The sequence below is a fragment of the Leeuwenhoekiella polynyae genome (genome assembly GCF_004104075.1).
In the GTDB taxonomy this organism is placed as follows: domain Bacteria; phylum Bacteroidota; class Bacteroidia; order Flavobacteriales; family Flavobacteriaceae; genus Leeuwenhoekiella; species Leeuwenhoekiella polynyae.
The window spans coordinates 57,334-105,789 of record NZ_QOVK01000013.1; the positions used below are offsets into that span (position 1 = coordinate 57,334).

A 48,456-nucleotide genomic window follows, 5' to 3' on the forward strand; every position below is an offset into this window, starting at 1 on the left:
TTCAAAAGATTTTCCGGTATATCCTTTTTTTGAAATGGACGTAAACACGGGACTCAAAAAATAGTAATCATATAAAGCAGCTTGTTCTCTCAGGGTTTCTAAATCATGGAAACCGGTACTTATTTTTGAACCGCTCTTTTGTAATTTCAGTAAATGCTCTTTAAAAATAGTCCCTTCTGATTTTCGATCTTTTTCCTTAAAATGAACTCCTAAACAATCTAAATCAACCGCCAAATCGTGATGTTGATGTAACATCATTTTTTGGCGATATACAGTATTAAATTCCTCAAGCCACATTTGCATTTGCTTTCTGGATGCTTTGGGTTTCCTTACGTGCAAAAACTCCAATCCAGAGTCTATGATTTGCTTTATTGAAGAAATTTCATTCTTCTGAAAATCTTCTGAAGTAATTACGACAAGCATAAACTGAGTGACTATAAATAAACTTTGCTTCCGTGCTTTTTAAATTGCTCAGACTTTTCTTGCATGCCTTTTTCTATGGCGGCTTCGGTTTCCAGGTTGTTTTCTTTGGCATAATTGCGTACATCCTGACTGATTTTCATCGAGCAAAAATTAGGTCCGCACATCGAGCAGAAGTGTGCCACTTTAGCATTTTCTGAAGGTAATGTCTCATCGTGATATTCTCGTGCCGTATCAGGGTCAAGCGCCAGATTAAACTGATCTTCCCACCTAAACTCAAACCTAGCTTTACTCATCGCATCATCCCGGTGTTGTGCTCCCGGATGTCCTTTTGCAAGATCTGCGGCATGGGCAGCAATTTTATAGGTAATAACACCCGTTTTTACATCTTCTCTATTGGGTAATCCCAAATGTTCTTTTGGCGTAACGTAGCACAGCATTGCACAACCATACCAGCCAATCATCGCAGCACCAATACCACTGGTAATGTGATCGTAACCCGGGGCAATATCTGTAGTAAGTGGCCCCAGCGTATAGAATGGTGCTTCGCCACAAACTTCTAATTGCTTCTCCATATTCTCTCTAATCATATGCATCGGGATATGACCGGGGCCTTCAATGATGCATTGCACATCGTGTTTCCATGCAATTTTTGTGAGTTCGCCTAATGTTTCCAGCTCGGCAAACTGCGCATAATCATTAGCGTCTGCAATACTACCCGGACGTAAACCGTCTCCTAATGAGAACGAGACATCATAGGCTTTCATAATCTCACAGATATCTTCAAAATGCTCGTATAAAAAGCTTTCTTTATGATGGGCTAAACACCATTTTGCCATTATAGAACCTCCCCGAGAAACAATACCTGTGAGGCGTTTTGCAGTATGCGGTACATATTTTAAACGCACTCCGGCGTGTATGGTAAAATAATCAACTCCTTGTTCTGCCTGTTCTATAAGGGTATCTCTAAAGATTTCCCAAGTCAAATCTTCAGCTTTACCATTTACTTTTTCCAAAGCTTGATAAATAGGAACAGTACCTATAGGAACCGGAGAATTGCGCAGAATCCATTCCCGAGTTTCATGAATGTTTTTACCGGTAGATAAATCCATAATGGTATCTGCACCCCAACGACAAGCCCAGACCGCCTTTTCTACCTCCTCGTCTATTGATGAAGAAACAGCAGAGTTCCCAATATTAGCATTGATTTTTACGAGAAAATTTCGCCCAATGATCATAGGCTCAGCTTCCGGGTGGTTGATGTTTGCAGGGATAATAGCTCTCCCTTTTGCCACCTCATTACGTACAAATTCTGGTGTAATCCCTTTAGGAATACTCGCGCCAAAACTCTCCCCGGGATGTTGCTCTGTAATTGAATTTACTTCGGCTAATTTTTGATTTTCACGAATAGCGATATATTCCATTTCCGGAGTGATAATCCCCTTACGCGCGTAATGCATCTGACTTACATTTTTACCCGGCTGAGCTTTCAGCGGATTTGTATTCCGTACAAATCGCAAATATTTAAGATCTTGATTTTCTTCTCGCTGACGCCCGTAGGATGATGAAAGTGCATCAAGTTGCTCGGTGTCTTTTCTAGAAAGAATCCATTCTTTTCTAACTGGGTTCAGTCCTTTTTTAATATCAATCGCTACATCAGGATCTGTAAAAGGACCGCTGGTATCGTACACCAAAACCGGGTCGTTCTTCTCTACTTTTCCATTAAATTTATCCACGGTATCACCTAGCTCAATCTGTCGCATAGGAACTTTGAGCTCAGGATAAAGATTGCCGCTTACATAAACCTTTTTTGAATTAGGAAAAGGGTTTCGACTAATACTATGCTGCTGGGGAATTTTCTCAGATTTCATAACTTTTAGTTTTTTAGATTCATTCATTTTTAAAATAAAAAACTACCCTCCCTGAGTTGCCTGAATAACAAGCACCTGAGCATTCTGCTGTAAGACATAGGTTTCCCAGTCGCGTCTTGAGACAATGGCATTATCAACAGCCACAGCAATTCCTTTTTTAGGAAAATTGAGATGTTTTAATGCAGCTTCAAGAGCAATTTCTTTAGGAAAGGAATACGGGTGATTGTTGATGTTTACAGTGATCATAAGATAGTTTTTACTGTAAACTGAAGGAGGCTTGAAACCTCGAATTCACCTTATAAAACTTCCTGAACAGAATTTTTTTATAAGATGAAATGTTTTTCACTTTTCCCTTCGCTGGTACTAACCAGATCAGGTTCAAAGGGTACTATCTCAGCCGATATACGTATCAGCGCCCCTAAAGTTTACTACGTAAAGCTATAAATAAATAACTGAATTTTTAAAGTCTATCTGTTTAATTTTAAAAACATATGATCTGTACTTAACAGATTTTAGCCTTTCCTTAAGGACAAAATAACAGGATTCATAGGGATATAAGTCTTATGCTTACTTAACTTGTGAACATCAAAGAATACTAATCATTCTGCTTTGCGGAAGACCAAAAAATAAAAAATATGAAAAGTGTACAGCCTTATTTAACCTTTAGAGGAAATTGTCAAGAAGCTTTAAATTTCTATCAAAACTGTTTTGGTGGAGAAATTAAAAATAAGGACACCTACGAAGGAAAAGACATAGATATTCCCGGGAATTATCGTAACAAATTGCAACATGCAGAATTGAAAGGCAAAGGCATTCATATTATGGCCTATGATGCTTCGCCAGATACACCGCTTACTGAAGGAAACCAAGTACAGCTAAGCGTTGATTTAGAAAGCAAAGAAGAAACCGACGAATTGTTTGAAAAACTTTCCGCTGGTGGACAAGTTGTAACTCAATTACAAGAAACTAGCTGGAAGGCATATTACGGCCGTTTACGCGATCAATATGGCGTGACTTGGATGCTTAATTATCAAATGGACTAAACGTCCGTTTATAAAAACAAAAAAAATCTGCTTCAGAAATGAAGCAGATTTTTTTTGTTTTTATAAACGCTGCTTTCTCTTCTAATAGCTGAAATTTGCAAAGAATGACTCAAGAAATCTCTATACTAGGCAATACCTTTACGCTACACCCTTCTGGTGGAATACTGTGGCACGAGAAGAAAATGCTGCTTATTGCTGATGTGCATCTGGGTAAGATTTCACATTTTAGAAAACATGGCAGTGCTGTACCTTTAAAAGCTGTTTCTGCGAATTTTGACCAACTCAGTAGAGTTGCAGATTACTATCAGGCGCAATCTATTTGTTTTCTAGGTGATCTTTTTCACAGTAGCCTCAACACTGAATGGAAGCTTTTTGAAAAGTGGGTACAATCTCGTGAGGAACAAATTTTGCTTATCGCCGGAAATCACGACATTATTTCGCCTTTAAAATATGACTCGCTTAAGATAAGTACTTACAGTGAATTTCAATCCAAAGGTTTTCTACTTACACATCATCCAGAAGAACGAGAAGGTTTTTTCAATTTTTGCGGACATATACATCCGGGTTTTCGTCTGGGCGGAATTGGGAGACAAGTACTGAAACTTTCGTGTTTCTTTAAGACTGAAAACCAATTGATCTTACCGGCTTTTGGTACATTTACAGGGAATTATTACCTGGAACCTAAATCAGGCGATCAGGTATTTGCCGTGACTAAAAATGAGGTGATACAGGTGTGTTAGAGCCCAATACCTATGTCACATTGAGCCTGTTGAAATGCTGCCGAAGTTTGAATGTTTCTAATTACCAAATAGTCTTCGACAAGCTCAGACTGACAATAAAAAAATATGAAAAAGAAACTCGCAATATTCAATTTGCTTTCTGTTATTCTGGTTTTAGCCGTTAACGGACTTTCCCAAGCGCAACGCTGGAATGACACCACAATCGGTGAAATGAGCGCTCGCTATGACAATTTGTTTACTCCTGCGGGGTACGCTTTTTCGATCTGGGGATTTATTTTTTTAGGACTGATTGGCTATGCGATTTTTGGAATTCGCAGGGCATACTTCAGTACTAAGAAGACGCCACATATTGAACAAACCGGTTATTGGTTTGCAATTGCAAATGTGCTCAATGCTGCCTGGGTTGCCGCTTTTACCTACGACTATGTGTGGCTTTCGGTCTTGATCATGTTGGGATTGTTGGTTTCGCTCTTAAAAATCATTCTTAAAACCAATATGGAACGTTGGGACGCCCCCATAGCCATAATCGCTTTTGTCTGGTGGCCTATCTGTTTTTACAGCGGGTGGATTGCCGTGGCGACTATCGCTAATATTTCGGCATTTCTAGTCAGTATAGGGATCGAGTTTTCCCAACTCACCCAGATCGTAATTACAATGGTGATGATTACCATCGCGGTCTACCTCAACAATCTAATGATCAACCTGCGCAATATGCGCGAATTTGCACTGGTAGGTGCCTGGGCGCTTTTTGCCATTTTTATCAGGCATAATGGTGAAATTGCTGCCATCGCCTATTATGCGCTTGCCGGAGCTGTGGTTTTGACTGTGGCTGCAGGTTTACACGGGTATCGAAATAGAGAAACTAATCCTGTAAAAAAACTTCAGGAACGTTTTTTTAAGCATTAATAGCGAAGGGAATCTCTTCTTCTGAGAGTACTTTAATTTTTTTTAGAAAGTCTGGATGAAAAGGATTAATCAAAACATTATACTCTTGTTCAAAATAATTCAAAGGTATTCTGGAAGAAGGCACTGCTAAAACCAACGATTCTTTTTTTAGTGCCCACCGGCTGCCCAGTTCCTGAGTGCTTCTTGGGTGCGGGCGATAATCCCAGTCTTTAGGCAGCCCTTTCAAATCTATCCGTTGCGGTTCTGCATCAAGTTCCAATACAGCGATTTTCCACCTAAAATCAGAAACCGCAGCCCCACGAATGGAAAGGTGTTCAAGCATAGTCAATGAAACAGCACTGGCAGCGTAAATCACTGGGGTATATGCTTTATTCCATCTTGCACCGGCAAGGCCATAACCTAAGGCAGAGTAGCCTTCCCGATCTATATAGATTCTATAAACCTGCATTATACAACTGCTCCCCAAGCTAGCGCATCAAGCGCTTCATCTACATAACCAAGACCATTAGGATCCTGTATCATCTCTTTAGGAGTAACATTACTTAAAGCGTAATTAGGAGTTTCTAACCAATTTAAAAAGTTTTGCTCATCGCCAAAAATGCCGATGCCCTTTTTAATGACCTCGTTTACATCATACACCATTTTTGAACTCAACTTGCTCAAGGTGCCATTTCCCGATTTCCAACGGGAAATTGTAGATGGATTTACGTCTAAAAAATGAGCGCTTTCTTCCTGATTAAACTCTAAAAAATCTAACACTCGTTTGGCTTTTTGATACGGTAAGGTCTCTTGCCGCCAATACGCCACAGCCGCCTCATTCACTGTTGGAGTGCTTAGTGATTCTTCAATAGCTTTATAAGACTTCATAACACTAACAATTAATTGCATTTGCAATATACAAAATATTTAAATGCAATTAATCGTAAGCGATCAATTATATTTTACTGAATATTCACACTTAAAGGTCTAATACAGTGTCATGTATTAAACGAAAAAGTCTAAATCATAGACTTAATATCGCTCGCCCAACTCGGGTAGGTAAATACCATCCCTTTTAAAGTGTTTACATCAAGCTTACCGCACATAGCCATGACAAACATATTGATGGTTTCGGCGGCATCCCAGCTGAGGAGATGAGCGCCCAGTACATAACCCGTCTCTTTATCTACAATGGTTTTAAACGCATAACAGTTTTGATTCATGCGCTTGGAGTTGTACCAGTCGGGTACATTTTGCTCTTTGACCACAAAATCATAACCCGCTTCACGTGCCTGCTTTTCGTTCATCCCAACCATCGCTAATTGCGGTTGTGTAAATACTACTGAAGGTGTAGGCGGCACATTGAGTTTCATATAGTTTATACCCTTAAGGATATTTTTTGCGGTAATGCGTGCTTCCTGATGTGCAATGGGCGTAAGCGGTAATTCTCCGCTGGCAGCAACGTCTCCGCAGGCATACACATTTGGGTTGGTAGTACTTTGAGTATATTCATTAATGGTGATTCCACGATTTGAGAAGGCAACATTTCCTTTTTCTAAATCCAGATCAGCAATTGCCGGTACCCTCCCCGCTGTATTAAAAACCATCTCGGCTTTAATCTCTTTTTCTTCGCCATCAACATCTAGGGTAAGCCTGTAATTCTTTCGCAATTTTTCTACTGCTGTGGCACGTGCATTAAAAATAAACCTGATCCCCAGATGTTCTGAATTTTCCTGAAGATATCGAGCTAAACTTTCGTCAAAATTAGAAAGGATGCGGTCATTCACATCCACTAAGGTTACATCTACTCCACAACGGGCTGCGATATGGGCGAACTCCATCCCGATGTAGCCCGAACCCACAAAAATCATACTTTCAGGTAAGGTCTCAAGCTCCAAGAAATCATCACTGATTAGCAAATGTTCTCTTCCCGGAATTTTCAGCTCCAAGGGAATGTTTCCGGTTGCAATCACAATTTTATCTGCAGTCACCGTTTTTCCTTCTACAGAAAGCGTTTTTTCGTCTAAAAATTTTGGAGCTTGATGGTAGAGCTTAATTCCCAGATCTTCCAGTTTTCGCTCTGTAGTAAAAGGAACTGCTTGGGTAAACGTCTTTTTAAATGCCATTAAATCTGACCAATCTATTCTGGGCATATCACAAATCCCTTTCCCCTGCATATCAATACTGCGTTCTAAAACTTCGGTAATCCCAACCAAAACTTTTTTTGGATCACAGCCACGATTGGCACAGGTTCCGCCGTATTCTCTGTTGTCTGCGATGGCCACAGTCATACCAGCGTCTACTGCATCATATGCCACGTGTTTCCCTGCGTTACCAGTCCCAATGATAAACAGATTATAATGTTCAATTCCCATAAAACTCGATTTTTATAAAGATAGCGGAGTGTCGCGCTTCTTTGTGTTAGTGAAATTGTAAAATCCCGTTATTATAAACCAAAAAAGAGCCCAATGATCAATCAGGCTCTTTTGAAAACATATTATTCAATTTTTAGTTGGTTTCGTACGTATTTAAGCGCTCGAGGTCATTTTCATTTTCTTTCAGTTTTTTGTCATAATCAGCATAAATATATTTGCTCCCTACAACAAGTAATAGTAGTAGAATTCCAAATAAAATTCCGTTTTCTAACAATTGCTCCCGATTTTCAAAAACATCCCATCCTTTCTTCCATTTTACAAAACCAAGTCCTGTAAACACGACCCAAATTGCAACAATACTTATGTCATAAATTGCGGTTTTTGCCGTATGGATTCTAAACTTAGAAATCGCCTTTTGCAAGTCTAAAATACTAAGCTTACCATAGTCTATTTTCTTCAACGTACTGTGCTGGAAATACGAAAACACCATTAAAGCTGATGCTACAAATAGCAAACCGAGATACAGCGGTGATTCTCTCAAAACAACCATCATTACTACTGAAAGGGCTGCATAAACCAAAGCCATATTTTTACCGGCAATAGAAATTTTTAAAAACTTATCAAAGCTGCTCTGCGCTTTATTAAACTCTAATTTTTTCAGTTTTTCTTCGTTGACCTTAACACGCCTTTCAAGGTTGTTCATATCATTTTTCCATATATTTTTCAGTTCATCTACATTCATAATCTTAGGTATTAAGTTCTTGTTTCCATTTTTGTTTAATGCGACTTATTTTAGTAGCCACATTTGTTTTTGTGATACCCAGAATCTGTGCGATCACCTCATAATCTTTGTCCTCGAGATACAAGAACATGAGGGCTTTATCAAATTCATTCAACTCATTAAGTAGTTTTTGTAAAACATCTTGCTCATAGCTTCTTTCGCTAGCCTCAGAAGCCGAGGTGAAATCGAGCAGACCTGCGTCCAGACTTACCAATTTACCTTTGTGTTTAAATGTTTTACGGTAGTGAGAAATCGCAACATTCATTGAGATCCGGTACAACCAGGTCGTCATCGCATAGGTATCGTCATACGTATCGAGAGATTTCCAGATTTGTATTAGAATTTCTTGCTCCAGATCTTTTTTATCATCTTCATCTTTACAATACATCGTGATCACTTTATATAAAATGCCCTTGTACTTCTGAATGATGTTAATAAATGTGGTTTGCTTACTCAAACTTTCTAATTGTGTTGGTATACCTTATTATTCGCAGCATTTTTAAATAAATCACAGGTTTAATTTTTTTTTTAAAAGAAGTAAGGTATGTTACTAAAATACTAAATCTCAAATCCAGTTTTAAAACCAATATTTACGCATTATCTTTGCTCATCTATGGGTAAAACCACCATCACCAAACCTTTCTTAGAGTCTTTGCAACTGCAAAAACTCGGGGATGCGCTTGCCGCATCTCAAAATAGAATCAAATTAGACGGACTCATAGGGTCTTCAATGTCTATCACTCTGGCCGAAAGTTTTAAAACTGCAGCTAAACCTTTTTTACTCATTTTAAATGATAAGGAAGAAGCGGCTTATATTTTAAACGATCTTGAACAGCTGGTTAAAGAAAACGATGTGCTTTTTTATCCCGGTAGTTACCGAAGACCCTACCAGATTGAAGAGACTGATAACGCCAATGTGTTATTGCGTGCCGAAGTTCTTAACCGCATCAATAGCCGTAAAAAACCCGCGCTGGTTGTCACTTATGCCGATGCACTTTTTGAAAAAGTTGTAACCCGAAAGGAGCTCGATAAAAGCACGCTTAAAGTAAAACTCAACGACAAGATCTCATTAGATTTTGTAAACGAAATGCTTTTTGAATACAAATTCAAGCGTGTTGATTTTGTAACCGAACCCGGCGAATTTTCAGTGCGTGGTGGAATCATTGATGTGTTTTCATTTTCACACGATCAGCCGTATCGTATAGAATTTTTTGGGGATGAGGTAGACAGCATCCGTACGTTTGATGTAGAAACTCAACTTTCTGTAGATAAGATCAGCAAGATCAGCCTGATGCCTAATGTAGAAAACAAAGCATTGCAGGAAACTCGGGAGAGTTTTTTAAAATACATCGCAGAAGATACGGTGATCTTTACACAAGATATCGAGCAACTTGCTTCACGCATAGACACTAATTTCAGTAAAGCCGAAGAAGCTTTTGAAAAGCTGGAGAGTGCGATCAAACGGAATACACCTGCAGAGTTGTTTTGTGATTCTTCAATGATCAAAAGACAATTGCTAGATTTTACTTTAGTAACTTTTAATGAAGCTATTTCTACTGCAACCTCAGAAAGGGCTGGTTTACAAATTCAATTCAACCAGCAACCGCAACCCGCGTTTAATAAGCAATTCAATTTATTGATTGAAAATTTAAACGAGAATTACGAGGCCGGTTATACCAATTACATCTGTTGTTCTAGTGAGCAGCAAGCAAAGCGTTTTCAGGATATTTTTAACGATGCTGATCTTAATGTCAAGCAGTACGAGACTATTATTCTCTCGCTATATCGCGGCTTTATAGATGATGATTTAAAAATGGTTTGCTACACAGATCATCAGATTTTTGAGCGTTATCATAAATTTAAACTGAAAGACGGCTACGCGAAAAAACAGGCCATTACTTTAAAAGAATTGACCAGCTTGCAAGTGGGTGATTACATCACACACATTGATCACGGGATTGGGAAATTTGGCGGACTTCAGAAAATTGAAGTTGAAGGGAAACGTCAGGAAGCGATTAAATTGATCTATGGAGAGCGCGATGTATTATATCTGAGTATTCACTCCCTACACAAAGTCACTAAGTACAACGGGAAGGAGGGCAAACCCCCTCAGATTTATAAACTGGGAAGTGCTGCTTGGAAAAAACTCAAGCAAAAGACAAAAACTAAGGTTAAAGAAATCGCCTTTAACCTCATCAAATTATACGCAAAACGCCGACTTGAAAAAGGTTTTGCTTTTGGTCCCGATACGTATTTGCAAAACGAACTCGAAGCGAGTTTTATTTACGAAGACACGCCAGACCAAAGTAGCGCTACCGAAGCTGTAAAAGCAGATATGGAAAGTGCTCGCCCGATGGACCGTCTGGTTTGTGGGGATGTAGGTTTCGGTAAAACTGAAGTCGCCATCAGAGCCGCATTTAAAGCTGTAGATAATGGGAAACAGGTTGCGATATTAGTACCCACAACGATTTTGGCTTTTCAGCATCATAAAACTTTTACTGAACGTCTAAAAGATTTACCGGTTACGGTAGATTATCTGAATCGTTTCCGCACTGCGAAGGAAAAAAGAGAAACGTTAGAACGCTTAGAAAATGGCCGGGTAGATATTATTATAGGCACGCATCAACTCACCAGTAAGAATGTAAAATTTAAAGATCTGGGCTTACTCATTGTAGATGAGGAGCAAAAATTTGGTGTTGCAGTTAAAGACAAACTCAAGACCATAAAAGAAAACGTAGATACGCTGACGCTAACGGCAACGCCTATTCCGCGTACGCTGCAGTTTAGTTTGATGGCGGCTCGAGATCTGAGTACGATCACCACGGCCCCACCCAATCGCTATCCTATAGAAACTCATATTGTTAGATTGCAGGAAGAAACTATACGAGATGCCGTGTCTTATGAAATACAACGTGGCGGACAGGTTTTCTTTATTCATAATCGTTTGCAAAATATCAAAGAGGTTGCCGGGATGATTCAGCGTCTGGTACCTGATGCTAAAATAGCTATTGGTCATGGTCAGATGGATGGTAAGAAACTCGAAGAGTTGATGCTCAAGTTTATGGCTGGTGAGTTTGACGTTTTGGTCTCTACCACTATTGTAGAAAGCGGTCTCGACGTACCCAATGCCAATACGATTTTTATAAACAATGCCAATAATTTCGGACTTTCAGATTTGCATCAAATGCGGGGTCGTGTGGGCCGAAGCAACAAAAAAGCGTTCTGTTATTTCATCACGCCTCCACTCTCCGCAATGACCGAAGATGCGCGCAAACGCATGACTGCTTTAGAGCAATTCTCCAGTTTGGGTAGCGGTTTTAATATTGCAATGAAGGATTTAGAAATTCGTGGGGCCGGAGATCTCTTAGGTGGTGAGCAAAGTGGCTTTATCAATGAAATAGGTTTTGACACCTATCAAAAAATCTTAAATGAAGCCATTGAAGAACTCAAAGAAAATGAGTTCGCCGATTTGTATGCCGACCAAAATGCTGATGATGAAAATAAAGAGTACGTCAAGGATACGGTAATCGATTCTGATTTCTCCTTGCTCTTCCCGGATGATTACATCAACAACATTACCGAGCGTTTAAATCTCTATACCGAATTAAACAATTTAAAGACCGAAGAAGAACTCGCAGCTTTTGAAAGCCGACTGACTGACCGTTTTGGCGAACTACCACCACAGGCTGAAGATTTGTTGAATTCGGTTAGAATTAAATGGGTTGCCACGCATTACGGACTTGAAAAAGTGGTGATGAAAAATAAAAAACTCATCGGATTTTTTATCGCAGATCAGAATTCTAAATTTTACCAAAGCGCGGCGTTCTCCAGAGTGCTTCAGTATGTACAAACGCATTCAAACCGGGTCACGCTTAAAGAGAAGAAAACATCAAAAGGCTTGCGGTTACTCCTCACCGCCCCCGGAATTTCTTCCGTCAATAAAGCTGTTGAATTGCTGAAGCCTTTAATGCCAAAGAAAGTGGAGTTGGCTGAAAACGAACAATAACTCAAATACCCAAAGTACAGGCAATTATTCCTTAAACCTTGCTATCACTGAAATGTCAGGTAAATGACGGGTAAGTGCAGGCGCAAAAAATTGGCTGGAAGTGCTTTCTGTTTTTAGTATTGCAGTGTCTAACATTCTTGTATTTTTAGATGCGCATCATTTACAAGAGCAATCTATGTCACTTATGAAACAGCCACAACTTGGGCTTAAAATTTTAGAACTACGCCAACAAAAAGGATTTACTCAGGAAGAACTAGTAGAGCAGTGCAATATTTCGGTACGCACCATTCAACGTATAGAAGCCGGTGAAGTAATGCCACGCGTTTATACTGTAAAAACGATTCTCGCAGCTTTGGATCGCGATCTTGATGACCTTCAGGAAACAGCATTTGAGAAAAAAGTCAAAAAAGCATTTCTCCTAGAAATTGATGAAACTAAAAATGTTTCCTTCCTGTTTACACAGCTCAATCTAGGCTGGATCGCCGGAATAATCAGTATGATTCTACTGGTTTTTCAACTCATTGAAGAAACGACTTATTTAACCACAGACCAGTATTATTTTGGGGAGGTATTTTATGCAGCGGTAACTATTTTAGGTGCAGTAGCTTTTGCACTCCATATGCGGGCTTTCACACTTATAGGCGGACTATTTAAAGCCCAGTTTTTAAAGACCAGTGCGATCATTGCTATAGCCATCAATACTCTTATTGCGTTGTATTCTGTATTTGATCTGCATTTTCAATACATCAAATTGGAAGCTTTTGCGGTGATTTACAGCGTGCTCTTTGGGGTACTGTTTATCTGTATGGGTATCGGACTTTTAAAAACAAATCATCTGGGCCAGTTGCCCAAAGTAACGGGAATTATAAATTTAGTTTTAGGGGCTATGTTTTTGACGGTGATTATGACCGTAGTTGCAGGTCCGGCAAGTATTCTGGCTCAAGGGCTCTATGTGGCGATTATTTTGAGGGCAATTCAAGTTTTAAGAAAGCAATTCTCGTAACCTAAAATATAAAGTGCAGGAAATAATAGTTTCCTGCACTAAAATTTCCTAACTGTTTTAATTTAAAGTACTCTTCCAGCGTTCTAAAACAGTACTTTGCTTTTGAAGCAATGAAGCAATACTTTTTTGATCAACCCGTTGCAGGTTTGCTAAAACCTTATCAATTGTCTCTATTATTATTTGAAAATGATCATTTTCAAAAATATTTCCGGGTTTCACAGCCAGTTCTCCTGGCTTTATAATTGCCTCTTTCAATTCCTGCACAGAATCTATATTTGGTAATTTTACAAAATCAACTTCATCTAATTTTTTTACTTCAAATTCAAGCGCTGACGCAAAATTTTTTATGGTTGTTGATAGTTCTCTCACATCTCCTTCTGTAGCAGATGAATTAGATTGAATTTGCTGAAGCGCGTTTAATATTTCCGTTTTACCATCTGCAAAGGACTTATAAACACTACTTATCGCTTCGTGTTGCTTATAATGTTTATAGAGCTGATCATAAGCGTCAACTTGAAGTGCAATACACAAATAAGCATAGCAAAATTTCTTATCCCATTCTATAAAAGAGAAGTTGAGTAACTGATTACGATCTTCAACCACAAGGCTATAAACCTCTTGCATTTGCTTTTTAGAATATGTAACATCCTTGTAAGAAAAAGATTTGGCTTTGTGCTCGCCTTGAGCAATTTGAACAATTTCAATAAGTAGTGCGTCTAATTTCTTAACAGGCTGCATAAGAGCTTTAACCTCATCTTTCAAATTCTCAAAGTAAAGAGGATCTTGAACTCCAACTTCTTCGATGGAATTAATATCCTCAATATTTGATACGTGCAGGTATCTATTCTCAAAAGTATTGTGGTAAGCCTCTAAAAGTTCAGTTCCTGAAGACTCCTCTTTGATAAACTGTTGAAAGGCTTCAAAACTGATGCTTTCCTTAGTCTTTGCCTTAAGATATTCCTTATAGATAAGACAAGTCATTTGTTGCTGTAAATTACGATAGTCGCCAAATAGTAACCAAGGAGATCGCTTATCATAAACACACGAAACATAAGGGCTTTTTGCATTTTCTTCCCTAGATTGATTAGAAGGATGGCTGGCATACATACCTACAACAACACTATCGTTATCATCAAAAAACTTCTTCCCTCCTGCAGGATGAAGCGGTAGGAGGCTAAATTTCTCTTCGAGCTGTTGCAAGATTTTCTTGGTTGCCTGAGAACTGTGCTCATATAAATTATCTACAGCAATTCCCTTTTGAGAAGCGATATACGCATAATTCACGGTATTATTCCAAGCATTAGAACCGTCATCTAATTTCCATAATGCTGAAACTATAGGGTCACTTCCAGAAGCTTTGACCGCAACTTTGTCTGCATTAAATTCCATTTCCCGAGAAAGCGAAGAATACATAATATTTAAAAACTGATAAAATAAACGCAGCAACTGCCGAATCAACCAAATAACAGGAGTTATAGCCCAAGCAGCAAAAGATAAGCGTATGTCTGCAGCACGCCACCGATCTAGCAAATCATCCCACTTATCACGATCAAAAATCATATTGTGGATAATAGTATTTGCAGAATTAATGTAGCTGCCTATTTTCATGCTTTTTTGTGCGAAATGACCAAATTCATGAGCAGCCACTGCTTTAAATTCAGAAAGATTGAGACAATCAAGTAGCCCTAGACCTATTGTGAGTTCTTTTTTTACAGGAAGAAATAAGCTCAACCAGATATTCGTGTAGCGCACATATGCATTTACATCAGGATCAACATAAATATTCTTAGGTCTGGGCGCTCCGGTTTCTTCGCAGATTGTATCAACGAAATTCCATAAATCCGGATGCTCCTCTTTCTTGAGCAAAATACGGTTAGAAGGCCTGTGATTCTTAAGCTTTAACATGAACTTAAGCGTAAATAAAAATAACATGATACTTCCCGCTATAGAACCAATCTTGAGTAAGATGGTCCATTTGTTGTAATGCTCAATTTCATAAGTAAAGGCATAGTAAACAAGATAGCCTAGAAAAGCGACCATTGTCAAATAGAGAATAAAGAACAAAAAAATCCCAAACACAGCTAATGCTGCACGATACTTATAAGAAGATTCTAAAGAGGTTAGTTTTTCAGGAATAGAAGTAGGACTTTCGGGGTATATTAGTGTACTCACGGAATAAATATTTAAACATCTAAGCTCGTTTATTCCGCTTAAAAATCACAATTTTTCTTAAAAAATTATTAAAAATAATAAAACGCATCTTTAAAATGCTCCAACTTTTCCTGGGTTTTATTTTTTAAAACAGCAATAACATCAAAACGGGTTTCAATATCCAAATCGTTTGAAATGATGTATTCATTGGCAGCTTTGACGAGTAATTTGATTTTAGACGGAGTCACAAAGTCCTGTGGATCACCAAAGAAATCAGAGTTGCGGGTTTTAACCTCTACAATGACGAGTTCGTTATCTTTTTGAGCGATAATATCAATTTCCGCTTTTGCGAAAAACCAATTGCGTTCCAGAATTTCATAACCCTTTCGTTGAAGATAGTCGGCTGCATACTGTTCGCCCCATTTCCCGAGTTCGTTATGATTCATTGCTCTAAAACATTAATTATTCAATCTGATCAAAATAAAGCTTTGCACCGCGTTCATTAACTTCCAGCGAAGTGCTTCGCCCCATAATAAGTGCACGGTTATCTTTTAAATGTCCTGCCGGAAAGTCAAAGCATACAGGATAATCATATTCACTTACCGCATCTAAAACGATCTCCTGAGCCGTTTTTCCAAAAGGAACCGAATTGTCATGCATGCTAGTCAACCCCCCCACTACAAGGCCGCGAAGATTGCGCAACATTCCATTACGTTTGAGGTTGACCATCATACGATCTACATGGTATAAATACTCATCAAGATCTTCTATAAACAGAATAGCATTATCTGTATTTATAGCAGAATGGCTTCCGCATAAAGAATATAAAATAGAAATATTACCCCCTACCAGTTCGCCTTTTCCAGTACCTTGACGATTGAGTGGATGACTCTCTATGTGATAATGCAAGGGTTTACCTAACCAAGCGTTTTCTAATGTTTGTTTTGCAATGGCTGTATTCCGAGAAATCCCAACCGGCATAACAGCGTGAATGGTCTCAAAACCCAATTTATGAATTTGTGAATGCAACACCGTCACATCGCTATATCCCACAACCCATTTAGGATATTTTACAAATTTGTAAAAATTGATTTCATCTATAATTCGCACCGTACCGTAACCCCCTTTTGCACACCAAACTGCTTTGATTTCGTCATCATCTAACATTTCTTGCAAGTCTGTAGCACGCAATTTATCTGTACCACCGTATTGATTATCTGCTGCTCCGATAGTTTTACCCAAGACCGGCACTAATCCACAAGATTTTAAAAGAGCTATCCCGTCCTCGAGATCTGCTCTATCAACCTTACGTGCAGTACACACAATTCCTACTTTATCTCCTTCAACTAAATAAGGCGGGGTTACCATATTCTATCTATTATGGGCGGTACAAAAGCCCGGTTACTTTAAAATTTATTTTTGATGCTTCAGCTTGTTTCATTTCTTAGAAATTATGCCAAGCTGTGCAAAACTAAACACATCTTTCATTCTAAACAGCACATCAAACTTAGCGTTGTTTTTAGATAAGTCACGCTAAATATAGAAAGCATATTAAAAAGAAAAACTACAAATAAATTATGCAATATTATAAACTATTTAAAACACTAATGTAAGACTTATTAAATGTAGGGTATCTCTGGTTTTGTGTAAGGTCATAAATGGTATCTTTGCCGCTGAAATTTTAATCCTGATATGAGTCCAAAAAGATATACAATTACCGCTGCACTACCCTATACAAATGGTCCTATTCACATAGGTCACCTGGCAGGAGTATATGTACCTGCAGACATTTACGCCCGTTATTTAAGAGGAATGGGCAATGATGTTGCATACATCTGCGGTAGCGATGAGCATGGTGTTGCTATTAGCATAAAGGCTAAAAAAGAAGGTATTACTCCACAAGAAGTAGTAGATAAATACCATAAGATCATTAAAGATTCTTTTCAGGAATTTGGGATTTCTTTTGATAATTATTCGCGTACTTCTGAACCGGTACATCACGATACCGCTTCAGAATTCTTTAAAATCCTTTATGAAAAAGGAGATTTTATCGAAGAAGTAACTGAGCAATTGTATGACCCGGAAGCTAACCAGTATTTGGCTGATCGTTTTGTGATAGGAACCTGTCCTAAATGTGGTCACGAGGAAGCTTACGGGGATCAGTGCGAAAATTGCGGTTCGTCTCTAAATGCCACTGATTTGATCAATCCCAAATCTACCATTTCTGGCGCTGAACCTATTTTGAAAAAAACCAAACACTGGTTTTTACCTCTTGAACGTTATGAAGACTTCCTCAAGCAATGGATCCTGGAGGATCATAAGAAGGATTGGAAATCTAATGTTTACGGTCAGTGCAAATCATGGATTGACGACGGCTTGCGCCCCCGTGCGGTAACCCGCGATCTCGACTGGGGAATTCCCGTACCGGTTGAAGGAGCTGAAGGTAAAGTACTGTACGTTTGGTTTGATGCTCCTATCGGTTATATTTCCTCTACCAAAGAATGGGCAGCACGCGAGGGCAAAAACTGGGAGGATTACTGGAAAAAAGACGATACCAAATTGGTTCACTTTATTGGGAAAGACAACATTGTTTTTCACTGCATTATTTTCCCAAGTATGCTTAAGGCGGAAGGAAGCTATATTTTGCCGGATAATGTGCCTGCTAATGAGTTTTTAAATCTAGAAGGTAACAAGCTTTCCACTTCAAAAAACTGGGCGGTGTGGTTGCACGAATACCTGGAAGACTTTCCGGGGCAGCAAGATGTGTTGCGTTACACCCTAACCGCAAACGCTCCAGAAACCAAAGACAACGACTTTACCTGGAATGATTTTCAGGCGCGTAACAATAATGAACTCGTTGCAATCTTTGGAAATTTCATCAACCGTGTGGTGGTTCTGACCAATAAATATTACGAAGGCGCTATTCCGCAGGCTTATGACTTTAATGAAGAAGACGAGCGTGTACTTGCAGAAATGAAAGCCTATCCGGCAGTTATTGCAAGTTCCATTGAACGCTATCGTTTCCGCGAAGCTCAAAATGAATTGATGAATGTAGCCCGACTCGGAAACAAATACCTGGCCGATGCGGAGCCCTGGAAAACTGTAAAAACCGATACAGAGCGCACCCAAACCGTGATGTATGTGGCCTTACAAATCGCAGGAACACTTGCTGTTTTAAGTGAACCCTTTTTACCACATACTGCAAATACGCTCAAACACATGCTCAATATTGAGAGTGAAGATCCGTTAGTGCGTTTACCAGAAGCCTTGAGCTGGGAAATGCTTGGAGACAAAATAGATTTACTTCCCGTAGGACACATAATCAATCAGGCTGCGTTGTTATTTAGTAAGATTGAAGACGAACAAATACAAAAACAACTCGATAAATTAGAAGCCACAAAAATGAGTAACAAAGCCGAAAATATAGCTGTAACCCCTCAAAAAGACACCATTCAGTTTGATGATTTCACCAAGCTGGATATGCGTGTGGGAACCATTATTGAAGCTGAAAAAATGCCCAAAACCAAAAAGCTTTTAGTTTTAAAAGTAGATACCGGTATTGATGTACGTACCATCGTTTCAGGCATAGCCGAAAGTTTTAAGCCCGAAGATATTATAGGTAAACAGGTAACCGTTTTGGTAAACCTTGCCCCTCGCGCACTACGCGGCGTAGAAAGCGAAGGCATGATTTTAATGACTGAAGATGCTCAAGGTAAATTGGTATTTATGAATCCCGATACCGCCGGCGTTAAAAATGGCGGGGTGATTAGTTAGATAAAAATTTTCCCTCCTTAAAAAGGAGGGAAAATTTCAGCTTTGCTGAAACAAGGGTGTTCTACAGGCCACATCAAGCGCTCCCGAAAGTAATCGGGACGAGAATACCACCCACTCAATAATATCAGATAGCATGCCTACGATACTTTCTTACCTACGATCGCAGACCAACCTCCCAGAAAGCAGCATCAAAAACACCCTGCAGCTGCTGGAAGAAGATGCGACAATTCCTTTTATTGCGCGCTATCGCAAAGAACGCACGGGCAATCTGGACGAAGTGCAAATCGGAGATATCGTAAAATTTAAAGAGCAGTTTGAAATTTTAGAAAAACGGAAAGCCACTATTCTAAAAGCTTTAAAAGAACAGGAAGTATTAACCCCCGAACTTCAAAAGCAGATTGAAGATACAACCGATGTAACGGTTTTAGAAGACTTGTACCTTCCGTATAAGAAAACGCGAAAAACCAAAGCCGATACCGCCCGTGAAAACGGACTCGAACCCCTGGCCAAAATCATCATGGCGCAAAATACCCGGGATGTAGAAGATGCTGCTGCCCGTTTTCTAAGTAAAGATATCTCCTCAACAGACGATGCGCTTGAAGGTGCCCGCCACATCATTGCAGAGTGGATTAATGAGCGTACAGACCTGCGTAATTATCTTAGAAATCAGTTGACGCGTCACGCCCAGATCACGACTAAAGTGGTCAAGTCTAAAAAAGACGACGAGAAAGCTCTGAAATATAAAGATTACTTTGAATGGGAAGAATCGCTCTCACGTATTCCCTCCCACCGCTTTCTTGCACTTTCCCGTGCTGCAGAAGAAGGAATTATACGACTCAAAGTAGCTCTTGAAGATGATCGGGCGTTGGAGCACTTGGAAAACCGACTCCTTAAATCTCAAGGCGATTGTGCAAACCAAATTAAAGTAGCTGCCGCAGATGCCTATAAACGTTTGTTGTTTCCGGCATTGAGTAATGAAGCCCTAAGTGCTGCAAAAGAAAAAGCAGATGCTGAAGCGATTTCGGTTTTTGCTAAAAACTTACGCCAGCTTCTTCTGGGTTCGCCGCTGGGTGAAAAACGCATTCTGGCAATTGATCCCGGTTTTAGAACGGGTTGTAAAGTAGTCTGTCTTGATGAAAATGGCGGACTTCAACACAACGAAACCATCTATCCGCATCCCCCAAAAAACGATACTAAAGGTGCGATGCGTAAAGTCAGTTTTCTGGTTGACGCGCATAAAATACAAGCCATTGCTATTGGAAACGGAACCGCCAGTCGGGAAACCGAACAGTTTATAAAACGCATGCAATTCAATCGGGATATTGAAGTTTTTGTAGTTAGCGAAGCCGGTGCGAGTATTTATTCGGCTTCAAAAATCGCACGGGATGAATTTCCCAATTACGATGTGACCGTTCGCGGTGCAGTTTCCATCGGACGCCGTCTTGCAGATCCGCTAGCCGAACTGGTAAAGATTGATGCAAAATCAATCGGTGTAGGCCAATATCAACATGATGTAGACCAAACCAAATTAAAAAATGAACTCGACCGTGTGGTTGAAAGTTGCGTGAATACTGTAGGTGTTAACATCAACACCGCCAGTGTACCGCTGTTGAGTTATGTTTCCGGAATTGGCCCTAAACTGGCAGAAAATATTGTTGCCTATCGCGACGAAAACGGTGCTTTCGCTTCGCGGAAAGAAATATTGAATGTTCCTCGTTTGGGTGCTAAAGCTTATGAACAGGCAGCCGGTTTCCTGCGCATTAAAAATGCCGAAAATCCGCTGGACGATTCTGCAGTGCATCCCGAACGCTACGATTTGGTTGAAAAAATGGCCAAAAGTCTCAAGGTTTCTGTGGAAGAATTGGTGGGCAACAAAACGGTTTTAAAAGAATTGAGTCTAGAAGATTATGTAACCGATGAAGTGGGCGAACTGACGCTGAAAGATATTGTAGACGAACTCGAAAAACCCGGGCTCGATCCACGGGAGCCGGCAAAGGCGTTTACCTTCAATCAAAATATTAGAAAAATCGAAGATTTAGAAGTGGGTCAGTTATTGCCGGGAATTGTAAACAACGTCACCAATTTTGGGGCTTTTGTTGACATTGGCATTAAAGAAAGTGGACTGATTCATATTTCAAACCTCGCAGACGGTTTTGTAAGTGACGTAAATGCACACGTGAGTTTACAGGAACAGGTTGTTGTTAAAGTGCTTGAAGTCGATATCAAACGGAAGCGTATTCAGCTTAAATTGCATAAACTGAATGCTTAACTTCTGATACCAATCAACAAACACTAACGTGTTGTTGATACACTCAAAGTGACATCAAATTAATAAAACTGTGCTCAAAATCGCATACCATCCCATCTACAAACATCCACTTCCTGAAGGACACCGCTTCCCTATGGAAAAATACGAGCTACTCCCCAATCAATTGTTGCACGAGGGTACCTGCACCGAAGCAAATTTCTACGAACCGGGATTTCCGGAAGAAAAATACATCACGGCTGTTCATACCCAGGAATACGTCACCAACCTCAAGGCACTTAATATCGAGCGCAGAGCGGCACGCAAAATTGGCTTTCCGCTTTCACAAGAATTGGTAGATCGGGAGCAAATTATCGCACAGGGTACGATTTTGGGTTGCCAGTATGCGTTGGAGAACAGCATCAGCTTTAATATCGCCGGCGGTACGCACCACGCCTATTCTGACCACGGGGAAGCTTTTTGCCTGTTAAACGATCAGGCCATTGGCGCGCGCTACCTGCAGTTACAGGGATTAGCGCAACAAATTCTCATTGTAGACCTCGATGTGCATCAGGGCAACGGTACGGCTGAAATTTTTCAGGAAGATGATTCGGTGTTTACCTTTAGCATGCACGGCGCGGGCAATTACCCGTTTAAGAAAGAAGTTTCTGATCTCGATATCCCAATACCTGACAAAAGCGGCGACGCTTATTATTTAGCCAGGCTAAAAGAGACGCTTCCCCGCTTGATTGATCAAGTAAAGCCCGATTTTGTTTTTTACCTCAGCGGCGTTGATATTCTAGAAACCGATAAGCTTGGAAGGTTGTCGTGCAGCGTTGAAGGCTGTAAAGAACGCGATCGTTTTGCACTGAGTTGTTTTCGCGAAAGCGGAATTCCTGTACAGGTAAGTATGGGCGGCGGCTATTCTCCAAATATTAAAATAATTATTGAGGCACACGCCAACACCTATCGTCTGGCTCAGGAAATTTATTTTTAAAAGCTGAATTTCAATACCTTAAAGACGCCTGGGGTGTTTTCACCCTTTTTCAACATAAAAAATTGGTTTATAGCTATTTATGTCTATTTTTGTTAAAACTCTTAACAATTTTAAAAAATGAAGAAATTTACTATCTTTTTTGCCCTTACCATTTTTGCTCTTGCATTCAATTCTTGTGATGCAGTTGATGAATTGACTGAAATTGATGTTGATACTACTATCACCAAAGATTTAGTGATTACCGTTGCCGAAGGAGAAACCACTTTTTCAGAAAGTGCTTCTATCAGTATAGATGATGATGATGTGCAAGATAATCTTGATAAAATAGAAGATTTACAAATCACAAAACTTACCTACCAAATTCTTAGCGTAAGTGGTACTGAAGATGTTATCGCGTCTGGTAGTTTTACTGCTGCAAGCAGTACGTATCCATGGTTTTCTGCCGGAGATAGTACTTCTGTTAATCTAACGACTGCCGCTGCTGATGGAACAGTTTATGAAATTGAAGTGAACCAGGCTTTAGTAGATGCGTTTGAAGCAGACTTGAGAAGTGGTGCTACAGCAACTTTATCAGCTTCAGGAACTGTATCTGATGCTCCTGTAACCTTTACTGTACGCATTACCGCTGACGTAAAAGTAACTGTTGATGCAATCTAACTAGATAATCAACTACTAAAAAACCCGATGCCATCACATCGGGTTTTTTATGTCTTGATTTTTCTGAAAACGGGTAAGTGCAGGTGGCACACTTGTTAATAATGCTTTATATTCGTAAAAAATTAACAATTATTTTATGCCGATACCTGAAAATGCTCGGAAATACTGGCGCGAAAACATCAAATACCTCTCCATTTTATTGATCATTTGGTTTGCAGTTTCCTTTGGTTGCGGCATACTTTTTAAAGATTTTCTCAATCGATATAGTTTGGGAGGTTTTAAATTGGGCTTTTGGTTTGCCCAGCAAGGCAGCATCTATGTGTTTGTGATTCTCATTTTTGTCTACATCCGGTTGATGAATAAACTGGATAAGAAATACGGATACAACGAAAAATAACCCACACCAACCAACTCATTATGGATGTTCAAATCTGGACCTGGCTACTCGTAGGCGTATCTTTTGCGCTTTATTTTGGAATTGCAATCTGGGCCCGTGCGGGTTCTACTAAAGAATTTTATGTTGCGGGCGGCGGGGTCTCCCCGTTAGCTAACGGAATGGCAACCGCAGCAGACTGGATGAGTGCGGCCTCGTTTATCTCGATGGCAGGTATTATCTCGTTTGCCGGTTACGATGGTTCGGTCTACCTAATGGGTTGGACCGGGGGTTATGTACTGCTTGCGCTTTTGCTGGCGCCATATCTGCGTAAGTTTGGCAAATTTACGGTACCCGATTTCATTGGCGATCGTTATTACTCCAATACCGCACGTACCGTAGCTGTGATTTGTGCCCTCATTGTATCGTTTACCTACGTGGCCGGGCAAATGCGCGGTGTGGGTATCGTTTTTTCACAATTTCTTCAGGTCGAAATCACTACCGGGGTGATTATTGGGATGGCTGTGGTTCTGGTATTCGCTTTTTTAGGCGGAATGAAAGGCATCACCTATACTCAGGTAGCGCAATACTGTGTGCTTATTTTTGCATTTATGGTACCTGCTATTTTTATTTCGATACAAATGACCGGTAATATTATTCCACAGATTGGGATGGGCGGTCGTGTGGAAGATGGTACCTACCTCCTTCAGAAATTAGACAACCTACATACGCAGCTGGGCTTTAAAGAATATACCGAAGGCACCAAATCTACCTGGGATGTCTTTGCGATCACATTGGCATTGATGGCCGGTACTGCCGGATTGCCCCACGTGATTGTGCGCTTTTTTACCGTTCCTAATGTAAAAGATGCCCGTAAATCAGCCGGATGGGCATTACTGCTTATCGCTATTCTATATACCACGGCACCGGCAGTTTCGGTATTTGCACGTACCAATTTAATTGAGACGGTAAGCAATCAGGAGTATTCTTCGTTACCCGAATGGTTTAAAAACTGGGAAAATATGGGACTCATTGCGTGGTCTGATAAAAATGAAGATGGAAAAATTCAATATGTAAACGGTGAAGCTACCTCTGGAAAACCCGAATTCACGGATACCCGCGGAGCATACGGCGAGCGCCTGATCAGCAATGCATCTCCCGAAACCAACGAACTCTATGTAGACCGGGATATTATGGTACTGGCCAATCCTGAAATAGCACAACTACCCGCCTGGGTGATTGCTTTAGTCGCCGCCGGTGGACTCGCCGCAGCGCTGTCTACTGCTGCCGGATTGTTGCTGGTCATTTCGACTTCGGTTTCTCATGACTTGATTAAAAAACAATTAAAACCGGATATTTCAGACAAAGGCGAATTGCTGGCGGCACGTATCAGTATTTTTGTTGCTGTGGTTGTGGCAGGACTCTTTGGGATTTATCCGCCGGGATTTGTAGCTGCCGTGGTCGCACTGGCTTTTGGTCTCGCGGCTGCCTCGTTCTTTCCGGCAATTGTTTTGGGAATTTTTGACAAGCGTATGAACCGCCAGGGCGCCATTAGCGGAATGATCGTAGGTATCGTCCTGATGCTGTTTTATATGATACGGTTTAAGACCGGCCTCATTGGTGTTCTAGACCCCTTACCGGCATCCGAATGGTGGTTTGGAACCTCACCTGAAGGTTTTGGAACCGTAGCGATGACGGTAAATGTGGTTATCTCAGTTATTGTTTCCAGACTCACACCTGCACCACCTGAAGATGTGCAGGATATTGTAGAAAACATACGAATCCCCAGCGGTGCGGGAGAAGCTCACGATCATTAATTTTAGTTGTATTCGTCAGACTAAAAATGACCTTTGAGGAAAAGAAATATTACGACAGAATAAGGGCTCGATTTATAGGTCGAAAAGTAATCCAAGTCTATTATGAGGAGTTAAATTATGATTCAGATGCTGAGTTCTGGGAATATACTTCCGAAATTCATTCTGTTGATATGAATGTTATATTTCAATTTGATAACAATGATTTGATTCAAATAAAGTGGGATAATGAATTTTATTGTTACGGAATTGGTTTTGAGGAATTAAAAAAAAATCGACTACCGTAAAAACATTAAAACCATCAAACTAACTGAAAACAAAAATTGGAAAAAGCTAATAAAAAATAAAATCTCTGAAATCACAGTTTTCTGGGATATTAGTGAGGGAGTACAAACCGTTTTACAAAATCATTCACCTACAAAGAATCAATTTGATGTTCGTAAAATTCCTCAAACTTGGCAAATTGAATTTGGTAGTGAAAAAATATGGATTTCTGCCTTAGAAATTAAAGATGGAGAAACTAGCTCATATTGGGCTGACCATTTAACAATATTATTTACAAATCAAGGACAAGAAAAGTTTGAACTGATTAAAAATTCACGTAAACAAAATACCATAATTTAAACTTTATCATTTGGCTAATTTCAAATTCAATCACATTGCACTTTCGGTAAAAGATGTGAATGCCTCGGTTGATTTTTATCAAAACGTATTTCAGTTTGAGGAACTGGAAAATACCGCTTCCAACTCGAAGACACGCTGGTTATCGCTTGGTGAAGGCAGAGAATTACACCTGATTCCCAGGTCTGATGCGGTAATTAAAACCAATAAAGCCGTTCATTTTGCTATGGCTACTTCAGATCTAACTGCATTTATCACCCATATTGAAACTCTTGGTATTGCGTATTCAGATTGGAAAGACACACCTTTAAAAAACTACGTCAGAGATGACGGAATTAGGCAAGTTTATTTTCAGGATCCCGATGCCCACTGGATTGAAGTCAATGAAGCCTTCTGATTTCAAGTTTAAATCATCAGTCAATTTTCTAACTGGTTTGCGATAATTATCCAAATTCATAATTTTTTGGCAGAAAAATTAATGAAATCAAAACATTCCCTTTAGAATTTTTCAAAAAGAATCGATATCGTTTTAGTAATTTTAAGCGTTACAACTACAAGTATTAAATCGCATGAGTAATTATCATATCAAACATTTAGAAGAATATTTTCAAGTCTATCGCAAGTCGGTACGTAATCCAGAAAGCTACTGGGAAGAAATCGCCGAAGAACACTTTATGTGGCACAAGCGCTGGGATAATGTGTTAAGCTATGACTTTGATAAGCCTGAATTTAAATGGTTTGAAGGAGCAAAACTCAACATTACCGAAAATTGCATCGACCGCCATCTGCGTACACGGGGTGACAAAACAGCCATCCTTTTTGAGCCCAACAATCCGGATGAAGAAGCACTGCACATCAGCTATAACGAGTTGCATGAACGCGTTGCTAAAATGGCTAACGTACTCAAATCACAAGGCATCAAAAAGGGAGACCGCGTCTGCATTTATTTACCTATGATTCCCGAGCTGGCTGTTTCAGTCCTGGCTTGTGCGCGAATAGGCGCGATACATTCCGTAGTATTTGCCGGGTTTTCTTCCAGTGCGCTTGCTACACGTATTAATGATTCTGACTGTAAACTGGTTATCACCAGCGACGGTTCTTTCCGGGGTAGCAAAACAATCGATTTAAAAGGAATTGTTGATGAGGGATTGAAAAAATGCGAAAGTGTCGAAACCGTTTTGGTTGTAAACCGCATCAATGCTGAAATCGACATGAAAGAAGGGCGTGACCAATGGCTTCAACCACTTCTGGAAAAAGCTGAAACTACCTGTGCTCCTGAAATTATGGATGCTGAAGATCCGCTGTTTATTTTATACACTTCGGGATCAACCGGAACGCCCAAGGGAATGGTACATACCACAGCCGGGTATATGGTCTATTCTGCGTTTACCTTTAAAAATGTATTTCAATACCGGGAAGATGATGTGTACTGGTGTACGGCAGACATCGGCTGGATCACCGGGCACAGTTATATTGTTTACGGTCCGCTGGCCAATGGTGCAACGACCGTTATGTTTGAAGGCGTGCCCAGCTATCCTGATTATGGTAGATTCTGGGAGATTGTAGAAAAACATAAAGTCACCCAGTTTTATACAGCGCCAACGGCAATTAGAGCTTTAGCCAAAGAAAACCTGGAACACGTAGAAAAGTATGACTTAACCTCCTTAAAAGTATTGGGTACCGTAGGCGAACCCATCAATGAAGAAGCATGGCACTGGTATGACGAAAATATCGGGAAGAAAAAAAGTCCGATTGTAGATACCTGGTGGCAAACCGAAACCGGGGGAATTATGATCTCGCCTATTCCCTACTCCACCCCCGCGATTCCAACATTTGCGACTTTGCCGCTACCCGGTATTCAGCCTGCATTGATGGATGAAGAAGGCAACGAAATTAAAGGCAATCAAGTTGACGGAAGGTTGTGTATCAAATTTCCCTGGCCCTCAATGGCCCGTACCATTTGGGGTAATCATCAACGGTATAAAGAGACCTATTTTTCAGCGTTTAAAAACATGTATTTTACCGGCGACGGCGCTTTACGCGATAGTGTAGGCTATTACCGGATCACCGGTCGTGTAGATGATGTGGTGATCGTAAGCGGTCACAATCTGGGTACCGCACCTATTGAAGATGCGATTAACGAGCATCCTGCAGTGGCCGAAAGCGCCATTGTGGGTTACCCGCACGAGGTGAAAGGTAATGCGCTTTACGGGTATGTGATCTTGAAAGAAACCGGTGAAAGTCGTAATCAGGACAATCTACGCAAAGAGATCAATCAACTGATTTCAGATCGAATTGGCCCAATAGCCAAGTTGGATAAGATTCAGTTTACAAATGGACTTCCTAAAACCCGAAGTGGTAAAATTATGCGTCGTATTCTGCGTAAAATTGCTTCTAACGATACGTCAAACCTTGGAGACACCAGCACATTACTAAATCCTGAAATTGTCCAGGAGGTAATGGATAATGTGATTAAATAAGATTTACGCATAAAAAGTAAACCTTTACTTCAATCTCTAAGTGAGATAAAGTTTTGATTTTTAAACTAAAACGCCCTTTAGTAAAAATTAAAGGACTTTTAGTTTAAAATTAATCATTGACATTCGCTGAAATTAATAATTTTGATATCTAATTAAAATATAAAATATATTGGAAAACTTAAACAACCAAAGACCTCCAAAAACCTGGCTTGTAGAATCTATTTTATCTACTGTTTTATGCTGCTTACCTTTTGGCATTGCCGGTATTGTTAACGCTGCAAAAGTTGAATCTCGTTTCTATGCAGGCGATATAGAAGGCGCAGAACGCGCTTCAAAAGAAGCCAAAAAATGGACAATTGTAAGCGCCGTAGTAGCTGTAAGCTTTGCATTTTTGTATGTAATACTAATTGTTATAGGTGTTGCCAGTAGTCAGTTTTAAACAATTAATCTATATAGGCAGTGCAATTTTGATAGTGTCTACTGCCTATATTTACAAAACATACAATCCTCTGGAAGTAGGCTTTTTCCCCAAATGTCCGTTTTATACATTAACTGGGTTTTTCTGTCCAGGTTGTGGCTCTCAAAGAGCATTACATCATTTGCTAAATGGAAACATACTCCTTGCGTTTGAAAAAAACGCTTTGTTTTTGATTGCTTTACCGTATGTTGGTTTTGGCGCTTTTTTAGACATCAAGAATAATTATAATAACAAGCTAATCCAAATTCGAAAAACATTCTATGGAACATTAGCTATTTGGGTTGTTTTCTCTATAATAATCATCTTTTGGATCGTTCGAAATTTGTTTTAAAAATCGCTTTTCTTTAAAACTTTATAAAAATAAAATGCCACGATATAAAACTATCGTGGCATTTTTAATTTAGATTGGGAGCAGCCTACTTACTCAGCATCAACAGTTCACTGCATAAAATTTCAGTAAAATAGCGTTTCTCACCTTGTTTGGTTTCATAAGAACGAGAGGTTAATTTTCCTTCTATGGCGATTTCTTTACCTTTTGAGACATAGTTTTCAACGATTTCTGCCGTTTTACCCCAGGCAACTACATTGTGCCACTGCGTATCTGTGACGCGTTCGCCATTATTGTTTTTGTAAGTTTCATTAGTTGCAATACTAAATTTTGCCAGTTTCTTACCCGATTCCAGATTTACGATTTCAGGATCATTGCCTAAGTTTCCGATCAACTGTACTTTGTTTCTTAATGTGCTCATGATTTTTGTTTTACGTTAAACAGTTAATAATTATTTACACTGCAAAGATGCATGTGGAAACAAATACTAATCGGTTGCGAAACAATTACTTTCGCTTATAGTCGTTTGTAAGCGTTTGTATTCGGAATAATAAGCACTACTAATCAAAAAAAACTTTGTTAAAAAATAACCTATTGCCTTTTAGAACTATTACAGACAATTTCCCAGCAACCTAACAACAGTCCAACTTTACGCTCACCACCTTCTACGAATCTCCCTCTTTGCGCGCAACAAAACTTGTGGAATATGTACGAACGGCTTTTAGATTTTTTTTTAAAACAGAAAGTATTACTGCGTTCTTACACAAAATGCTTCAGGCGCTTTAAAGATTGTAGAAGAATGCAACCCATTTACAACAGGCAGTGAATATCTTACTTTTTGACACTCACAATTCCGTAAATGGAATTCGTGAATATTGCAAGACGAAAGATGACTCCAATAATTATATTCGTATTCAAGTTGAAGATCTCAGAATTCATGAAAATGAAGAAGAACTACCTATTGAGCTAAGCCGAGAAAGACAAGCTAAAAGACTTTTTTTTATCCGGTACAATCGAATGTTTCACGAGTACCACATGATCTGAATTGGAAAAAAAAGCTAAAGATCTTGATTGGGATGTTTTATTAGATGCTGCGGCCTTTACCCCACATCAGAATTGAATTTGTCTAGGATCGAACCCGATTTTGTCTCCTTATCATTTTTAAGATTTTTGGTTATCCCACAGGCCTGGGTGCGCTGCTGGCTCAGAAATCAAAATTCAGTGAATTATTTAAACCTTGGTTTGCGGATGGTACCGTAACTCTAGCCAGCATCAAACCTCCGCATCATTATTTAACCAAAAACCATGAGCGCTTTGAGAATGTAACCTTAAATTATCTAGATATTCCTGCTCTAAAAACCGGTTTAGATTATGTAAATGCTGTTGGAAGACAACGCATCAACAAACGGGTAAATTCACTTTCTAAATATCTTTTTAATAAACTCAACAACCTCAATCATAAAAAATGAAACTAAAAAAGTTAGACTCTTTGGTCCACAAGACCCCCTTCAAACCGGAAGAACTTTGATTATGTGTTTTTATGATTCTGCAGCTACGTAAATTCCATTTGAAGAGATAGAGCGCAGAGCCAATGCTCATTATATTTCATTATGCCCCGGCTGTTTTTGTAATACGGGTATTGATAAGACCAGCAATGATGTTAATTCTGACAAATTACCCGATTTTTTTACCAGTAACCATCAAGGTGGATATCGAGAACTCATTAATGCCATACAAAAAATGCGAGGAGCAACACGTATCTCGGTCGTTCTGGCAACGACAAAATCTGATTTAGATCAATTTTTAAACTTCGTAGACAGCTTAACCTAACAGACTTATAGTTTGCCAACTTTTTAATGATTTTTTACGAATAAATAACAATTAGAAAAAGCCTAATATCTTCGCATATTTTATCCACAATTTTATAAGTTATGAACGTTGACAACACAAAACTTTCCATTTAGGTTAAGTGCTTCGCTACTAGCATTTGCAAGCTTTTCCTTTAAAACACAATTATTAATTTAAAATTAATTTTCTGTAAACTTTTTACATTTTAAAAAAACATTAATTATTGAAAATCAATTAATTAAACTTATTTTTTTGACAACTTTTAGCATGTGTCAAAATACAATGTTGATAACAATGTTGAAAAAGTTAGCACCACCACTCACCATGCAAGGCATTAAAATTTCAACTTTATACTTCTCAAAAGCTATCATTTTTTAACGTCTACTTGTATGGAAATTACCGAGGTAATAAAAAGGGATTTTACGACCAAAACCTTTCATTTACACAAAATCACAAACGCTATTTTAAAAGCCATGACCGCGGTTGAACACGGTGGCCCTAAGGATGCAGAAGAAATCTCTCAAAATGTTTATACTGCGCTTCTGGAGCGTAAAAATGCAGATACTGCTTACAAACCTACTGTAGAAGAGGTTCAGGATTTTGTGGAGAACAAACTGATGGAAGGTGGTTTTTTTGATGTTGCAAAAGCCTATATCCTATATAGAAACGAGCAGGCTCAAAAAAGAAAGGCTAACATTTTTGAAAAAAGAATCAACCTAAAACCATACGATTATCCTGCACTTTATGAATATGTGCCTGCAATTAGACACTCCTATTGGATTCATACAGAATTTAATTTTACCAGTGATATACAAGATTTTAAAACCCGCCTTTCTGATACTGAGCGTAGCGCTATAAAGAATACGATGCTAGCCATCTCTCAGATAGAAGTAGCTGTAAAAAGCTTCTGGGGTGATATTTATCATAAAATGCCTAAGCCAGAAATTGGTTCTGTAGGCGCAACCTTTGCCGAAAGTGAAGTAAGACACCACGATGCCTACTCACACCTCCTAGAAATTTTAGGCCTTAATCAGGAATTTAAAAACCTGAAGAAAAAGCCGGTGATTATGAAGCGTGTTCATTACTTGGAAACCGCTTTAAAAAACGCTAAAAGTGATGATCATAAAGAATATGCCGAGTCTGTTTTATTGTTCTCTTTATTTATAGAGCACGTATCCCTGTTCTCGCAGTTCTTGATCATTATGGCCTTCAACAAACACAGAAACGTCTTAAAAGGCATCTCTAACGTGGTAGAAGCGACTTCTAAAGAAGAACAAATTCACGGAGATTTTGGTATAGACATCATCAATATCATTAAAGACGAAAATCCGGAGTGGTTTGATGCAGATTACCATAGTATGATTCAAGATATGTGTAAAGATGCATTTGTAGCAGAGAGCGACATCATAGACTGGATTTTTGAAGCAGGCGAAATAGAATTTTTACCAAAAGTTTTGGTTAAAGAATTCATCAAAAAGAGATTTAATGATTCCCTTGAAAGTATAGGAATCGAAAAAATATTTGAGGTAGATGAAACCCTTCTCGCAGAAACCGAATGGTTTGACGATGAGATCATAGGCACCAAACACGGAGACTTTTTTGTAAAACGCTCCATCAACTATAGTAAAAGAACACAAAGTATAACCAGCGACGACTTATTTTAAAACAATGAACGAATCAAAATTACACCTCGGAGAAGAGTTACAACAAAAAACCACAAGCGCAACTGATACCCTTGCACAAGCGAGAAAAGAAGCGCTTAAAAATTCATCAGAAAAGCAAGAACATAAGTTTGAATGGTTAAATGATTTCAGTAGAAACTTTTTAGCATCAGGCTACCTTACTAAAGGAGTTACTCCAGAAGGGCGTATCCGTGAAATTGCAGATCATGCAGAAACTATATTAGGTATAGCTGGTTTTTCAGATAAGTTCTACGGCTATATGAGCGAAGGTTTTTATTCACTGGCTTCTCCGGTTTGGTCAAACTTTGGTAAAGAGCGTGGTTTGCCAATTAGCTGCTTCGGTTCTCATATAGATGATGACATGGGTAACATTTTATACACCCAGTCTGAAGTAGGTATGATGTCTAAACTAGGTGGTGGTACTTCTGGATATTTTGGAAAAATTAGACATCGCGGTGCTGATGTGAAAAATAACGGTCAGGCTTCTGGAGCTGTACACATTATGCAGCTTTTTGAATCTATGGTTGATGTCGTAAGTCAAGGTTCTGTACGTCGTGGTCGCTTTTCTCCCTACTTACCGGTTGAACACCCGGACATTGAAGAGTTCTTAGAAATAGGTACCGAAGGTAATCCTATTCAAGAATTAACACACGGCGTATCGGTGACCAACCAGTGGATGGAAGACATGGTAGCCGGTGACGAGAAAAAACGTGCTGTATGGGCTAAAGTACTGCAACGTCGCGGGGAAATGGGATATCCTTATATCTTCTTTAAAGACAATGCAAACAACGGTGCTGCAGATGTGTTTAGAGATAACAATCACACGATCTACGCTAGTAACTTGTGTACAGAAATCATGTTACCCTCTAATGAAAATTGGTCATTTGTTTGTGTACTTTCTTCAGTTAATGTTTTACACTATGATAAATGGAAAAATACTGATGCCGTAGAAACTATGGTTCATTTCTTAGATGCTGTGATTACAGAATTCTGTGAAAAACTAGAGGTTTATCGTGATTCTGATAGCCGTGAAGATCGCCAGACCTTCTTGTTTATGGAAAGAGCCTATAATTTTGCTAAAGAAAACCGGGCATTAGGATTAGGTGTTTTAGGTTGGCACTCGCTATTACAATCTAAAATGTTGCCGTTCAACAGTCAGGAAGCCTATGATCTAAACAGTGAAATCTTTAGAACTATCAAAGAAAAATCCTACCAGGCATCAGCAGCTTTAGCAGATCGTTTTGGCGAACCTGAAGCTTTAAAAGGTTATGGAAGACGCAATGCAACTTTAAATGCAATTGCTCCCACAACCTCATCTGCATTTATATTAGGTCAGGTATCACAGGGGATAGAGCCTATTTGGTCTAACACCTATGTAAAAGATATCGCTAAAGTAAAAACCACAATTAGAAATCCGTTTTTAGTTGATTTACTAGAAGAAAAAGGTAAAAATACTACTGAAGTTTGGAGAAGCATCAGAGACTTTGATGGCTCTGTTCAACATCTAGATTTCTTATCAGACTTAGAAAAAGATGTATTTAAAACCTATTCTGAAATCGATCAATTAGACATCGTTTACCAAGCTGCTAACAGACAAAACCATATTGACCAAGGTCAATCTGTGAACATCATCGTTCACCCGGAAATGCCCGTTAAAGACATCAATAAAATTCATATTACTGCCTGGAAACTGGGGTTAAAATCTTTGTATTACCAGCACAGCATGAATGCTGCTCAAAAATTCAAGCAGAAAAAAGCCTGCGTAAGTTGTGAGGCTTAATCAATAGAATTTTTTTATTTAAGTAAGTGTTGCAAGAGCCGGTAGAAATACCGGCTCTTTCTTTTATAAGAACTTATTTTCAATTTAAATTATCCAGTAACTTTAGCTCACTAAACAAGTTATTACTATGGATCTTCAAGAATTAAAATATCCTATAGGGATTTTTGAAAAACCGGAAACTATCACAGCTTCTCAAATCGAAAACTGGATTCATACCATTCAAGATTTTCCGCGATCAATTACCCAATTAACCAAAAATCTTTCCAAAGATAGCTTAGCAAAAACCTACCGGCTCGATGGCTGGAATATTAAGCAGCTTGTACATCATTGCGCAGATAGTCATATGCATGCATTTATACGGTTTAAACTGGCATTAACTGAAAACACTCCACAAATCAAACCCTACTTTGAAGACAAGTGGGCTGAGCTGCCTGATACTGCATCAACACCTATAGAAGCTTCACTTAAACTTATTGAAGGCTTACATCTGCGCTGGGCGATTCTACTAAAGGTATTAGAACCTGAAGATCTGGAACGGACTTACATTCACCCGGAACACGGCAAACAGTTTACCTTAGCAGAAACCATTGGGATGTATGACTGGCACTGCAGGCATCATTTAGCACATATTAAAAATGCGCTCAACTCCTAGAAAATCATTATTTTAGAATATGCAAAAGACTTGCCCGGAGTGTGGAGATAAAATTATAGGTCGCGCAGATAAAAAATACTGCAGCGACTCGTGCAGAAATGCTGCAAACAATAAACTCAACAGCGACCGAAAGAACCTGATACGAAATACCAATAACAAACTGCGTAAAAATTATCGCATTCTCGAGTCTTTAAATCCTGACGACAAGACCAAAACCACAAAGAGTAAATTAGCTTTAGCAGGTTTTGATTTTAATTTGTTTACCAGCATTTATACTACAAAGGTCGGCACCGTTTATTACTTTGTTTATGATCAGGGCTATCTTCCGCTAGACAATGACTTTTATGCTCTGGTAAGACGCAACTGACAACTTCCAGGTAGTAGCATTTAAGTTTAAGCTAGGAATTCAAAAAAATAATTTATTTTGCAGAAAAATACACTTATTTCTTGCCTAGAATTCTAAATATTTTCCTCTTACTTTTCTGTATCTACAACGTACAAGCTCAAGAAATTGTCTGGCAAAAAACACTAGGAGGCATAAACCATGATTGGTGTAGTTTTATTAAAGAAGGAAAAGAGAACAACTATCTAGTTGCCGGATATACCTACAACAACACGGGAGATATTACGGATACCAATAATGGAGCTTCAGATATTTGGCTTGTTTCATTAAAAAAAGAAAATGGTTCTATTCAATGGCAAAAAACATTGGGAGGTGACGGAACTGATTATATTTCGCAAATATTTGAAACCCATGATGGTGGTTATCTACTATTGGGTAATTCAACTTCTGATTCTAATGGCGATAAAACTGATGTTTTTTATGGTGGTTGGGATGATATTTGGATCGTAAAACTAGATACTAATCTAAATATTGAATGGGATCTTACGTATGGGGGGGCTGGTACAGACAGAGTAGCAAATGCCGTAGTAACCAACCAAGGCTATTTAATTGCTAGTGGTTCAGACAGTCCAATTTCTGGAAGCAAGACTGCAGCATTGAAAGGTGAGTCTGACATTTGGTTACTTATGTTAGATTTTGATGGAAATGAAATCTGGCAAAAAACCTTGGGTGGAACTCAAGACGATATTCCAAGTCAAATAATGAAAACCAATGACGGCAACTTTATAATCGCTGCTAGTTCAAATTCTTCCATTTCTCAAGACAAATCAGAAGATGTACTAAATGATAATGGAACATTTGACTTTTGGATCATTAAAATCAATTCTTTAGGTGAAATTATATGGGATCATGTTTATGGTGGTACACATGGGGACATCAGCAGTAACATTATCCAAAGCTCCGATGGGAACTTTGTAGTTTCAGGAACATCGAATTCTCAGATTAATTTTGATAAATCAGAAGCGCCAATATGCAACTCAATAGACATTTGGATTCTGAAAATCACCACTGATGGCACAGTCATTTGGGATAAAACTTTAGGAGGAAATGATACAGAATCAGCTACCGCTCTCTTTGAAAATAGTTCAGGAAATATAGTTATTTCTGGTGACACGTATTCTGACCCTCTTGGTTATGTAAGTGAACCTTCTAACGGAGACAGTGATTACTGGCTTACTATAATTAGTCAAAATGGCGAATTTATAAGAGATAAACGTTTTGGAGGAAGTGGTTTAGACAGAAACTTAGGTACTATTCAAGATTCTCAGAGTAATTATATTCAAATAGGATGGTCAGACTCTAATATTTCTGGCGATAAAACTGAAAGTAATTATAGCCGTGATTGGTGGATATTAAAGTTCAACCTTTCTGATACTATCAATGATATAGAAACACCTCGTCTAATTACTCTCTCAGGTTGCCTTAATTCTGATTTGAAATTAGAGTCATCTACAGGATCTCGCTACGAGTGGACTGGCCCTAAAGGATTCTTTAGCACTATTCAAAATCCAACTTTGACCAATATAAATGCTGAAAAGACCGGAAGCTATCGAGTAAAAGTCTATTCAGAAAACAACTGTTTTACAGAAGAAATCGTTAATATTCAATTATTAGAAAATTGTGAAGAAAATATATCGGATATGAGTTACACTTTTCCCAAATTTTTCACACCTAATAATGATGGTTACAATGATTTATGGACGCCGGTTTCATCACAGTCCCAGATTATTGAAAAAGTCAATATTTTCAATCGCTTTGGCAAATTAGTAAAATCTCTTAATGAAAATGATTCTTGGGATGGTACTTATAATGGCAGAATGCTACCATCAACCGACTATTGGTTTAAAGCTACATTTACCGATAATACATTTAAAACAGGACATTTTACTTTAAAAAAGTGAGACCTTAAATCAATCGAATTACTTCCAGGTTGCGCCTTTTAACTTTAAAGCAGCCTTTATCACATCCATCTGACTGATTTGCCCTACTAGTTTTCCATTTTCAACAATAGGAAAACGGCGGTGTTTACGCTCAATAAAAAAGCGAGCTGCATCCAGCACATTCATATTTCCATCTATAGTTTCCACATCAATTGCCATGTTTTGTCCTACAGTTGCATTGAGCATTGGCAAGTTATGATATCGGCTATCTGATATGTGCTTGATACAATCCCCTTCAGAAATAACGCCTAACAACTCATAGTTTTCATTCACAACCGGTGCTCCTGAAATACGGTACTTGATCAGTTTTTGCATCACATCCATTATCGACTCGTCAGGTGTAAATGTGATAAGCCTTGTTGTCATATAATCTGAAACTTTAATATTTACTTCTTCGGCAACAACTTTAGATCGTTTACCCATAAAACTCTTGATTCCCATATGCTTATATTTTTAGACTCTTTAAATTAGACAAAATATCCGAGATATAGAAAACGATTTCTTTATCAAATTTTCAAATCACTTCAAGTCTTGTACATACCGGTCTTTCCTACTACCTTTAACCGAATATTCGTCTACCTATGAAAACGCATTACGCTGCCGTACTTTCTTTTTTGCTCATTCTGGGGCTTATTTATTTTAGTTTTTACACACACAAACCGCAAAGTATAGCTGATGCCAACACTCCGCTAACAGCATTTTCTACTGCGCGTGCACAAGCTTTTGTAGATTCTATAGCTCGTGAAGCGCATGGCGTGGGAATGCCGGCACATCAAACTACGCAAAACTATATCGTAAAAACGCTAGAAGGTTTTGGTCTCGAGACACAAATACAAACTGATTTTGCATATAAACCCGGCTGGGGCGCTTTAAGCAGAGCTGAAAATATAATCACACGCATTCCCGGTACAGGTTCTGGTCAGACGCTTTTGCTGATGTCGCATTACGACAGTGCACCGCATACAGCATCACACGGAGCAAGTGACGCCGGAAGCGGAGTTGCTGCGATTTTAGAAACCATAAGAGCCTATTTAGCCAAAGGCGAAAAAGCCAAAAATGATATTATTATTTTGTTTACAGATGCTGAAGAATTAGGTCTTAATGGTGCTTCGGTATTTGTGAACAAGCATCCATGGGCAAAAGATGTAGACCTGGCTTTAAACTTTGAAGCCCGTGGAAGCGGCGGCCCTTCTAATATGATCGTAGAGACCAACGGCGGGAACGGCAAACTGATCAAGGCTTTTGCTGAAGCCAACCCTTCTCATCCGTATGCAAACTCGCTGATGTATAGCGTTTATAAATTATTGCCTAACGATACTGACTCTACTGTCCTGCGCGAAGATGGCGATATTGATGGATTTTTCTTTGCGTTTATTGGCGATCACTTTGACTACCACACAGCCAATGATATTCCCAGCCGTCTAGATCCGGAGTCTTTAGAACATCAAGGCAGGTATCTATCGGCTCTTTTAGACTATTTTAAAGATGCAGATCTCAACTTAAAAGCAGATGAGGACTATGTCTATTTTAACCTTCCTATACTTAAAATGGCTTATTATCCATTCAGTTGGATTTTACCGATGCTAATAGGTGCTTGGATCTTATTTTTTATGGTACTCCTATATGGAATGCGCAAAAAACAACTCACAGTTTTAGGGGTTTTACGCGGGTTTCTTCCGTTACTCATTTCGCTTGTTTTAGCCTATTTAGTTAGCCTGGGCTGGAAGGCAATTTTAGCACTAGACCCTGCACAAGCCGATATTTTACAAGGCTTTCCTTATAATGGTTATGAACTTTTAGCCGGTTTTGTCGCGCTTATTTTAGCACTTACCTTTTTCATTTATAAACTCTTCTATAAACCCAACACAGCAGCTTCACTCAGTTTTGCACCGTTATTCTTTTGGCTACTCATTGCAACCGGAGTAGGCCTGTATTTAGAAGGCGCTTCCTTTTTTGTAATTCCTATTTATTTTGGATTGCTGAGTGTGTTTTTAATTTTAAAAAGCGACAAGCCCAACTTGTTTCTACTCACCCTTCTTTCTGCTCCGGCCCTATTTATCATAACCCATTATATCAAAGAATTTCCTGTGGGTCTGGGTCTCAAAATGCTGGTAGCAGCAACTGCGCTTACCGTATTACTTTTTGGCTTGTTGCTTCCGGTGATGGGCTATTATAAGATGAAAGGCAAACTTGCAATCTTATTTCTACTCGTGAGTGTTGGTGCTTTTATTTCGGCGTATGCAAAATCTGACTTCACCGAAGAAAGACGTTTTCCTACCAGTTTAAACTATGTTTACGATGCAGATACTGAAGAAGCATTTTTTGCTACTTACAACAACCAGCTAGACGATTGGCTGAAAACTAGTTTGGGAGAACATATACAAACCGCAGAAGAAGCCGGTAAAAATCCGGAATCCGGGAAATACGGGAGTCGGTATTCTTATATTTCAAAAGCACCGGTAACTTTTGTTGCACCTTCGCAAATTTACACTTCTAAGGATACTATAATTGATGGTGAGCGCAGACTGGATTTCACTGTATTTCCACAACGCAATGTGGGAGATATGATTTTATTGTGTCCAAAAGGCACTCCATTTAACCGGTTAAGCTTTAATGGGCAGGAGGTTTTATCCCGAGAAGGCGAAGCATTTCCGTTAGCAAATCGCTCTACAGACTATTTATTGAGCTACCGGCTTGTTGACAGAGAACCGCTCGAAGTGCATTTAACAATAGCAGCAGGTGCGCCGTTGCAATTTACGCTTTTTGATTATAGCTATGATCTTTTAGAAAACACAAGCTTTGACCTACCTTCGCGCCCTTTAAATGCTATGCCAATGCCTTTTGTAAATACCGATGCGCTGATCACCAAACAGCAAATCGAATTTTAAAAGCATTGTTTAAAATTGAATTATTATGAGCAGGATTGCTATCGCAGGATTAGGATGGTTGGGACTACCACTGGCCGCGCAATTACAAGAATTGGGACATACCGTAAAAGGTTCGGTTACTTCTAAAACCAAACAAGCAGAATTGAAAACCTACGGCGTTGATGTCTATCAGGTTGAAATTGCAGAAGACGAAATTCGCGGGGAGATCAATTCGTTTTTAGCAGATTCTGAAATTCTGATCATTTTAATTCCGCCTGGTTTACGCCGAAATACGGGTCACAACCACGCTTTGCGGATGGCCCAATTGCTGGATGCTGTTGAAAAATCTTCTGTACAAAAAGTGATTTTAATAAGCAGTACAGGCGTTTATGACGATTCTCAAGGAAAAGTTACCGAAGCTGATGTACCCAAACCTCAGGATAACAAAGGCAAGCAACTAGTAGAAGTTGAACAGATTTTCTTTAAGTCTACTGCGGTTAAAACTACCGTAATACGCTTTGGCGGACTCTTTGGCGGTAGCCGAAATCCGGTAAAATACCTTGCCGGTCGTACGGGTTTAAGCAATGGTAACGCGTCAGTGAATCTTATTCACCGTCAAGATTGTATGGGTGTTATTTTAGGCGTGATTTATAAAAATGCTTTTGGTCATATCATAAATGCGGTACACCCTGAGCATCCTGCAAAAGCGGTTTATTATAAAAAACAAGCAGAAGCTTTAGGTCTGGAACCTCCTGTTTATGAATCTGATAGAGATCAGACTTTTAAACAAATAGACTCTGTTACTTTAAAACCTTTATTAGGCTATACGTTTCAAAAAAACCTATAAAGCTTAAAACTCATTTCTGAGTAAACTACCTCGGGAAAACCCTATGAATCATTCGTTAAAACAAATTCCCCATTTTGAAACAAGCTTCGGGGTATTAAACCTTTTGGCGGTGCCAATAAAAAAACCCGGCAAGCACCTACCGGGTTTCTCATGTTAATCTTCTGGTTGGTCAGAAGAAAGGCTAACACTAACTAACAAAAGTCTAAGCTATTGCTCCTTCTAGTTGGAACAATTGCGCGTTTAAGTATTGTAAGGCACTTATCTTTTCTCGTGTTGGAACCAAAAGAGAAATGTTGTTATTACTACCGCCATATGCAATCATACGCACCGGGATAGAATTGAGAATACCAAATGCTTTATACGACTCGTGGTCTGCAATAAGGTTCTCTCCTACAATACAAATAATACTGTGATCTTCTTCGACAGTAACTTCAGCAATTACTGAAAGTTCGGTCAATATAGCTTTTAAGTGAGCGGTGTCATCAATGGTTAATGAGATAGCCACCTCAGAAGTAGTAATCATATCAATTGAGGTCTCGTGACGGTCAAACACTTCAAAAATCGTTCTCAGGAAACCGTGAGCACCTAGCATACGGTTCGATTTAATTTTTATAGCGGTAATACCATCTTTTGCAGAAATCGCTTTTAAACCCCGGTTATGGTACTCATTAGAAATTTTAGTTCCGGGAGCAGAAGGCTCAAACGTATTTTTTAACCAAACCGGAATATCACGATCTATTACCGGAGCCACGGTTTGCGGATGCAAAATTTTTGCTCCAAAATAAGCAAGCTCTGCTGCTTCGTTATAGGTCAAATGCTCAATAGGGTTTGTACCTTCTACATAACGAGGATCGTTGTTGTGCAACCCGTCAATATCTGTCCAGATCTGAACACCGGCAGCAGAAACCGCTGCTGCGATAATGGTTGCGCTAAAGTCGCTTCCACCACGCTTTAGTGTTGCTAAAGAACCCCGCTCATCACGACACACAAAACCTTGTGTAATGTATAATTGAGAAGGGTTTTGTTCCAATTGTGGCAATAAAGCTTCAGAAACTGAATCGATGTTTGGGTTTTCAACAGTGCCTACATTCATAAATGTACTTGCGTTTAAAAGCACATTTGCTACCTGTTCCTGATCTAAGAATTTTGAAATCATCCAGGTAAGGATGGTTTCACCATAAGTCACCAACTCAGCATAGGTGGTTAATGTACGTCCACCAGTTGCGATGTCTTTTAAAGCAGCTACAAACGTCTCAATTTGAGCTTTTGTTTCTGGCTGATTTTCTGCGGTAAACAGATTCTCTATTGCTTCAAAGTGTTTAGCCTGAAGCTGCTCCAGCACATTGGTGATTTGTGCAGAATCTTTATCTATACTTGCCTGATTGAGGCTTACTAATAAGTTTGTAACACCAGACATTGCAGAAAGCACCACAATCTTTGGCTTTTCGGTAACAGAAAGAATTTCTACTACTTTTCTGATATTTTGAGCACTTCCTACTGAAGTTCCTCCAAATTTTAAAACATTCATCTTCATCAAATTAATGCTGCATAGTTAAGCTGAAAAAAAGAAGCAAGAAAAAAATTCAACAATTTTATATAAATTTGTACAAATTGTTAAATATATAACATTGAAAACTATAACCTCTGTCGTAGAACAACTTATCAAACACCAGCCGTATACCGAAGATGCGCTGATGCGTAAGATCATCAATTACAGCGCACTAGCCGAAGATTTTAAACCCAGAATTGAAAAAGAATTAGGCAAGCCAGTCAATGTGGGTTCTGTTGTAATGGCATTGCGACGCTATTATCCGCAGAAACGCCTTGATGAAAAAATGATGCGGGACTTGGGAGACATTGTAGTACGCAGCGGCATTACAGATTTTACCTTTCTCAATTCAAACACCATTTTAGAAAGTCAGTCACAATTGCTTGAACAGACTAAAAGTATTCCCAAAGCTTATTTAACCTATTCGAGCACCTTTCACGAAAGCAATATTCTGGTTTCTAACGATCTGACCGAGCTTGTAGAACGTTGTTTTGAGAAAGAAACTTGCGTTATGGTGAAGCACGACTTATCTTCTTTATCTATTGCACTTCCGGTAAATAACTCAAAAACAGTGGGGCTTTACTTTTATATCTTTAAGCTGCTTGCTTACGAAGGCATACCCATTTTTGAAGCGATTTCCACTTCAAACTATTTTACTCTTTTTCTCGAAAAAGAATATGTGAATCAGGCTTTTGCTTTGGTAAACGAAATTAAAAACTAAAAAAGCCCGAAAGCAAATTGCTTTCGGGCTTTTGATTTTTATTTAAAATCTTCTTACCAGATGCGCACGCGCTTTTCAGCAGGTACAAACATAGGGTCGCCTTCTTTAATATCAAATGCCTCATAAAAAGCATCTATATTTTGAAGCGGTACATAAGCTCGGTACATTCCCGGAGAATGCGGGTCTGTTTTAATACGAGTACGCAACGCATCGTCACGCATTTTTGTACGCCAGATTGTCGCCCAACTGATGAAGAAACGTTGCTCTGGTGTATAACCATCTATTTCTTCTGGTCTTCCGTTTTTCTCATAGAATTTTTGCAATCCAGTGTAAGCAGCCAGAAGTCCGCCTAAATCTCCAATATTTTCACCTAAAGTAAATTTACCATTGATGTATAAACTGTCTGCAACTTCAATATTGCTATATTGTTCAGCAAGAGCACCACTGCGTTCTGTAAATGCTTCTAGATCTGCATCACTCCACCAATTTTTTAAGTTACCGTCACCGTCATAACGCGCACCGCTATCATCAAATGCATGTGAAATTTCGTGACCAATAACCGCTCCTATTCCTCCATAATTTACAGCTTCATCAGCCTGATAGTTATAAAACGGAGGTTGTAAAATAGCTGCCGGGAATACAATCTCGTTAAAAGAAGGATTGAAATATGCATTCACCGTTTGTGGAGACATTCCCCACTTCGTTTTATCAACCGGTTCTTTATATTCTGTATTATTCTCGTCAAGAGACCAAGCTCCTGCCGCTAATAGATTCTCAAAATATCCTTTATCAGCACTGATTTCTAACTTAGAATAATCTTCCCATTTGTCAGGATAACCAATTTTTACCGTGAACTTATTCAGTTTCTCAATAGCTTGCATTTTAGTAGAGTCGGTCATCCACTCCAGATTGTTGATGCGGTCTCTAAAAGCTTCTTTGATATTAGCGATCATAGTTTCCGCTTTAGCTTTCGCCTCTGGCGGAAATACTTTATCAACATATAATTTACCTAAAGCCTCACCCAAAGTGTTATCTACAGTTGCAAGTGCGCGCTCATCAGCTGGTTTTTGTTTTGGCGTACCGTTTAACGTTTTGCTGTAAAACTCCCAGTTTGCATACTCTAAGTCTGTAGTAAGTGCATCTGACCACGAGTTGAGTGTTGCCCATCTCATCAACAGTTTTAAATCTTCAACTGGAGTTGTAGTCAATACATTTTGCAATGCTTTCATGTATTTAGGCTGAAGTACGATAACGGTATCAACTTCTTTTTGTAACCCCTGATTCTCAAAATAAGCGGTCCAGTCAATCGCCGGAGTCAACTTTTGCAGTTGCGCTACACTCATTGGGTTATTTAGGTTACGCGCATCGCGCTGTTCTACTTTGTCAAGCTTTGGCTCTGCTAGTTTAGTTTCTAAAGCCAGAATACGTGCCGCTTCATCTTCAGCATTAGCTTTCTCATCACCTGCATACTCAAGAACCCAACTGATATACGCTTTATATTGCTCCCGAATCTCTTTTGATTTTTCATCCTGCTCCAGATAGTAGTCACGATCTGGCAATCCTAATCTTCCCGGAGTAATATAACCCGCATTCATCTTACTGTCTGAGAAATCTGAAAATACTCTGAAGTTAAAAAACGGAGTTCCTGTGCCGTTACGCATTTGTCCCACCCGTGCAACATCACGTGCCGAAGCAATTGCCGCAATACTATCTAAAGCGGGTTTAAGCGGAGTCAAACCAGCTTCATTACGCGCAACCGTATCCAGTTCGCTTTCAAAAAGTGCTAATGCTTTAGCCTGATCAGAACCTGCAGCGTAGGTGTTTTCTTTACGCGCATCTTCAATAATGGTTAAAACATCTTCACGCGTTTTTTTACGCAAAACACTAAAACCTCCCCAAACTGATTCTTCTTCAGGGATCTCTGTATTTTGCATCCAATTTCCATTTACAAATTTGTAAAAGTCATCTTGTGGCTTAACCAGCGTATCCATATTAGTTAGGTCTAACGCCGGAATTTGAACCGCTGCAACAGCATCATCTTTTTTTGCTTCTTCTTTGCAAGCGGTTAAACTTAAAATTCCGATAGATACCGGAATCATCATTTTAAACATTGAATTCATAAACTATAATAAGGGATTATTTTAAATTAATTGTCACGCATTTTTGCCCTTAGCAAACTATCGTGTTCTTTTTTAATCTGGGTTAATTCTGAAACATTTTCATTAGGGACAGCAATAGATAACACATAGTGTTGCACCTTCCAATTTTTACCATCCAGGCGCATAACACCAGATCCGCGACAAATACCCATCTGTGTATCCAGCAGTTCATCAAACCAGGCTATTTTAGACTTTTTAGGATGATAAACAGTTCGTTCAAGTGTTGTAAAACTCCAAGCTTTTCCCTTATCAAAATAAGGCTTTGCATATGCTTTAAACTGGTCTAGTTGCCAGTTTTCATCCGCATCTGTACCTATAAAGACAGCATCTTCAGTCATCAGATCATAATAAGCATCAAAATCTGCATCTGCAGCAGCTTTATGCCACTTTTCGAGTTGGCTATTTATTGCCATTTCTGTTTTATCACGCTGCTGTGCAAATAAGGATGCACTAGTTATTACAATAAATAAAATGAGTAATTTCTTCATTTTTTTAGTTTTGGACAGGGACATTATTGGCTCTTAGCAAGCTGTCACGACGTGTCTCTGGTGAATCTTTAACTGCTGAAAGCGAATCTGCTTCAACCTCGTATTGCTCTAGTAATTCTTCAATAGATTTCTGATGCTTTAAATTTATCTGAAGCTTTAAGTTCTGAAATGTGTTGTATAATTCTGTGGCTTCTTTATTAACTGCCGCTGTATCTACTTCAAGTTTTGAAGCTTCCTGAATAAGTGTATTAGTCTTTGTAAATAAGACCGTCAATCTAGATTCTATAGCCGTGTTTGCAAAACTGTCTTTTACTTTAGTTTGTGCCAGAGAAGCATTGCTAATCCAATCTTTACCATTTACCCTCAAATATCCCACGCGCACCGTGTCTAAAGCATCTATCTGAGCTGCCAGCTCCAGATAATTCTCCCAGCTTTCTGTAGCATTTTTTGCCGAAGGCGTTAATATAATCTCTTGCTTCTTATTTGGCTGATAGGCAATCTGCAGTGTATCTGTCGCCTCTCTGGGGTCAGCAACAACTTCTTGTTTTTCTTTACAAGAACTCAGACTTAAAAGAAGTATGAGTAAAAGATAAAAGCTAATTTTCATAAGATCAAATGTACACAAAGCTACGCATAAAAAAAGCCTCTATATAAAGAGGCTTCAACTATATACTTTACATCTTTTATAAAACTCGATTGAGTTTTTTATTGAGCGTGTCAAAAGCATTAATGATGGTTTCTATGTGATTTTCTACCACGCCTTCTCTAATTTCGCTCCGATTTACTTCACTGTAAAATTCATTAATTCTTGTATCTACTCGTTTTACTTGTTCTTTGATTTCAGGTCTTTTTAATTCCTGAGGCATTTGCATGATCATCGCGTTACAATTGTTGGCCAACTTATCCATAAACTCAATAGCGTTTAAAGGATTTGTATTTTCAATCATTGCGATATTTCGCTCTAAAGCCCAATAACCATCCCAGTTTTTAACGAGCTCTTCTACATCAGGATTTAGTTGCTCTACATGAGCCTGCAGCGCCATTTTAGAAGAAGGCGTATCTAAAGTGTTTTTACAACTTAGGAATAAGGATGTTAATACTACTATTTGAAGCAGGTGCCATTTCATTCTACTGGGGTTTTAACATTGCAAAGTTATGGGATCCAGGAGGCTCTAAACATATCAGGATTTATAAAGTATTGCTAAAACTTGTGGTGAAATCGCCTAAACGTTAGGCATTCTTTAACTAAAACCATTAAAAAAGGCTCTCTGTATGAGAGCCTTACATTTTTAAATAAATTTTATCTAATTACTGATTATCGTCAAAAAGACGCTTCTGTGAATTAGATACAGTTTCTTTAATCTCTTCATTAAGATCATCATAAGCCTCTTTCAATTCTTCTACCTGACTTGCGATCTTAGATTCATTAACACCAGCTTGAGCTGTAATGGCTTTTAGATCTGCTACTTCTTCTTTAATATCTTTAATATCTTCCTGAATTTCTTCAGTCATTATAGATTGAGGAATTGTATTTTCAAGATTCATTGCCTCTTGCTCTAGTTGTGTGATATAATCTGTGATCTCAGCTTCGGGCACTTTTTTCAATTCTAAATCACTTAAAGACCCTGAGAAAGTACGGTAGTCATCCCAAGCCTCAAAATCTGTTTTCATTGTAGGATCTGCTTCAACGTCATCCCAATTGATCTCATAATCTTCTGGCATAATTGGTCTTTCCGTTTTTAGCTGTGCTTCAGCGTAACGCGCTTTTTCTGCCGCGGTGCTATCTTTTACGGTTTGCACCTCTTTAGTATCTTCTTCTACCTGAGCTTCTTTTTCACCGGCATTCTTACAAGAAGTAAGTGAAGTTGCCAGTAAAAGTCCGGCTGCTGCAATTTGAATATATTTCATAATATCTGATTTAATAGTTAACGTGTAAATGTAATAGACAGAAGAATTGCTTTTTAAATACGCTCGCTAAAAATTACTTAAACTTTTTACTGAGAATTAACGAATATTCTCAATGGTGTTAAGCTATTTATTAAAAACGTTAATTATCTCTAAAAAACTGAAATTCAACACGCAGTAGCTTTCAAATTTTGGTATGTGAAGGTATCTTTCACAAAAAACTGTTTATGGAAACATCTGAAACTAATTCAGAATTTACTGAGCGCGAGCTCGATCGTATTATTGAAATGGCCTGGGAAGACCGCACTACCTTTGATGCTATAGCATTTCAATTTAACCTTAAAGAGCAAGAAGTTATAGCGCTTATGCGCAGAGAACTGAAACCTTCTAGCTTTAGAATGTGGCGTGCTCGTGTGCAGGGTAGAAGCACCAAACACGCTGCTAAGAGAACCTTTGAAAAAGGTACGTTTAAGAGCTCCAGGCAAAAGCAAATAACCCATAATAAAATAAGTAAGCGTTAACAATTATCTTATAAATAGGTCTAATTGAAAAATCCATCAATAATTGATGGAT

At 38.9% G+C, this 48,456-nt stretch carries 44 protein-coding genes and 1 riboswitch (1 of these 45 only partly in view); of the genes, 25 read left to right on the plus strand and 19 right to left on the minus strand.

The annotated features are described in order from the left end of the window. The 3 genes in view from DSM02_RS13470 to thiS are tightly spaced (at most 42 nt apart) and all read right to left on the minus strand, a layout consistent with a single transcriptional unit that may run on beyond the window. Window positions 1-423 carry the 5' portion of a thiamine phosphate synthase gene (locus tag DSM02_RS13470; protein WP_128766142.1) on the minus strand. It extends 189 nt beyond the left edge of the window, so only the first 423 of its 612 coding nucleotides appear in the window; its start codon is at window positions 421-423; its stop codon lies beyond the left edge, outside the window. A gap of 11 nt (window positions 424-434) precedes the next feature. Then, window positions 435-2,291, minus strand: coding sequence for a phosphomethylpyrimidine synthase ThiC (gene thiC / locus DSM02_RS13475; RefSeq protein WP_128766143.1), 1,857 nt, complete (start codon window positions 2,289-2,291; stop codon window positions 435-437). A gap of 42 nt (window positions 2,292-2,333) precedes the next feature. Then, window positions 2,334-2,537 carry a sulfur carrier protein ThiS gene (gene thiS / locus DSM02_RS13480; protein WP_128766144.1) on the minus strand — a complete coding sequence of 68 codons (204 nt, stop codon included), beginning with the start codon at window positions 2,535-2,537 and terminating at the stop codon, window positions 2,334-2,336. An 86-nt stretch (window positions 2,538-2,623) separates the two neighbouring features. Beyond that, a riboswitch (TPP riboswitch) is annotated at window positions 2,624-2,721 on the minus strand. A gap of 205 nt (window positions 2,722-2,926) precedes the next feature. Between thiS and DSM02_RS13485 the strand changes: the two genes are divergently transcribed. The 3 genes from DSM02_RS13485 to DSM02_RS13495 all read left to right on the plus strand — a co-directional run bounded on the left by DSM02_RS13485 (window position 2,927) and on the right by DSM02_RS13495 (window position 4,980). Then, window positions 2,927-3,334, plus strand: coding sequence for a VOC family protein (locus tag DSM02_RS13485; protein ID WP_128766145.1), 408 nt, complete (start codon window positions 2,927-2,929; stop codon window positions 3,332-3,334). Between the two features lie 104 nt (window positions 3,335-3,438). After that, the gene (gene pdeM / locus DSM02_RS13490; RefSeq protein ID WP_128766146.1) at window positions 3,439-4,074 is read left to right on the plus strand and encodes a ligase-associated DNA damage response endonuclease PdeM; all 636 of its coding nucleotides are present in this window, start codon (window positions 3,439-3,441) and stop codon (window positions 4,072-4,074) included. A 105-nt stretch (window positions 4,075-4,179) separates the two neighbouring features. Continuing rightward, a complete protein-coding gene (locus DSM02_RS13495; RefSeq protein WP_128766147.1) occupies window positions 4,180-4,980 on the plus strand; it encodes a tryptophan-rich sensory protein in 801 nt (266 codons plus the stop codon). On the opposite strand, the gene DSM02_RS13500 is transcribed toward DSM02_RS13495, so the two are convergent. The 5 genes from DSM02_RS13500 to DSM02_RS13520 all read right to left on the minus strand — a co-directional run bounded on the left by DSM02_RS13500 (window position 4,970) and on the right by DSM02_RS13520 (window position 8,572). Continuing rightward, window positions 4,970-5,428 carry an RES family NAD+ phosphorylase gene (locus DSM02_RS13500; protein ID WP_128766148.1) on the minus strand — a complete coding sequence of 153 codons (459 nt, stop codon included), beginning with the start codon at window positions 5,426-5,428 and terminating at the stop codon, window positions 4,970-4,972. The genes DSM02_RS13495 and DSM02_RS13500 overlap by 11 nt on opposite strands. Next, window positions 5,428-5,847: an antitoxin Xre/MbcA/ParS toxin-binding domain-containing protein gene (locus DSM02_RS13505; protein ID WP_164918317.1), complete on the minus strand. Its 420-nt coding sequence runs from the start codon at window positions 5,845-5,847 to the stop codon at window positions 5,428-5,430. Before DSM02_RS13505 ends, DSM02_RS13500 begins: the two co-directional genes overlap by 1 nt. Window positions 5,848-5,978: 131 nt before the next feature. Further along, complete coding sequence (locus DSM02_RS13510) at window positions 5,979-7,334, minus strand: dihydrolipoyl dehydrogenase family protein (RefSeq protein ID WP_128766150.1); 1,356 nt, start codon at window positions 7,332-7,334, stop codon at window positions 5,979-5,981. A 133-nt stretch (window positions 7,335-7,467) separates the two neighbouring features. Beyond that, on the minus strand, window positions 7,468-8,076 hold the full coding sequence (locus tag DSM02_RS13515) for a hypothetical protein (RefSeq protein ID WP_128766151.1): 609 nt from the start codon (window positions 8,074-8,076) through the stop codon (window positions 7,468-7,470). Window positions 8,077-8,080: 4 nt separating this feature from the next. Continuing rightward, window positions 8,081-8,572, minus strand: a complete 492-nt coding sequence (locus DSM02_RS13520; protein WP_240674061.1) for an RNA polymerase sigma factor — start codon at window positions 8,570-8,572, stop codon at window positions 8,081-8,083. Window positions 8,573-8,728: 156 nt separating this feature from the next. Between DSM02_RS13520 and mfd the strand changes: the two genes are divergently transcribed. Both mfd and DSM02_RS13530 read left to right on the plus strand, forming a co-directional pair. Beyond that, window positions 8,729-12,121 carry a transcription-repair coupling factor gene (gene mfd / locus DSM02_RS13525; protein WP_128766152.1) on the plus strand — a complete coding sequence of 1,131 codons (3,393 nt, stop codon included), beginning with the start codon at window positions 8,729-8,731 and terminating at the stop codon, window positions 12,119-12,121. A 100-nt stretch (window positions 12,122-12,221) separates the two neighbouring features. After that, window positions 12,222-13,124: a helix-turn-helix domain-containing protein gene (locus DSM02_RS13530; RefSeq protein ID WP_240674062.1), complete on the plus strand. Its 903-nt coding sequence runs from the start codon at window positions 12,222-12,224 to the stop codon at window positions 13,122-13,124. A gap of 57 nt (window positions 13,125-13,181) precedes the next feature. Here DSM02_RS13530 and DSM02_RS13535 read toward each other — a convergent pair whose 3' ends face one another. The 3 genes from DSM02_RS13535 to DSM02_RS13545 all read right to left on the minus strand — a co-directional run bounded on the left by DSM02_RS13535 (window position 13,182) and on the right by DSM02_RS13545 (window position 16,643). Next, the gene (locus DSM02_RS13535) at window positions 13,182-15,296 is read right to left on the minus strand and encodes a M48 family metallopeptidase (protein WP_128766153.1); all 2,115 of its coding nucleotides are present in this window, start codon (window positions 15,294-15,296) and stop codon (window positions 13,182-13,184) included. Window positions 15,297-15,364: 68 nt separating this feature from the next. Then, window positions 15,365-15,721 (minus strand): YraN family protein, encoded by a 357-nt coding sequence (locus tag DSM02_RS13540; RefSeq protein ID WP_128766154.1) that lies wholly within the window; start codon window positions 15,719-15,721, stop codon window positions 15,365-15,367. Window positions 15,722-15,737: 16 nt separating this feature from the next. Beyond that, window positions 15,738-16,643, minus strand: a complete 906-nt coding sequence (locus DSM02_RS13545) for a S66 peptidase family protein (RefSeq protein ID WP_128766155.1) — start codon at window positions 16,641-16,643, stop codon at window positions 15,738-15,740. 324 nt (window positions 16,644-16,967) lie between these two features. Between DSM02_RS13545 and metG the strand changes: the two genes are divergently transcribed. The 10 genes from metG to DSM02_RS20795 all read left to right on the plus strand — a co-directional run bounded on the left by metG (window position 16,968) and on the right by DSM02_RS20795 (window position 29,045). After that, a complete protein-coding gene (metG, locus tag DSM02_RS13550) occupies window positions 16,968-19,049 on the plus strand; it encodes a methionine--tRNA ligase (protein ID WP_128766156.1) in 2,082 nt (693 codons plus the stop codon). Window positions 19,050-19,182: 133 nt separating this feature from the next. Then, entirely contained in the window at window positions 19,183-21,318 is a 2,136-nt protein-coding gene (locus DSM02_RS13555; protein WP_128766157.1) for a Tex family protein, read from the plus strand. Window positions 21,319-21,388: 70 nt separating this feature from the next. Continuing rightward, window positions 21,389-22,291 carry a histone deacetylase family protein gene (locus DSM02_RS13560; protein WP_128766158.1) on the plus strand — a complete coding sequence of 301 codons (903 nt, stop codon included), beginning with the start codon at window positions 21,389-21,391 and terminating at the stop codon, window positions 22,289-22,291. Between the two features lie 117 nt (window positions 22,292-22,408). Beyond that, the gene (locus tag DSM02_RS13565) at window positions 22,409-22,948 is read left to right on the plus strand and encodes a hypothetical protein (RefSeq protein ID WP_128766159.1); all 540 of its coding nucleotides are present in this window, start codon (window positions 22,409-22,411) and stop codon (window positions 22,946-22,948) included. A gap of 136 nt (window positions 22,949-23,084) precedes the next feature. Next, on the plus strand, window positions 23,085-23,345 hold the full coding sequence (locus tag DSM02_RS13570; RefSeq protein WP_128766160.1) for a DUF4212 domain-containing protein: 261 nt from the start codon (window positions 23,085-23,087) through the stop codon (window positions 23,343-23,345). Between the two features lie 20 nt (window positions 23,346-23,365). Next, the gene (locus tag DSM02_RS13575) at window positions 23,366-25,138 is read left to right on the plus strand and encodes a sodium:solute symporter family protein (protein ID WP_128766161.1); all 1,773 of its coding nucleotides are present in this window, start codon (window positions 23,366-23,368) and stop codon (window positions 25,136-25,138) included. Between the two features lie 631 nt (window positions 25,139-25,769). Then, a complete protein-coding gene (locus DSM02_RS13580; RefSeq protein WP_128766162.1) occupies window positions 25,770-26,153 on the plus strand; it encodes a VOC family protein in 384 nt (127 codons plus the stop codon). Window positions 26,154-26,325: 172 nt separating this feature from the next. Further along, window positions 26,326-28,236: an acetate--CoA ligase gene (gene acs, locus DSM02_RS13585; RefSeq protein ID WP_128766163.1), complete on the plus strand. Its 1,911-nt coding sequence runs from the start codon at window positions 26,326-26,328 to the stop codon at window positions 28,234-28,236. Between the two features lie 169 nt (window positions 28,237-28,405). Beyond that, on the plus strand, window positions 28,406-28,675 hold the full coding sequence (locus DSM02_RS13590) for a CD225/dispanin family protein (RefSeq protein WP_128766164.1): 270 nt from the start codon (window positions 28,406-28,408) through the stop codon (window positions 28,673-28,675). 34 nt (window positions 28,676-28,709) lie between these two features. Continuing rightward, window positions 28,710-29,045, plus strand: coding sequence for a DUF2752 domain-containing protein (locus DSM02_RS20795; RefSeq protein WP_382402979.1), 336 nt, complete (start codon window positions 28,710-28,712; stop codon window positions 29,043-29,045). A gap of 85 nt (window positions 29,046-29,130) precedes the next feature. Here DSM02_RS20795 and DSM02_RS13600 read toward each other — a convergent pair whose 3' ends face one another. Further along, entirely contained in the window at window positions 29,131-29,463 is a 333-nt protein-coding gene (locus DSM02_RS13600; protein ID WP_128766166.1) for a single-stranded DNA-binding protein, read from the minus strand. A gap of 778 nt (window positions 29,464-30,241) precedes the next feature. Here DSM02_RS13600 and DSM02_RS20800 point away from each other — a divergent pair. The 6 genes from DSM02_RS20800 to DSM02_RS13630 all read left to right on the plus strand — a co-directional run bounded on the left by DSM02_RS20800 (window position 30,242) and on the right by DSM02_RS13630 (window position 37,308). Next, window positions 30,242-30,511 carry an aminotransferase class V-fold PLP-dependent enzyme gene (locus DSM02_RS20800; protein ID WP_382402980.1) on the plus strand — a complete coding sequence of 90 codons (270 nt, stop codon included), beginning with the start codon at window positions 30,242-30,244 and terminating at the stop codon, window positions 30,509-30,511. A 768-nt stretch (window positions 30,512-31,279) separates the two neighbouring features. Beyond that, complete coding sequence (locus DSM02_RS13610) at window positions 31,280-32,554, plus strand: ribonucleotide-diphosphate reductase subunit beta (RefSeq protein WP_128766167.1); 1,275 nt, start codon at window positions 31,280-31,282, stop codon at window positions 32,552-32,554. A gap of 4 nt (window positions 32,555-32,558) precedes the next feature. Then, complete coding sequence (locus DSM02_RS13615) at window positions 32,559-34,352, plus strand: ribonucleoside-diphosphate reductase subunit alpha (protein WP_128766168.1); 1,794 nt, start codon at window positions 32,559-32,561, stop codon at window positions 34,350-34,352. A gap of 127 nt (window positions 34,353-34,479) precedes the next feature. After that, window positions 34,480-35,004: a YfiT family bacillithiol transferase gene (locus DSM02_RS13620; RefSeq protein WP_128766169.1), complete on the plus strand. Its 525-nt coding sequence runs from the start codon at window positions 34,480-34,482 to the stop codon at window positions 35,002-35,004. A gap of 19 nt (window positions 35,005-35,023) precedes the next feature. Beyond that, entirely contained in the window at window positions 35,024-35,371 is a 348-nt protein-coding gene (locus DSM02_RS13625; protein ID WP_128766170.1) for a hypothetical protein, read from the plus strand. Between the two features lie 80 nt (window positions 35,372-35,451). Further along, on the plus strand, window positions 35,452-37,308 hold the full coding sequence (locus DSM02_RS13630) for a T9SS type B sorting domain-containing protein (protein ID WP_128766171.1): 1,857 nt from the start codon (window positions 35,452-35,454) through the stop codon (window positions 37,306-37,308). A gap of 18 nt (window positions 37,309-37,326) precedes the next feature. Here the strand turns inward: DSM02_RS13630 and DSM02_RS13635 are convergent, their stop codons facing one another. Continuing rightward, window positions 37,327-37,788, minus strand: coding sequence for a CBS domain-containing protein (locus tag DSM02_RS13635; protein ID WP_128766172.1), 462 nt, complete (start codon window positions 37,786-37,788; stop codon window positions 37,327-37,329). A 140-nt stretch (window positions 37,789-37,928) separates the two neighbouring features. On the opposite strand from DSM02_RS13635, the gene DSM02_RS13640 reads away from it, so the two are divergent. After that, window positions 37,929-40,235 (plus strand): M20/M25/M40 family metallo-hydrolase, encoded by a 2,307-nt coding sequence (locus tag DSM02_RS13640; RefSeq protein WP_128766173.1) that lies wholly within the window; start codon window positions 37,929-37,931, stop codon window positions 40,233-40,235. A gap of 25 nt (window positions 40,236-40,260) precedes the next feature. Further along, window positions 40,261-41,061: an NAD(P)H-binding protein gene (locus DSM02_RS13645; RefSeq protein WP_128766174.1), complete on the plus strand. Its 801-nt coding sequence runs from the start codon at window positions 40,261-40,263 to the stop codon at window positions 41,059-41,061. Window positions 41,062-41,263: 202 nt separating this feature from the next. On the opposite strand, the gene DSM02_RS13650 is transcribed toward DSM02_RS13645, so the two are convergent. Beyond that, the gene (locus DSM02_RS13650; RefSeq protein ID WP_128766175.1) at window positions 41,264-42,589 is read right to left on the minus strand and encodes an aspartate kinase; all 1,326 of its coding nucleotides are present in this window, start codon (window positions 42,587-42,589) and stop codon (window positions 41,264-41,266) included. Between the two features lie 100 nt (window positions 42,590-42,689). Between DSM02_RS13650 and DSM02_RS13655 the strand changes: the two genes are divergently transcribed. Further along, the gene (locus DSM02_RS13655) at window positions 42,690-43,331 is read left to right on the plus strand and encodes a hypothetical protein (protein ID WP_128766176.1); all 642 of its coding nucleotides are present in this window, start codon (window positions 42,690-42,692) and stop codon (window positions 43,329-43,331) included. A 53-nt stretch (window positions 43,332-43,384) separates the two neighbouring features. On the opposite strand, the gene DSM02_RS13660 is transcribed toward DSM02_RS13655, so the two are convergent. The 5 genes from DSM02_RS13660 to DSM02_RS13680 all read right to left on the minus strand — a co-directional run bounded on the left by DSM02_RS13660 (window position 43,385) and on the right by DSM02_RS13680 (window position 47,886). Beyond that, on the minus strand, window positions 43,385-45,451 hold the full coding sequence (locus DSM02_RS13660; protein ID WP_128766177.1) for a M13 family metallopeptidase: 2,067 nt from the start codon (window positions 45,449-45,451) through the stop codon (window positions 43,385-43,387). Between the two features lie 26 nt (window positions 45,452-45,477). Beyond that, complete coding sequence (locus DSM02_RS13665; protein ID WP_128766178.1) at window positions 45,478-45,978, minus strand: nuclear transport factor 2 family protein; 501 nt, start codon at window positions 45,976-45,978, stop codon at window positions 45,478-45,480. A gap of 4 nt (window positions 45,979-45,982) precedes the next feature. Next, window positions 45,983-46,585, minus strand: coding sequence for a hypothetical protein (locus DSM02_RS13670; protein WP_128766179.1), 603 nt, complete (start codon window positions 46,583-46,585; stop codon window positions 45,983-45,985). Window positions 46,586-46,661: 76 nt separating this feature from the next. Next, window positions 46,662-47,105 (minus strand): hypothetical protein, encoded by a 444-nt coding sequence (locus DSM02_RS13675; RefSeq protein ID WP_128766180.1) that lies wholly within the window; start codon window positions 47,103-47,105, stop codon window positions 46,662-46,664. A gap of 181 nt (window positions 47,106-47,286) precedes the next feature. Further along, window positions 47,287-47,886, minus strand: a complete 600-nt coding sequence (locus DSM02_RS13680; protein WP_128766181.1) for a hypothetical protein — start codon at window positions 47,884-47,886, stop codon at window positions 47,287-47,289. Window positions 47,887-48,110: 224 nt separating this feature from the next. On the opposite strand from DSM02_RS13680, the gene DSM02_RS13685 reads away from it, so the two are divergent. Next, entirely contained in the window at window positions 48,111-48,404 is a 294-nt protein-coding gene (locus DSM02_RS13685; RefSeq protein WP_128766182.1) for a TIGR03643 family protein, read from the plus strand. Window positions 48,405-48,456 lie beyond the last annotated feature (52 nt).

Bases quoted from the DNA above. Each gene is read 5' to 3' on its own strand.
- pdeM (WP_128766146.1), top strand. From the start codon at position 3,439: ATGACTCAAGAAATCTCTATACTAGGCAATACCTTTACGCTACACCCT.
- DSM02_RS13675 (WP_128766180.1), bottom strand. From the start codon at position 47,105: ATGAAATGGCACCTGCTTCAAATAGTAGTATTAACATCCTTATTCCTA.
- DSM02_RS13495 (WP_128766147.1), top strand. From the start codon at position 4,180: ATGAAAAAGAAACTCGCAATATTCAATTTGCTTTCTGTTATTCTGGTT.
- DSM02_RS13680 (WP_128766181.1), bottom strand. From the start codon at position 47,886: ATGAAATATATTCAAATTGCAGCAGCCGGACTTTTACTGGCAACTTCA.
- mfd (WP_128766152.1), top strand. From the start codon at position 8,729: ATGGGTAAAACCACCATCACCAAACCTTTCTTAGAGTCTTTGCAACTG.
- DSM02_RS13620 (WP_128766169.1), top strand. From the start codon at position 34,480: ATGGATCTTCAAGAATTAAAATATCCTATAGGGATTTTTGAAAAACCG.
- DSM02_RS13650 (WP_128766175.1), bottom strand. From the start codon at position 42,589: ATGAATGTTTTAAAATTTGGAGGAACTTCAGTAGGAAGTGCTCAAAAT.
- DSM02_RS13615 (WP_128766168.1), top strand. From the start codon at position 32,559: ATGAACGAATCAAAATTACACCTCGGAGAAGAGTTACAACAAAAAACC.
- thiS (WP_128766144.1), bottom strand. From the start codon at position 2,537: ATGATCACTGTAAACATCAACAATCACCCGTATTCCTTTCCTAAAGAA.
- acs (WP_128766163.1), top strand. From the start codon at position 26,326: ATGAGTAATTATCATATCAAACATTTAGAAGAATATTTTCAAGTCTAT.
- DSM02_RS13570 (WP_128766160.1), top strand. From the start codon at position 23,085: ATGCCGATACCTGAAAATGCTCGGAAATACTGGCGCGAAAACATCAAA.
- DSM02_RS13670 (WP_128766179.1), bottom strand. From the start codon at position 46,585: ATGAAAATTAGCTTTTATCTTTTACTCATACTTCTTTTAAGTCTGAGT.
- DSM02_RS13545 (WP_128766155.1), bottom strand. From the start codon at position 16,643: ATGGTAACCCCGCCTTATTTAGTTGAAGGAGATAAAGTAGGAATTGTG.
- DSM02_RS13610 (WP_128766167.1), top strand. From the start codon at position 31,280: ATGGAAATTACCGAGGTAATAAAAAGGGATTTTACGACCAAAACCTTT.
- DSM02_RS13660 (WP_128766177.1), bottom strand. From the start codon at position 45,451: ATGAATTCAATGTTTAAAATGATGATTCCGGTATCTATCGGAATTTTA.
- DSM02_RS13515 (WP_128766151.1), bottom strand. From the start codon at position 8,076: ATGAATGTAGATGAACTGAAAAATATATGGAAAAATGATATGAACAAC.
- DSM02_RS13485 (WP_128766145.1), top strand. From the start codon at position 2,927: ATGAAAAGTGTACAGCCTTATTTAACCTTTAGAGGAAATTGTCAAGAA.
- DSM02_RS13500 (WP_128766148.1), bottom strand. From the start codon at position 5,428: ATGCAGGTTTATAGAATCTATATAGATCGGGAAGGCTACTCTGCCTTA.
- DSM02_RS13625 (WP_128766170.1), top strand. From the start codon at position 35,024: ATGCAAAAGACTTGCCCGGAGTGTGGAGATAAAATTATAGGTCGCGCA.
- DSM02_RS13685 (WP_128766182.1), top strand. From the start codon at position 48,111: ATGGAAACATCTGAAACTAATTCAGAATTTACTGAGCGCGAGCTCGAT.
- DSM02_RS13565 (WP_128766159.1), top strand. From the start codon at position 22,409: ATGAAGAAATTTACTATCTTTTTTGCCCTTACCATTTTTGCTCTTGCA.
- thiC (WP_128766143.1), bottom strand. From the start codon at position 2,291: ATGAAATCTGAGAAAATTCCCCAGCAGCATAGTATTAGTCGAAACCCT.
- DSM02_RS13640 (WP_128766173.1), top strand. From the start codon at position 37,929: ATGAAAACGCATTACGCTGCCGTACTTTCTTTTTTGCTCATTCTGGGG.
- DSM02_RS13510 (WP_128766150.1), bottom strand. From the start codon at position 7,334: ATGGGAATTGAACATTATAATCTGTTTATCATTGGGACTGGTAACGCA.
- DSM02_RS13575 (WP_128766161.1), top strand. From the start codon at position 23,366: ATGGATGTTCAAATCTGGACCTGGCTACTCGTAGGCGTATCTTTTGCG.
- DSM02_RS13665 (WP_128766178.1), bottom strand. From the start codon at position 45,978: ATGAAGAAATTACTCATTTTATTTATTGTAATAACTAGTGCATCCTTA.
- DSM02_RS13540 (WP_128766154.1), bottom strand. From the start codon at position 15,721: ATGAATCATAACGAACTCGGGAAATGGGGCGAACAGTATGCAGCCGAC.
- DSM02_RS13635 (WP_128766172.1), bottom strand. From the start codon at position 37,788: ATGGGAATCAAGAGTTTTATGGGTAAACGATCTAAAGTTGTTGCCGAA.
- DSM02_RS13505 (WP_164918317.1), bottom strand. From the start codon at position 5,847: ATGAAGTCTTATAAAGCTATTGAAGAATCACTAAGCACTCCAACAGTG.
- DSM02_RS13600 (WP_128766166.1), bottom strand. From the start codon at position 29,463: ATGAGCACATTAAGAAACAAAGTACAGTTGATCGGAAACTTAGGCAAT.
- metG (WP_128766156.1), top strand. From the start codon at position 16,968: ATGAGTCCAAAAAGATATACAATTACCGCTGCACTACCCTATACAAAT.
- DSM02_RS13555 (WP_128766157.1), top strand. From the start codon at position 19,183: ATGCCTACGATACTTTCTTACCTACGATCGCAGACCAACCTCCCAGAA.
- DSM02_RS13645 (WP_128766174.1), top strand. From the start codon at position 40,261: ATGAGCAGGATTGCTATCGCAGGATTAGGATGGTTGGGACTACCACTG.